Below are 57,671 nucleotides of genomic sequence, written 5' to 3'. Positions count from 1 at the left end.
GTGGGTCAAGTCACCGGCATCACCCGGCAGATGCCAGTACACAACTGCCAGGCGCCAGGCCGAAGTCGGCCGGCCGGGCGCCTTCCGGTGTCGGGCGGCCGGCCAGCAGCCGCACCGTGGCCTCGACCGCCCGGTCCCCCCACTCCCCCACGTCCGCGGCGTCGGGTGCCGGCGGCGGGCGGGTGGGCGGTGAGGTGAGCGGCGAGCGCCACCCGGCCGTGCAGGTACTCGTCCCCGGCGGCGATCCGCAGCCGGGCCCGCATCCGCTCGGCGAGCGACAGGCCGGCCGCGGCGTCCGCCGCGGCGAGGTCGAGAACCGCGCGGGCCGGAAGCGGTCCCATCTCCAGGACCGGGCCCAGGAAGACCCTCTCGTCCAGGACGCGAACCTCGTCCAGGCCGACGGAGGCGGAGGCGTGCAAGGACTGCCTGACAGGCGCGGCAGTGTCGCGGCGCAACAGACCCGCCAGAGCGTTGCGGGCCGGGCGGGCCCAGCGGAACGGGCCGCCGGCGCTCGGCCGCCGTGAGCTCGCGGGCAGCGAGGTCCTCGAGCAGCTCCGTGATGGTGGTGCCGCGCTCCTGCGCGAGGATGCGCAGCCGGTCCGCGGCGCACTCAGTGGATGCGATGGCCTGGAGAAACGTCGACTGGCCGGTGGCGCACGCGGCAGCGATCACCTGGCAGGCGGTGAAGACGGGGGAAAGACTCTACCGCCGGTAGACACCAGGGGGATTCCCTCTTCGAGAACGCCGTCGGCATGGCGGGCCCGTCACAGACAGTCCCGGCTGGCGGGACGATCTCGAGACGGCATGACTCCCCCGCCCGTGCCTGGGGGCCGAGTGTGATCGCTCTCTCTTCGTGCAGTTGCATGACGGCGTCTGTGTGCGGGTGGCCGGCCATGCCCCTCGCTCAGCCCTGTGACCTGTGGTGATCACATCGTGCGAGACCGGCAGCACGCGGGGATCGCGGTTCATCTGGCTACCCGGGTCACTGGGGATCGTGTCTCAGGTGAACCGGTCCGGCTCCACCGTTACGAACTGATGCGCCGTCGGCGGCCTCCTGCTGTGACCTCCGGCAGAAACGGCAGCCAGCTCGTCAGGAACAGGAGGGTCACCATCGGCCGGGACACTCGGTCAGGGCCCGTAGTGCACGTAGTTCGCCCAGTACGTGGGCGTGTTCGGATACGCGGCCCGTACCGGCCGCAGAGCCGCGTGCAGGGCACGTGCCGGATCCGGCCCGCCCCCGGCGGTGATGTCGTCTTGTCCTGCGGTGAGGCGGGCGTAGAAGTCACCCGCGACGGCGAGGCACGTCTCGTCGTCGGCCTCCCAGAGGGTGCCGACGACGTGGCGGAATCCCGCCGTCTGCATCGCCGCCGTGATGTGCAGTGCCTCGTCGGACAAGCTGTGCTTGCCCTGCGTGGCCTCGCACGCGGACAGGTAGGCGAGGTCTGCGTGAGGCAGGCGCAAGGCGGTGATGTCCGCGGTCGTCAGGTCCCCGCCGTGCAGTTCGAGCCGGCCCTGGGGATGGTCCCCGGTGGGACCGCTCGCGTGGCAGGCGAAGTGCACCCAGGTGTGCCGAGGCAGGGCGGCGAGCACCTTGCCGGGGCCGGCCTCGGCGTCGGAAAGCAGTGTGCCGGCCGGTACGCGCGCCACCTCGGCGGGGAGCGCTGCGAGCCTGCGTCCGTCGGCCGGGTCGGCGTAGGCGACCGTGAGTACGGTGGGCTCGCGCGGCGCCGGTCGGGAGCGGGCGCGCGCGAGTTCGCGCAGGCCGACCGTGTACGAGGACACGACGTGGTTCATGGCGTCGGGCCCCGAGTCGCCGCCATGGCCGGCCGCGTGCAGGGGAAGCACCGTGAAGGGGCCTGTGGGCACCCACCACATCCGCGGCAGCACTCCGTCCCCGGACGGCCCGTCCAGGAAGCCGAGGGCGTCGAGCACCGGGCCCGTCACCTCGTCCCAGAGCCAGGCCAGGACATCCCTGACCTTCCGCTGGGCCTGCCCCTGCCGCAGCAACGACGAGCCGCCGCCGGTGGCGTCCGCCGTGGCGTGCAGGAAATCCCGGGCGACGTCGCGGAGTTGCTCGAAGGGGCAGGGAAGTTCCACCCGCTGGACCTCTCCGTCCCGCAGGATCAGCGCATCGCACCCGAGGAGGGCGGCGTTCAGGTAGACGACGGGCCCGTGCGGCGCGGACTCGGCGACGAGCCGGCCGGGGTCGGGCAGTTCCAGGAAATCCTCGAATCCCGGCTGCTCCCGCACCGTTGCGATGAGCTCATCCCATTCGGCGGCCAGCCGATGCCGGAGTTCCCACGACGGTGTGACCGCCGTACCCCCGCCGAGCGGTTCCGAATACTCCACCTCGTCCGGACGGTCGAACGCGTGGGACAGGGACTCGTACCGATCGGCGAGGGCCGGGTGACGTTCCCTCAGTTTCGCGACGTCGGTGCGGCCGTCGAGCACCTGCCCCAGCAGTACGTTCCTGCCCTGCTCCAACTGGGCGACCGCATGCGCGGGTTCCGCGACGAAGCCACGCAACGACCAGGCGGCCGCTGCGCTCGCCAGTCCGGAGAACGCCGTCAGTTCGTGCTCTCGAACGGCCCGCGGCAGGTTACGGGCCACCACTCGCGGCAGGAGCCTGAGAGCCGAGTCGAAGGCGAACGTGACCTCAGCGCCGAGCGCTAGCGCGTGCTCCCCCGGACGCGTGAGCGCCCGGCTCAGCCTCAGGTGGGCCCACTGCTGCGCCGCCTGCACCCGGGTCCGGGGCCGCTGCGCCCCGTCGGTGACCACATCATGGAGGAGCGCGGAGACCGCCTCTTCCTCGGACTGCGTGGGACTGCGGCCCGCCAGGGTCAGATCGAGGTACCGGGCCTGCGCGAGCAGAGCGCGGCCGGCCCCGTACCGGTGGTGTCCGGGAGGCGTGCTGCGGTACACCGCCTCGGCCGCTTGGATCAGCTCCCGCACCAGGTCGCCGGCGCCCGGGAAGGGCTCACCTCGCGGGACCAGACCTGGAGGAATGCCTGCCGCCGCGGGCGGCCGGCCTGCCCGCCGCAACTCCACCTCCAGTCGGGCCTGGAGTGCGCCGGCGTAGGATCCGAGTCGTTCCACCCGGTTCGGGTGGTCCAGCGGGGTGGCCTGGATCGCTCGGCGTGCCGCCTCGAGTGCCTCCGCCAGGTCGGAGGCGTCGTTCCGCACCGCGTAAAGAGCCTGCAGCACATGACTCAGGTTCGACTGAAAGCGTGCCCAGAGGGGATCGCTCGCAGGTGTGACCGTCAGCGCCCAGCGTGTCAGCTCCGCGGCTTTGAGAAGGCACTCGACCTTGTCGGCGTCGGTCTGGAAGGCGAGCAACCGCAGGGATACGGCGAGGTTGGACGCGGCGGTACGCGCATTTCCCGCCTGTCCGGTGAGCAAGGCGTGCGTGTACGCCCTGTCCAGTACTCGCACCGACTCCTGCAGCGGGACCGGGTCGCCCGACGCCGTGGCTTTCGATGTCAGGAGGGTGCCGAGCTGGTTGAGACGCGAGGCGCTCGCCTGGTCCGCCGGTGTCGTGTCGCGCAAGGCCAGACGGATGTGTGTGATGGCCTCGTCGAGGTCGGCGGTTGTGCTCGTGGCCCGCCAGGCCGCGTGCAAAGCACCGGCCAGATTGGCTCGGCAGGCGGCCGTCATCGGGTGGCCGTCGGGCAGGACGTCCAGCGCCGCCCGGAACAGGCCGAGCGCTGTCTCCATGGCAGTGCCGTACCGCTCGTGACGCGACCAGTGACACTTGGCCAGCACGATCAGGGCGCCGCCCCGGATGACCGGGGAGGTCGGGTCCGCGGCCAGCACGGCTTCGCCGATCTCGATGGCAGCGGCGAGGAACGCGGGGTCGTGCGTACGGTCGAACTGCGCCTGCAGATCCTCGGCGTGGCCCACCGCCGCCGCTTCCTGACCGGGTGTGAGCAAGGGTGCCGGTGCTCGGTGGCGCGGGGACTCCTCGGCATCTGCCCCCGGCTCTTTGCGCCGCCTCCGTGATCTCCTGCGGAACACCACGGTCCTCCCCCGCGTCCGGTGGCCACACGGCCGACACCCTTCGTGGTCGCTCGCCTACCATTACAGCAGTGCTGTGTGGAGTCGGGGGGAGAGAAGCGCATGTCCGGTGCGGCCCTGCCCGGGGATGAGGACGAAACGTCCGTCGCGGAAACGCTTGCCCGTGTGTGCGGTGAACTCGACGGTATCCGTGCACTGTTGGCGGAAGCGCCGGACGACGTCCGGCGTGAGGGGGAGGCCGCTCTCGTCAGGCTCAGAGCCGGTCAGGACCTGCGGGACGCCTGCCGGGCGCTGCACCACGCGCTGCGCCGCGCCGGTGTCGCGGGCGGCCTGGACGGCATCACCCGCGGTGTCGGCGGCCTGCCGCAGACGCTCGGACGGCCGACCGGGCCGACCGTCCTGGTGTGCCCCGTCGGCCGGTGCACACGGGGAGTGCTGCCGGACGATCCGCCCGACGTGCCGCGCGCATGCCTGCTGCACGGCCGCGAGATGCGCCGTGTGGACCCGGTATGACGAGCGTCCTGGCGGAACTGGGCAAGAGCCTGGCCACCCGGTGGCTCGCCGGCGTTCTGCCCACCGGACTGATCTACCTTGCGGCCGTCGCCGTCGGCATCTCGCTAGGGCACGCCCACTGGTACGACATCCCGGTCGCGGTGCACCGGACGGACGGCTGGGCGGCCACCACGAGGGACCACCCGGTCGCCGAAGGTCTCGCGGTCGCCGCGGCAGTGGCGTTGGCGGCGGTCGGCGCGGGACTGCTGGTCCAGGCGCTGGGCACGGTGGTCGACCAGTTGTGGTCCGGTCCGTGGCCCAGGCCGCTCCACCGGCTCGGCACCGCGCTGCTGGCCCGGCGGCTGGCACGCTGGGAGGCCGTCGACCGGCAGGTGCGCGAGGCATGGCGCCGGGAGGCCGTCAGCCGCGCCGGGCGCCAGAACGACCCAGCGGCGTCCTCCTTGAGGGAAGCCGCGCGGCTGACCGCCGAACGCGACCGCATCTGCCTCGTGCGGCCGGATCGCCCCACCTGGGTGTCCGACCGCGTCCGGGCCGTCGACGAACGGGTCCACACGGCGTACGGCCTCGATCTGGGCGCGGTCTGGCCGAGGATCTGGCTGCTCATGAGCGCTGACGAGCGGGGCGAGATGCGCTCCGAGCGCCAGGCGTACGACACGGCCACACGGCTTGTCGCATGGGCCGTCCTCTACCTGCTGCTGGGACTGTGGTGGTGGCCCTCGCTCGCCGTGGCCGCGGTGCTCCTCGCCCTCGGCGTCCGCAGGGGCAGGGCGGCCATGGACACCTTCTGCCTGCTGGTCGAGTCCGCCGTCGACCTGCACTGCCGCGGCCTGGCCGCACAGCTCGGCCTCGCCTGCGAGGAACGGCTGCCCGTCCCGCTCGGCCGCCGGATCACACAGATGCTGCGCAAGGACGGGTGAACGGGCGCCCGCAAGCCCCGCCCCGACTCGGCCGCTCAACAGCGTCCGCCCGCGCATGAGGGTCCGCCCGCCCGCCCCGATGTCACCGTCGGTGACGAGCGGGTCGGCGGATGACGCGCATCGGGCAGACCAGCACACAGACGACAGGCTCCTCTTCAAGGCGACGGCCACCGACGAGCAGAGCCTGGCGCAGTTGGATGCCCTCCATGCGGTACGGGGATAGGGCACCCATACCTGGGGGCGGGAGAGGAGCGAGGACAGGGGTGCGCTGATGTGGCCTCATCACCCGGTCCGAAGAGTGGCTTCCACGCTTCTGTAACTGTGCCAGGCCCGGAGGGCGTGCCGCAGTTCACACGCCCGCTGAAGTCAACAGGGGAACATCCACGGACAGTTCGCCGTTCTCCTGTACGTGGCTGCGGAGGGAACAGTGTCCCCGGGCCTCACCTATAGCCCATGGGGACGATCGTCCGGCTGAAGCCCCATGGAGCCTTCCGCCGAGAGGCGACCGCCCTCCGCTCGCCACCACCCGCGGCCCCGGCTGGCCTCCCCCGTCCAGCCGGGGCGCTTCTGTGCGTTGCCGCGGGGGTTACCGGACGCGCACGACACCGCCCGCCTTCTGGGATCGGCTTCCCCGGTCTCCGGCCGAGGCCCGGACCAGGACGCCCGAGCTCTGGCATCTGCCGCGACGTCTCCCCGCCCTCATAATCTGTGCGTCGGCCTCTGGCTCGGTAGGCCCTGCGTGCCAGACGACAAAGGCCACTGGCGGGCGGCACCAACAGATCATCTCATCTCTTCCCGGCGCTGAGCGTCAGAGCTGTGAGCCGCCGCCGTTCACGACGAGTTCGGGCGCCGGTGGCGTAGAAGGCGAGGAACACCACCGCTCTGGCGACTTCGACGGGGGTGCCCATGCACGCCGCAACCTCAGCCGTGCGAGCCGCCGGTGCCGGCCTGGGGATCGGCGCCCGGAGAGGGGGGACCGCCGGCGTCGGCGAAAAACTGCCACAGAGTGAAGACCGCGACGAGCTGGGCGAGCACATAGGCTACCTGAAGGGAGAAGTAGCGCATCTGGTACACGGACAGGAGCAGCCCGATACGGCTCTGCCAGTAACGTCGTTCACCGCGGAACGTCTCCAGGTCCATGACGATCCCGGTCACGGTCAAGACGAGGAGCATCGACACGGCGTAGAGGGCGAGGGTTCCCTGCCCCTGGTGCGCGATCCAGTTGCCGATGGCGTCGACGGCTATGGGCAGGGCGTACGCGACGGCGAGCAGAAGACTGCGTATCGGCCCCCGTCGCCCAGGGAGCCGGGACCAGAGCGCCCCCAGCAGGAAGCCGGCGGCCGCCCAGGTCGCCTCCCAGTACAGGACGCCCGCCACCGTGTTGGGGAGTCCGAACGCGTCGAAGAGAGTCGAGGCGAGGGCGTCTCCCCGGAACATGTCCGCCCAGACGATCAGGGCGGTTGCGGGCAGGCCGGCGAGCGCCGCGACACGGGCGGCGAGCCGGCCGTTGGCCCACCACGTGTCGTGCGGGCCGAGTGCGAGCGCGGCGTCGACCACGGAGACGTCGGCGGGCAGTCGGTCGGCGCCGGACGGTGACCTCCAGCGGTGTAGGCCCCGCAGTTCACGCTCGTACGCCCGCCGGGTGCGCGGGCTGTCGCCGGCTTGCCCCTGGTCGAGACGGCGCAGCTCCGAGTGGATTTCCCTGAACCTCCTGGCGCGGTCGAGCAGTTGTGCGCGCGCCGGCCCGTCGATCGTCTCCCTGAGCCGGGTGTGCGAATGGTGCAGGGGTTTGTCGAGCACTGCCTGCCCCGCGCAGCCTGCCAGGACGAGACCGAGGGAGGCGAGGTTCAGGAGGAACCAGAACCCGCTCAGGGAGCCGTTGCCGGCGTACGTGCCGAGGACCAGCCCGACCGTGACGGGGAAGAAGACGAGCAACCAGAGGACGTCGACCGGTGAGGGTTCCGACGTGGCGACCGCGGCCCGGGCCGCTCGCGCGCGGATCACGGCCAGCACCACCAGTCCGCACAACAGCCAGGTCTGGCCGAACCACCAGTCCTGACCGTTGGTGGCGAACCAGACGAGGTCGTTGCGGAGAACCTGAAGGTGCTGTGTCCCGTAGTCGAGCGCCGACCGGTCGCTCAGCCAGGAGGCTCGTTGCCAGTCGCGCTCGTACGCGGAGGCCGCCCACAGACTCATGAGGGCGACCACGAGCCCGAGCACGGGCGCCAGATACCGCAGGAAGAGTTCGCGCGGCTCGGGTGGGCCCCCGGGGGTCTTGGGCGGGCGCGCGGGGACGAGCCCCGCCGACCGGGCCAGCCGCCAGCCAGTCGCCACGTGCCCCATGAGCAGCAGCGTCAGGGAGCAACCCGTGCTCGTGAAGACGGCCAGCACGGCCCGGTCCGGAGCGTCCTCGGTGAGGAAGCCGCGCCCGGTCATTCCGAAGGTCTGGGGCCAGAAGGTCACCACGACGGCGGGTACGGCCAGCGCGACGCCGGCCAGCCGGACCGTGAGCCGCCGGGGCCGGCCGTAGCACAGCAGCATCCCGCCCAGCAGTACGTTGAGGAGGGGGGCGCTGTGGGCCTGCCGCTCCTCCCACGGGTCCGTCGGGAAGTGCCGGATCGAGACCTCGTAGTACAGGTTGTCGCCCGATCCGATCACCAGGATCAGCAGGAAGACCCCCGCCCACAGGACGGCCGCACGGATGGACCGGCGTTCCTCGGGCGTCACGATGCCCTCCTGCTGGGTGCGCCGGGTTGCCCAGACCAGCATGACCAGCAGCGACAGGCCCCAGAAGGCTCCGCCGACCCGGTCGGAAACGGAGAAGCGCAGCCGCTTGGTCTGGGCCGCCCAGGAGTGCTGCCACGCGGGGTCGACCGACACGTCGACCGCCGGCATGGCCCCCGATGCCGGTTTCCATACCAGACCGGACGGTGCCTTTCCGGTCGTCGGCCGTGGTTCCGCCTTGAGCGCGCTGGCCGTTCCCGGATCCACAACGACCGAGGACCATCGCACCCGCCGCAGAGCGGGAGGGGGGTCGAGCCGGACACGCCAGCGGTCGTGCCCCACCTCGACGTCCCAGGGGCCGACGTAGGTCATGCCCTCGTCGTCGGCCCAGGCGTACGTGTCGATCCGGACCTCTAGGCCGCCCTTCTGGGGGATGATCTCAGGAGGATGCGGGCGCCACTCGTCCCACCACTGCTGTTGCGGGTCGGGGCCCCTCGCCAAGCAGCGCATCGCCAGCCGGTAGCCCTCGGAGTCCTGGCCGAGGAGGAGTCCCGCGGCGTGCGACCACCGCGAGGGAAGATGGACGGTCAGCCGGCTGACGATCTTCGTCTGAGTCCGGTGCCGGTCGTCCAGCCGGACGGACGCGCTCGCCCGTGCGCCCGTGAGGCCGCCCACCGCGCAGACGTCGTCCTGCGCGTGCGCCGGTCCCGCGCCGGCTGACAGGCCCCACACAACGATCACCAGCGCCCATACCCAGGCCCTCAACGCCCGCCCCCCGCATCGCGTGTGCCGTCGGGAGCCATGATGAGGCGACGGTGATCGATCCCGCCAGCCTCTGCCGCCCCTGGCTACGCCCCCCAGTGGCCCCGCGCCCGTTTCCCCCTCTGTGGGACGACCCTGAGCTTGCGTGTTCACCTCCGCGCGCGGAGGAGGTTTCGTGGCCCCTGGCAGACTGCCCGCCATGGACACCGAAGCGTTCTGGCGCGCGCTCGACGCCGCAAAGGACAGTGACAAGCCGCTCGATGCGGCAGTCGTCGACCCTCTGTCGGCCCGGCCGGCAGAACAGATCCTCGCCTTCGAACACCGCTTCTCCCGTCTCCGCGATGCGGTCTACCGCTGGGACGTATGGGCGGCCGCCTACCTCATCGGTGGGGGCTGCTCCGATGACCGGTTCAGACCGTGTCCTATGTGGTGAGGCGGATGAGGCGCTTGTAGCAGCACAGGGCGGCGGCGAAGCCGAGAAATGCCAGGTAGTTGCGGGGGTCGCGTTCGTAGCGGGGGCTGAGTCTGCGGTAGCCGGAGAGCCACGACATGGTGCGCTCGATGACCCAGCGACGTCGCCGTAATCGTTCGCTGGACTCGATGCCCTTGCGGGCGATGCGGACGCCGATGCGCTTGCCGCGGAGCCATCTGCGCAGGTCGGCCCAGTCGTAGGCTTTGTCCGCATGCAGGCGTTGTGGCTTGAAGTACCGGCCCCTATGAGGGTCGTGTCTCGTTTGGTGACCCTCGACCATGGGCTTCAGCCCTTCGCTGTCATGGGTGTTGCCGGCGGAGACGCCGACGAGGAGGGGCAGTCCGTTCGCGTCCGACAGGACGTGCATCTTGGAACCCGGCTTGCCCCGGTCCACGGGGCTCGGACCTGTGTGTTCGCCCCCTTTTTGGCCCTCACGTGGGCGGCGAGCACGACGCGGGTGACGTCGATGAGGCCGGCGTCGTCGAGTTGGTGCAGCACGGCCTCGTGAAGCCGACCCCAGAGGCCAGCTCTGGACCAGATGAGGAACCGGCGGTGGGCGGTCGACTCCGAGATGCCGAAGCACAGTGGCAGAGCCCGCCATGCGCAGCCGCTGACCAGGACGTAGATGATGGCCGCGAACAGCGTCTCATCAGGCGTGTCCTGCGTTCCACCGCCTTGCGGACGCACCCGTGACGGAAGGATCAGCGGCTTCGCGATCTCCCACAGGCCGTCCGGAACTATCCAACTCCACGTACCCCGCCCCATGAACTGACCAACAACCGCCCCACCACATAGGACACGGTCTAAGTTGAGCCTTCAACTGTCGTGCTATGATCACGCCTCGACGCCGACGGGCAATGATCCACCTCCTCGCACGCCGCCCGAGCCGAGCACCCCAAATCCCTTCGCCGGACCGGCCGTTGAGACGCCATGCCCGCGCTCGCCCCGTGTGTGGACGCACGCGTACGTGTTCACCGCTCCGGCACGGGGCCGAGGGGCCTCCTCGGACAGCCGGGCTTCCGCCGCGTCACCGACCCGCACGCCGCGATCTCGCCATGCAGTTCCGAGGAGAGCCATGAACCGTCCAGAAGTGTCGATCAAGCAAGCGCGGCTCGCCGTGGGCCCCTTGAGCGTGCTGCTCTTCGCGCAGACGACGTTCTGGCTCCTGTACGACGTCGCCGACCGCGGCCTGCCGCACATGTGGTCCGCGTGGACCAACGGCCCAGTCTCCGGGCTCTCGGCGACGACCGCACTGGACTTCGGCCTGGCGGCGCTCCAACTCGGCGCCGCCTGCGGACTGGTGCTGCGGATACGGGGCGCCGGGGGCCTGCTGGTGACCGCGTGCGTCACGACCGTGCTGTTCCGGACGCCGGTCGTCTGGTACATGCTGCTCGACTCCGAGTCGGACCCCTGGTTCGGCGGCCTGGAAGGTCCCTCACTCACCGCGGTCGGCGTCAGTTGCCTCCTCGCGATCCTGGTCGCCGTCGCTCTGGGCGGCCTGCTGTTCCGGGTGCGCGGGCTCGAGCGTGACGCGGCCGCGGCCGCGGAGGAGGAGAGCCGCTCCGGCGCGATTCGCCCGGTGAAGGTCACGGCCTCGGCCTCGTGCACCCTGCTCGCCGTGCTGAACGTCTTCTACATCTGCCGCAACGTCCTGACGGCCGTGGAGGTGGGGCCCCGCGCGCTGGCGGATCTCCTCGTCGGCAGGGGGGTCGGCCGCGCGGTGCTCGGTGTCTCGTCACCGTGGCAGTGGGCCTGTCTGACCGTCCTGTGCGGAGTGGGCATGGTGCTCGCCGCCAAGCGCCGGCCGAGCGCGACCGGGTTCTCCGTCGGGCTGGCCCTGTTCATGATGCCGATCGCCTTCACCAAGCTGTGGGGCCTCGCCGGGACCGCCGACCTGCTGGCCTCCCCGCTCAACACGGTGCAGTCCGTCTTGGAGTTGGCGGGCTCGGCAGCCGTGGTAGCCCTGATCGTGGCGGACGTCCGCCGTGACCGCCCGGCGCCGCACGCCGTCCTCGAACTCACCCCGCCGCCCACCGGGGCGGACCCGGAGGCGCAGCGGGCCGACGCCGCCACGAGCGACGCCTGAGCGCGCAGACGCCGGTCCGGACGCCCGAGCGTCCGGACGCACGACCGTCCGGCGCGCCCGCCGAGCCGTTGCCCGGGTGGCGGGGCGGACACGTGGTCATCGCCACGGGTCCGCCACCGACCGGCGCCCTCCGCGACACAGGAGGTGTCCGAACCCACGATGCCGGTGCGCTGAGGGCGGCCGGATTCGGCAGCCCCGAGACGCTGCGACGCACCTTCGTGGCCCGGCTCGGTGTCTCACCAGGCCACTACCGAGCCCGGTTCGCCACGACGCACTCCGACCCCCGCCGAACTCGGACACCAGCCGCCGGCCGGAACGGGACCGCCGGCACTCCGCCGACTCCGACGCCGCACGAAGTGCCACAGTCCGCCGAGCGCGACCGCTGACCAGCGCTCGGCAGCCCCCTTGCCCCTGCCTGCGCCCGGCGAGCACCGGCCAAACGAGCCTTCGCGGGCCCGCCGTAGGGAGCTCTGAGAAAGTGGGGCCCGCCATCGGGTGTGCCGGTGCTGTTCTGCGGTGGTTCGACATCCGGCCGATGGCTGGAATGAGCGGCGAGGCCGTGGCACGGGCCGGCGTTCGCCTCCTGGCCGCCGACCGGCCGGGCCTCGGGGTGTCCGACGCGACGCCCGGGTGGACGCTGAGGGACTGGGCCCGCGACGTCCGCGAGTTCGCCCTCGCCCGAGTGACGCGACGCCCCCGGCCGACGCGGAGTGGGAGCCGGGGCGTCGCCGGCCAAGCCGGTCCCGGCGCGCGGGTGCCGACCGGTCGCGGCCGGGCCTTGGACGGCCGGACAGCGCCGATCGCGTCACCCACGACAGCGCACGGTTCGATGCGGCCTGCCGTAGGCGTGGCGCCCCGCCGCAGGCGGCGCGGAGGGAATGCCACGAACACTGCCGCCAGGCTACCCCCGGCAGCCGGGACTGTGGGTCACAGCTGCCGCCTCGACGGCCGCCGGAGCTGGTCACCGGCCCGGATGGTGGTCGGCCTCCGCGGTCACTTCGCGAAGGACGCCGCTCAGCCGCTCGGAGAGAGTGAGGACGTCGTTCATGCTGGTGATGTAGAGGTCACGCTTGCCCTCGTCGATGGCCTGTCGGCAGTTCGTGCCGATCAGCCGGCCCTGTGCCGGCAGCGTCGGCCGCTGCCGGGCCACGTCGGGATCGGGCACGGGGAAGTACGCACCGAGCCGCTGGGCGGCCGTCCGCAAGGCCAGGCAGTGCGGGCGTATGACGCGGGCCGCATAGCCGCGGTCGGTGAAGGCCTTGTCGTCCTGGAGGGCCTTCATGATGTTCAGCACTTCACCGGTCATCTTGACCAGCAGCTCTCTCCCCCCGAGACGCAGCCAGGCGTCCGTCTGGAGGGCGAGCACCTCCTCGGAGGGCCTGGTGTTCTGTGCCGGGACCAGATTCTGGCGGGTCAGCGAAGTACGCGCGCCGGAGTGTCCGCCGGTGCCCACGGGGAGGCTCGCCGCGGTGATCAGGGTGAGCGCGGTCAGGCAGACGGCCGCCACGGCCGCCTTGCGAGTCAGGGCGCGGGTGCGGGCTCCGGACCGCGCGGGACGGAGGCGCGTACGCCGGCCGCGGTCACCGGCGGCGTCCGGGCGCGGCCCGCGCGGTAACCGCCGTACCGCCGTGGCGACCACGGCCATGAAGACGGAGACGAACAGCGCCAGTCCCAGCACGAGCGGCAGCAGCAGCTCGGTCAACGGCCAGGCGCCGCCCGGCAACCAGGCGCAGGTGGTGCCCAGGGTGGCCAGGGCGCTCACGCAGCCGTCGGCCGACAGCAGCAGGAAGGCCGCGGTGACCCCGGCGAGTCCCGCCGTCCCGGCGGCGACGGCCGCGGCCGGCACCGGAAGCCGGGGTGTCACCGAGCCGGTCACCGCCGCCGTGGCCACCACCACTCCGGCGAGCACCACGAACAGCCAGGCCACCACCAGCAGGGCCTGCTGTCCCAGCGGCTGCCCGGCCGGCGGCCGCACGGCGTGGATCCGGGCCAGCACCACCACGACCCCCAGCCAGGCGCCGCCGGCCCCGAGGACCGTGGCCACGGCGAGGCGCCGGAACGACGGCAGCCGCCCGGCCCGCCAGACGGCGCCCTCCACCGGCGGCAGCGCACGGACCGCCCACGCCGGTGCGTTGTTCGCCGCCCCGCTCCCCCACGCCAGCAGGGGCAGCACCCACAGGGCCGTCACCGCCCACAGCAAGGGGTCCTGCTTCCACGGCAGGACCAATGTCAGCACCACCGCGATCACCGTGAGTGTGCTCGCGCCGAGCGCGGGGCCGGGCAGGTCGTGTTGGAGTGCCGCGCGGATCGCGGGCTCCGAGAACGGCCAGCCGGCCGCGAAGACCCTGCCGCTGCTCTGCCACCAGTCATACGTCAGGGCGAAGGTGACCAGGGTGGCCGTGAGACCCGCGGCGAAAACCGGCCGCAGGCGGCTTCCCCGCCAGCAGTGCAGTGCGAGGTCGGCGAACTGCGCCGTCCAGCAGGTGACGACGACGCTGATCACGACGAGCAGTGCGAACACCTCCGGGTGTCTGGGCAGCACCCGCCACCCGGAGACACCGCCGGTCAGCACCTCTCCGAGGACGAGTCCCGCCCCCAGCCACCACCCGGCGCGCAGTCCCGAGGGCGCTCGAACGCCCGTCAGCACGGCCCGGGCCGCCGCACGCCACAGGTTCACGGCGACCGTCGTCGCGATCAGACCGGCGACCGTGGCAGCCGCCAGACGCACCACCCACCCGGCTCCGAAGCCGTAGAGCTGTCCGGCGCAGATCGAAGCGGTCGCACCCGTGAGGAACAGGGTGAGCGCGGAGGAGTGGAACAGTTCCTCCGCGTCGGCGAGCGCCCGTCTGCGCCGATCCCAGCTGGGGTGACTCCGCCACGCGGCGGCCAGGGCCCGCGCGGCGCGGCCGAGCCTGCCATGGTCCGGGGCCGCGGACTCGGTCGCGCCGCCCCAGCCCGCCGGGTCGGCCCCCCACCTGATGGCGTCGGCGTCGGCGTACAGCTCGCGGGCGCGCAGGATGTCGGCGCGTGTCAGGAAGACGAGGGCGATGAGCACCGCTGTGGACGCCGCGTCGCGCGAGGTGGCCACCAGCGACGGCGGACCGAAGACCGCCGAGGATAGGGCGTCGCGCAGGGCCAGCGCCGTCCAGACCAGGTAACCCGGAAGGACGGCGAGCAGGAAGACACGCCACAGGGCCACCGTCGCGTAGGTGATGTCGACGTCCCGGTTGTGGATGTGGGCCAGCTCGTGCAGGACCACGGCGCGGAACCTCCGCGCGTCGCTGTCACGGATGGCGACGAGGCCGCCGTGCAGGCAGACGACGTGGCGGCGCCACCGTCCGAAGACCACGGCGCTCACCGTACGTGCCGCGGGCGACACGACGAAGCGCGGCCGCCGCGAGAGACCGGCGACGCCGACGAGTTCGTCGAGAACGGCGCCCAACTCGCCGTGTGGGTCGATCACTTCGACCGGCACGAGCCTGCGGCTGCGCTGCTTCCACCTGGGCAGCGTCCAGTAGAGGACGCCGGCGGCCAGCACCAGTGCCATGACGGCGGCCGGCACCGGCCAGGGGGAGGCGTGCGTGACGAAGCGGTCCACACATGCGCGGAACGCCTTGTCGGACCGCAGCGTGGCCAGGCTCGCACCCAGAAAATCGGCCCGCGGATCGGATCCGGAGGCCAGGGCGCAGCCCGAGGCCATGTTGCGGGGGTCGGCCAGCGAGTGGAAGACGGCCGACGCCACGGTGGCGCTGCTCGTCACGAAGAGGGAGATGAGCAGGAGGAACCGCGGTCCGGTACCGGCGCCGAGGAGGCGTTCGTCCATGCGCCCGGGAAGGGGTGACGGTGCCGTGTCCGTGCCCTTCTCCGTGTCGGGGTCGGGGCTCATGCGCGGCCGCCCCGATCACCCCGGTCCCTTGCGCGGCCGGCCGAGGTACCGTCGTTCGCCGGGGTGGCCCGGTGTGGGGCGCCATAGTCCGGTCCCGGCTCGGCGTCGTCGGGTTCCGGTTCGGTGTCCTCGTTCAGTTCCGGCTCGGCGTCGTCGTCTGGTCCCGGTTCGGTGCCGTCGTCCAGCCGAGGCTCGACGGGTAGTACGAGCCGGGCCACGACCCGTTCGGCGAGCGCCTCGGCCGCCTCGCGCTCCAGCCCGCTCTCCACGGCGAGCTCCGCCACCCGCGACCGCACGGCTTCCAGTTGCTCGGATGTCAGAGGCGGGAGCAGGCGGGACTGTACAGGCTGGGCCGGCCGGCGCCTGATCCGGCGCAGCCACGGACGCGCCCGCCGGCCGGCGGAGGCGACGGTGGCGGACACCATCTGCCGTGCCGCTTCGTCCAGCGCCATCCACACCACGGGAGTCAGCAGGGTCGCGGCCTCGCCCAGCCCGAATCCCAGCGGGTCTCGGTGCCGACCCCGCGCGAGCCGCCGCAACGCGGTGTCGTCGTCCACCAGGAGCAGGGCGTCGAGCAGGATCAGCTCATGCGGCGCCAGCTCGCCGACGACGTCCCGGACGACGTCTCGCACCGGTGTGCCCGCAGGCGTTTCCGGTCGCCCGTTCATCACATCCCCCGTTGTCACGTCCGTGCACCAGGTCCAAGGTAATGCAGGAGGACGTCGGACTTGCCGAAATCGCTTGCGGCGAGGCCAGGTTGACGTGAATCGCCCCGGGCGTCGAGCGCCTCCTGGACGAGCGGACGGACTGTCGGCAGTGGATCGGACTCCGGCCAGAGTCCGGTATCAGAGCCCGCCGATGGCGTGCCGGCGACCAGACCCGACTCCTCTGCGGGAGAGCGACCGTGGGCATCCTGCTCATCGCCGGCTTGTGGCTCGACGGATCTGCCTGGGACGCCGTCGTGCCGGAAGTCACCGCGCTGGGCCACCACCCCGTGCCGCTCGCCCTCCCGGGCCAGGGCGACGGCGCGGCCTCCGCGACGCTTGACGACCAACGGGCCGGTCCGGGTCGGGCGTGGGGGTGGGTGGGCGGCGGGCGGGAAGTGGGCCCAATGGGCGGTGTCGAGGCGGTAGCCGGGCTCCAGACCCGCACGGTATTCGGCTCGCTGATGTCCAGGCAGTGCATTGCGATGGCAGCGGCCACGATCCGGTCGTCCAGGTACTTGAGGAGCTGGGACCGTGGTCGGCAGGGGATCGGGGCGGCCGACACATGCCGACGACCGTAGCCAGTCAGTTGTAGTCAGCCGGTTCCCTTCACACAGAAGACCGTGTCCTGACACAATCGGGGCACTGCGGACACAGAGGGGGGCGGGGTTGTTAGGCGGAGGGGTCCACGTTCTTGAGGTTTCGGTGTCGGATCCGGGCGAGCTGCGGTCGCTCCGCGAGCATCTGCGCCGAGTTCCCGGAGTGGAGATCATTCAGCTTCCAGGAACGCTTGCGGACGGGGAATTGGGCGCCTGGGATGTGCTCCAGGTGGTGGCCGCCGGCAGCGGGGCGCTTGCGGTGGCAGCCAGGACGCTTCCCGCATTCATCCGGTCCCGCCGTTCCAACGTATCGGTCACCGTAAAAACCGCAGACAGGACGGTGACCATAACCGTCGACAACGTTGATGACGTGATGCCCGTCGTCGAGAAGGTGTTGGATGCCTGACGCCCTGGACGGCGACTTCTCGCGGTCCCGGGCCGTCTTGATCGGCACCTGGGATTACAGCAACCTAGGGGCGGTGCCAGCGGCCGAGCACAGTTTTGACCGGATGCGGGACTTACTCACCAGCCCGCTGTGCGGCAGCTGGCCTCAGGAGCGAGTGTCGGTCATCGGCAATCGGGCCAGGCTCGGTGAGCTGCCGCACGAGCTGGTGTTGTGGTTGTGCGACGCAGTCGATGTCGCGCTGTTCTACTACGTGGGCCACGGCCAGTACGACAATGACGACAGGCTCTGCCTCGCGCTGGGCGACTCCAGCCCCGACCCAGTCCTGCGCACCACCACCAGCCTCACCTTTGACGCGGTTCGCCTCGCTTTCCGGGCCAGCAAGGCGGCCACAAAGATCGCAATCCTGGACTGCTGCTTCGCAGGTCTGGCGGCTGGCCAGGATAGCAAGTTGGCCGGCGCCCCAGACATGCCGCGTTCACCGGGCTTCTACTTGATGATGGCCAGCGGTGAGTTCAACACAGCCTGGTTCGAGACCACGACGGATAGCCCGCGCCCCCAGACCTACTTCACCAAGTACCTGGTCGACATCATCGAAGGCGGTATCCCGGACCAGCCAGCCGGGCTTACTCTTGGTCCGATCTTCGACAAGGTCGCCGACGCGTTGGTGCGCGACGGTAAACCCGCCCCAGGCTGCCGTGTCAGCGATCATGCAGCTGACTTCGTATTCGCCCGAAACCGTGCAAATTCAGCAGTGTTCAGCGCGGCGCCGACAGCGGCTGACGATGCGATGACGGCACCGTACTCCGATATGGACGCCGATGAGATGTACTCCGCCGCCTACAGGCTGGAATCGGACTGGAGTAACGGACTGAAGAATCTAGTCAAGGTAGAGGCACTGTACCGCAAAGCCGCCGAGTCGGGGCACACCGATGCGATGAGCCGATTGGGTCTTCTTCTGGAAGGCCGAACACGCGCCTTGCTTGACGGGAGTTCGCCCGACGAGCCGCTTGATGGAGATATCGATGCGGCAATGTATTGGTATAAGAAAGCGGCACGGTGCGGAAATATCTTCGGAGCATTTTGGCTTGGGCAACTTTATGAGGACCGACTGGGGAACTGGCCTGAAGCGCTGAAGTGGTACCAAGTCTCCGCCCGCGGCGGCCACGAGGGCGCACAACGAGCATTGGACGGATTGCGACAGAGACAGGCCCTGGGACTCGGCCCACTGGCCCACGCGCATGCTTGCGAGGGGAAAGATCGTCAGACAGCGCGGCCGAAACTGCACAGCAGAAAGGACGACATGGGTAAAGAACGAATCCCTGGGCATGGCGAACTCCTCGTCAAGGTAATGTCCGGTGAGGCAACACAGGACGAGGTGGCGCGGCTCGGTGAAAATTATGAGCAATGGTTGGAGCAAGAGTGGGAAGGGGATCAAAGTCGCGCACTTGCCTTTTGCGTCGAGGCACTGGTAGAGGCTTTCGGTGGCCCCCGCGGTGAATGGGGAACGCTGACGAAGGAGGAAGGCGTCGCCATCCTTCAGTTCTTCACACTCTCGTTCCTTCCTACTCGGTCCAGCCGTGACGAGGACGCCTGCAGCCTCCGGGACGTGGTCCGCAATGGAGGAACAACGCTCCGCGATTACGCTCATAAAGTCATGTGAATCGCCGCCCTCGCCTGTCCAAGAGGCGCTGGGGCCGCGGCGGCCGGGGCGCCGGTGCTGCCGCTGGACCGGGCACCGGAGGCGGCAGAGCAGTGGGGCGTGCGGCTGTGCTCGCTGTGCGGCGCGGCCGTCGAACTGGACCCCGCCTCAAGGGCTTCGAACACGGGTGCGGCGAACCGTAACCGGCGGCGTCGGGACGGCGTTGAACGAGGCATTGCGTGCATCAATCCGACCCCCGCGGATACGCGAGCGAGCCCGGACCAACTGGTCCGGGCTCGCGGGCTTGAGGAACGGGCTGCTACAGGTCCGAACTCCACGTGCTCGATGTCCGTGAAACGGACCTCCTCCAGCTGACCGGCGCGGCGGCCGCTGTCCTGGAAGTAGACCTCACGGGGCGCGTCGGCGGCGATCTGCTGGAGCCGCTGGTCGCCGGCGCCGGCCTCCTGGGCGTCGCAGAGACGGGCAGCGTACTGCGGGCCCAGCGCCATGGTGAGGTGCCGGAGCAGGGACTCGTCGGTGGAGCCGATCGGCCCGGTGTGGCCGAGCCGGGCCCGGGTGTCGATGCCGATGCCGCCGGTGATCGCCGCGCGCTCCTTGGCCCGAACGCGGATCTGTGGACACCAGCGGCTGAAGCTTCCCGAAGCCGGGCGCTTCAGCGAACACCGTCGGGCTTCGGACCGGTCCGCGGCGCAGCCTCCCGGGCGCAGAATGAGGTCGACGCGACTGACCGGCTGCCGCCGAGCAGGGGGGCCTTGCTGTTGCGGACCCGCACGCGTAGTCGGTGGCGAGTTGATACCGCCATCCGGCACGGGTGCCGTACACGGTCGCGTCCGTAACGGTCCGGGGCGACGAGGTGGGCCGCGTCGACACAAAGGCTCCTGGCATCGAGACGTCACCCCCCCCCCGGCCGCGCGGTCGTTCGGCAGCCGGCGAGCAGCAGTACGAGGGCGCCGACGCAGCGCGCGATCTCGAAGCCGAAACGGCGGACGTCTGCCTCTGGACTCGGGGAAAGCGGGTCACGGCGGCAGGCCGTGCCGTGCCGGGGAGTGATGTCGAGGGGAGTGAGAGGGCCCCGCAGCCGCCTCCCGTGCAACGCGCTGGCCGGACGGCAGGTCGAGGACCGGCTGAGTGCGGCGCCCCATCCATCATGGCGCCCGCGGAAAGCCCTTCGACCACGGCTGTCTCCTGTTGCTCAACGCCGACCGGGTCGAGGGCCGTCAGGGCTCCTTTCCCGCAGGACGCTCAGCCGTCGCCGGTACTCGTCCTCGTCGATCTCCCCATGGGCGAAGCGATCGGCAAGGAGCTGTTCTGGGGAGGTTCCCGGCAGCCGGCTGCCGGCAGGGTCGCGGTCCTCTCCCGGCCTGGCCAGAGAGCGGTACAGAAGAACACCGAGGGTAATGATCAAGGCCCAGAAGAGGACCATGCCGACGGACATGGCGAACCAGCCCCATCCGCCGTGGCCATACCAGAATCCCACGATGGCTCACCTCCTGAAGGGCGCCGGGAGCAACGGGGCCGGTGCCTGTGGCTGCCGAAGTGTCTGCTCCTCAGACGTACCGCCGACCTTCCCGCACGTCCTGAGCCGGTCGGACCAACATGAGGGGCCGGTGGTCCCCTATCGAGGTGGCGCTGACCCAGTGAGGTGGTCCTGCGGGGCTTTCTGCCGCTCCCCCGGCAGGGTCACTCGGCCCGCACAGTGCCCGGTCAGCCCCTGTGCGGCCGGGCCCCGCCGCTGGACGCTGGACGCGGGATCGTCCGGAGGGAGAGGTCGTGATGACCGGCATCCAGGAAGCCCCGGTGCACGCCCTGCTGGCCGACGGGACCACTGTCCGCATACGGCCGGCGGGTCCGGCGGATCACGAAGAGGTGCAGCGGCTGTACGAGGAGATGTCACCGCAGAACCTGCGGTTGCGGTTCTTCTCCCTCAACCCGGCCTCCGCCCGACAGGCCGCCGACCGGGTGGTCAAGGGCGAACGCCCCGGCTACCGCGCGCTCGCGGCCGAGTGCGGTGGGCGGCTGGTGGGGCTGGCCGAGTACCAGGTGCTGCCGGGCGGCGGCACGGCGGAGATCTCCGTGGCGGTGGCCGACGACTGGCACCACCGTGGTGTGGGCACCCTCCTGCTGGAACACCTCGCGGACGCCGCACGTACGGCCGGGATCAGCGCGTTCAGCGCCGATGTGCGCGCGGCCTCCAGGAGGAGGGTCAGGTCCGCACGGTCCCGCAGCCGGATCAGCCGCCCCGGATCGAGGTCGCACTCCGCGAGTACGGTGCCGGCGGGAAGGGCCTCTCCGCGCCCCCTCGCGCGGGACAGCACCGCCGGACCGCCCCCTCGTCGTACCGGCATGGATCGCCGACCACGACGGCGGCGACACGCGGGGGTGGGCGGCCCCATCCGGTGTGTGGCACCGGCACGGATCGGGTCTGCCGGCCCCAGCCCGGCGACACGCCGCGCGGTTTGAGCCGAAGGGCCCATGGCCGGGGTCCGGCCGGCCCGTGGCACCGGCTTCCGAGGGAGCGCACGCTGGGATCGAGAGCCCAGGAAGGGAGCCGGTGCGATGACCTCCGGAACCACCATGAGCACGGCGCTTGAGCCCGTGCACCGCGAACGGCTGATGCGCCTCGCCCGCGAGGTCTCCTTCGAGGCCGGGACCCGTCTGTTCGAGGAGGGCCGGCATGCCGACCGCTTCTGGATCGTCCGCACCGGAACCGTCGCCCTCGATCTGCACGTGCCCGGCCGACACCCGGCCGTGGTCGAGTCGCTCGGGCACGGCGAACTGGTCGGCTGGTCCTGGCACTTCCCGCCGTACCTCTGGCACCTGGGCGCCGAGGCAATGACTCCGGTACGGGCCTGGGAGTTCGACGCCGAGGCGGTGCGCGCGATGTGCGCCGCCGATCCGGCGTTCGGACGGGCTCTGGCGGTGTGGGTGGGATGTGTGGTCGCCCAGCGGCTGCACGCCACCCGGGTCCGGCTGCTCGACCTGTACGCCCCCTACGGCAGCGGTGACCTGGTGTGACCGCGCACCCGCGCCTTCCGGCCGAACGGCAGAGGGAAGAGAACGATGAGAACGAAGAGAACGAAGAGAACATGGACACCAGCCCGCACCGGGTGAGTGACGTGATGACGCGGGCCGTCGTCGCGGTGGGCCGCAAGGCCCTGTTCAAGGACATCGTCGAACGCATGGAAGAGCGGAAGGTCAGTGCACTTCCCGTGCTGGAGGGCGACGGACGGGTGATCGGGGTGGTGTCCGAGGCGGATCTGCTGCCGAAGGAGGAGTTCCGGGACAGCGACCCGGACCGGTTCACCCAACTGCGTCGGCTGTCCGACCTGGCGAAGGCCGGGGCGGTGCGCGCGGAGGAGCTGATGAGCTCCCCGGCCGTCAGTGTTCATGGAGACGCCACGCTCCCCGAGGCGGCACGGATCATGGCCTTGCGGCACGTCAAGCGGCTCCCCGTGGTGAATGCCGAGGGCGTCCTCGAAGGCGTGGTCAGTCGCGGGGATCTGCTGAAGGTGTTCCTGCGTCCCGACAACGATCTGGCGGACGAGATCCGCCGGGACATTGTCGACGTTCTCTTCCCGGCACCGGTCGAGCCCGTGCACATCGTCGTCAGCGACGGCGTCGCGACCCTCACGGGACGCGTCCGGGACGCCGCACGGATCCCGCTGGCCGCGCGCCTGGTCAGGGGTGTGGAAGGGGTGGTGGGCGTGGACTGCCGGCTTGCCGCCGCCGGCTCCGACGCCGGGTAACGCCCTCAGCGGCGACCCGATCGGCGTTCATTGCAGCATCTGACCTTCCGGCTCGGCCTCTTCCGCCGGGCCGCTCCCGCACCAGTCGGGGTCGACCTGATCCCACTCCTGGTCCCACTCGGCTGGGCCGCCGCCGGAGCAGTCGCGCCCGCCACGACGGCACCGGTCCCACGAGGGCACCGGTCTCAGCACCCGTCTGCAGCCGGCGGCTCACACCGTCCGGCGGTCGTCGTAGCCGCTGTCGGCAGGCGGGCTCCCGGCCACCGCGCCGGTGAGAACGGCGGACGTGTGTCCCGGCGCGCCGCTCAGTACCACCGACCCCACACCGGCATCAGCGGCCACCCACCAGCCAGCCGCGTCACCAACCTGTCCGAACAGCACACCTAGCGCCGCCAACACCCGCCAGGCCTCCGCGGAGGACGAGGGCCCGGGTGACGAGCACGATCGCAGGCCTCGACGTCCCTTCGTCGGCAAGCGGTCGGCGGTCATCAGGCAGGGGCCGTCGGCCGCGAGTCCGGCAGGTCGGGGTCGAGATCCGGATGGCGGGGCGGGTCGGTGAGCGCGCAGTGCACGTTCACCACGCCCGGCACGGCGCGCGCGAGGCGGGCGGCGAGCGGTATCACGGCCGTCTCGCGCACTCGGCCAGTGAGAGTCACGACACCGTCCCGCACCTGGATCCGGACGGTTTCGGCGTGCGCGCCGAGGAGCGGCGCGACGACCTCGCACCTCACTTCTTCGGCTATGTCCGCGTCATCCCGGAGAAAGACCTTCAGCAGGTCGGACCGGCTGACGATGCCCCGGAGGGTCCCATCGTGCCCGACGACCGGCAGCCTCTTCACCCGGGTGTGGGCCATGACGCGTGCGGCGTGGGCGAGGGGGGCGTCGGGTGCCACGGTGACGGCCGGAGCGGTCATCAGCTCACCGGCGGTCACCGCATCGCCCTTGACGACGTCGGCGACGTGCCGCACCAGCCCATGATGGCCCGAACCGCCTTCGCCGTACTCCTCCTTGGGCAGCAGGTCGGCCTCGGAGACGATGCCGACGACGCGTCCGCTGTCATCCAGCACAGGGAGGGCGCTGACCCGCCACTCCTGCATGGTCCGCACGATGTCCTTGAAGGCCGCCCGCGCGCGCAGGGCGACGACCCTGCGGGTCATCACGTCGTTCACGACGGTGGGAGTGCCGCTCATGGCGTCCTCCAGGGCGCAGTGCCGTAGTGGGACACCTTCAGGCTGCACCGGCGAGCGTTGTTCGGACATGGGCCGAGTGGCCCGTTCCCGAGCCGCCGGCCCCACCGTTCCGTCTCCTAGGAACGGGGAAGAGGCACCCGCCAGCGCACCAGGGAGCCGCCTTCATCAGGGCTGGACACATCGAGGTGCCCTCCCAGCTGTTCCGCCCTCTCGGCCATGTTGCGCAGCCCGCTGCGCCGACCGGAGGGCGGGATACCGACGCCGTTGTCCGAGACCGTCAGGGAGACCTCGCGGCCGTCGGTCGTCAGGACGACCTGTGCCCGGTCGGCGCGAGCGTGCCGGGCGATGTTGGTGAGTGCCTCGGAGAGGACGGCCACGACCTGGTCGGCGATCTCGTGCGGCACGTCCGTGTCGACGAGGCCTTCCATGCGCACGCTGGGCGCGAATCCGAGCACCGGGGCCTCCTCCCCGACCATGCGCACGACCCTGGCTCGCAAACCGGCGTCTGCGCTGCCCTCGCGCGCTCGCAGCCCGAAGATGGTGGTGCGGATGATCCGGATGGTCTCGTCCAGGTCGTCCACGGCCCGCAGGACGCGCTCGGACGCCTCCGGATGCTCAATGAAGCGGCCCGCGCTCTGCAGTGTCATACCGGTGGCGAAAAGACGCTGAATGGCCAGGTCGTGCAGGTCCCGGGCGATCCGGTCGCGGTCCTGGAGCACCGCGATCCGCTCGGCGTCCTCGCGACGCTCGGCCAGTTCCATGGCGATGGCGGCCTGCGCGGCGAAGCCCCCCAGCATGTCGGCCTCCTGCCCCGAGAACACCGGCCGGCCCGCTTCACGGGCCACCAGCACCGCGCCTCGTACGCCGCCTTCCCCGGTGCCGATCGGGACGGCCACGGCGGGGCCGAGTCCGTGGAAGCGCGGAGGTTCATGGGAGATCCGCCGGTCCTGATGCACATCGTCACTGATGACCGGAGCAGCCGCGGAGAAAGCAAGCCCCATCAGTGTCCCCGACAGGGGGAGCACCAATCCCTGGTGCACCGTCGCGTCCACGCCCACGGCGATCTCCACCGTGAGAGAGTCCCGCACGGGCAGCGCGACCGCCGCCAGCGCCGATCCCATGATCTCGCGGGCCCGTTCCGCGATCAGTTTGAGGGCCTCGGCGCGTTCACTGCCGGACATCAGGCAGTGCGTGATCTCTGCGTTCGCCCGCAGCCACCGCTCCCGCAGCCGGGACTCCTCGTACAGGCGGGCGTTGTCGATCGCCACGCCGGCGGCCACGGCCAGCGTGGACAGCACCGCCTCGTCCTCCTCGTCGAACTGCACACCGCCGCGTTTCTCGGTCAGATACAGATTGCCGAAGACCTGGTCGCGGACCCGGATGGGAACGCCCAGGAAGCTGTTCATCGGCGGGTGGTGGGCCGGGAAACCGTACGAGGCCGGGTGTTCGGAGATCTTCTCCAGCCGGAGCGGCTCCGGGTTCCGGATCACTTCACCGAGGATGCCGTGGCCCTGCGGGAAGGGGCCGATCGCAGTGATCTGCGCCTCGGTGACCCCGATGGTGTGAAAGGCCGACAGGGTGGTGCCGTCGGGACCGATGACCCCGAGGGCGGCGTATTCCGCGTCGACCAATACGGCGGCGGCCTCCACGATCGAGCGCAGCGCCTGCTCGAGGTCGAGCTCCCGGCCGACGGAGAGGACCGCCTCCAGCAGGCTGTGCACCCGGTCCCGGGTGCCACGGGCCGCGTCGATCCGGGCCTGCAGCTCCTCCAGCAGCTCGTCGAGCTTCAGCTCCGGCAGCCGTACACGGTGCTCTTCCGAGTTCGCCACGACGCTCCTTCATGTCCCCACGTACGCACGTCCGGACGGTCGCGGTCACCACCCACGGTAGTCGCGCCCTGCGAGAAACGGCAGCACGCCCGCTCCATGACGGAAGGACCGTTCGTACCCAGAGGCGCGCACAGGGCCGGTCGGCCCACCCGTGGGGACCGGGTGCACCTGCCCCGGCGCGTGGCTTCGTCCCAGGCTGGGGGTACAGAGGCCGCACAGCCGAGGAGTCCGCTATGTGTACGACTTCCAGGACGGTGGCCGTGACCTGGCCGACCTGCTCGGCGGCAAGGGCGCGAACCTGGCCGAGATGACCCGGCTGGGGCTGCCGGTACCGCCGGGACTCATCGTCACCACCGAGGCGTGTCACGCCTTCCTGACCTGCGGTGAGGAGCCGGAGGGCCTCTCTGTGGACGTTTCCAGGCACCTGTCGACGCTGGAGAGGGCCGCAGGGCGGCTGCTCGGGCAGGCGGATGACCCGCTGCTGGTCTCCGTCCGCTCGGGGGCCCGGTTCTCGATGCCCGGCATGATGGAGACCGTCCTGGACATCGGGCTGAACGACGCATCCGTGCTCGGCCTCGCCAAGGCGTCCGGCGACGAGCGCTTCGCCTGGGACTCCTACCGCCGGCTCGTGCAGATGTACGGCACGACGGTGATGGGCGTCGACCAGGCCCTCTTCGACGAAGCCATGACCTGGTTGAAAGAGGCTCGTGGAGCCCCCGACGACCTCCGTCTGGATGCCTGCGACCTGGCCTGGCTGGTGGAGGCGTACAAGCGGCTGATTCGCGACCGGACCCATCGGTACTTCCCGCAGTCCCCCGCCCGGCAGCTGCAGGAGGCGATCCTCGCCGTCTTCCGGTCCTGGAACGCCGAGCGCGCCCCTCTGTACCGGCGGCGCGAGCGCATCCCGGACGGCCTGGGCACCGCCGTCACCGTCCAGCGCATGGTGTTCGGCAACCTGGGCACGGACTCGGGCAGCGGTGTCGCCTTCACCCGCGACCCGGCCACCGGGCGGCCCGGCCTGTACGGCGACTACCTGCCGAACGCCCAGGGCGAGGACGTGGTGTCGGGCGTGCGGGACGTCGTGCCGCTGTCCGAGCTCGAGCGGCTGGACCCACGCTCGTACCGGCAGCTGCGCGAACACGCGCGGACGTTGGAGCGGCATTACCGCGACCTGTGCGACATCGAGTTCACCATCGAGCGCGGAACGCTGTGGATGCTGCAGACCCGGGTGGGCAAGCGCACCGCGGAAGCCGCTTTCACCATCGCCGCCGAGCTGGTGCAGGAAGGTCTGATCAGTTCGGACGAGGGCCTGGCGCGGGTGAACGGTGACGGGCTGGCCCTGCCTTTCCCTCGGGTTCGTAAGATCAGCGGAGACGAGCAGGCCGAATCTGTGCTGGTGACAGCGGTGCAACGGTCCAGGAGGCGTCCGCGACAGTGTCGCGGACGGGCCTCTAGATTTGAGGGCCGTCGAAGCCCCAGGGCTCCCCTCTTTGACTCACGATGCACGGTAGCGACGAGCTGTCCACGCTGCTCATTGCTTCACACCCGGAGTGTGCCAATCGGCGAACCAAATCGGCACGAGTCAAGTACGGTCATGGCACATGGAGGCAGAAGAGGTTGAGCGAGTAGTTCGAATGGCGCACAAGGCTTCCGCCCGGGTGGTCGATCGGATGGAAGGCGACGAGGCAGAAACTCGGAAAGCGATGGACGCGTATGCAAAGCGTGCCGCGTTTAACGACATACTGGACGAGTTCGCCGCCAGCATGGAGGGCATTTGGGCTGCATGTGCCGAGATGACCTCCCCCGACTACGTCCATCCGTACATCGACATTCCCCGCTTGCAGTTCGCCCTCAGCTCGCTCCTCGAAACCCGATCCACGCCCTTCGGAGTGCCTCTTTTCGAGCTGGTGTACACGGGCAGAGCGCACCTCGCCGTTATCGTTGCCGAACTTGACCGACGTGAGCTTGATTCTGCTCCAATCGGCTCGCGCCCGCCTGGCCCAGGGTTTTACCAACGTCAGCAGGCTCGTGCCGAGGCCGCTGCTGAGGAACAGCGCCGCGTCACAGCGCGACCAGGAGGGAACCCGGCGAATGGCGACTCGGTTCCCGGGACGGTCAGCCCCTACGACGATCTACGCGAACCGTGGTATCGCCGTCTGCTGGGCCGGAACCGGGGCCGACGGTAGGCCACGGTGACTGGGCTGGTCCAGAGCGCCCTCGGCGGCGGGCGCGCCTTGCTGGTCGGCTGGATCCTGCCCAGCCTGATCAATGTGCTGATCTTCGGGTTCGTGGTGGTGCCGAAGCTCAGCAGTTTCACCTCGCTCGAGGCCGAGAAGGGCCAGGCCGCGATCTTCGGCCTGGTCGCCACGGCGGTCCTCGGCCTGGTCCTTGCCGCCCTGCAGACGCCGCTCTACCGCGTCCTTGAGGGATATCGCGGCTGGCCCCGGTGGCTTGCCCAAGCACGGCGTCGACATCATCTGGCCCGCAAGCACCTGCTGCGCAATCGCGTGGACGCCCTGGCCCTGACAGATCAGGAACGAGCAGGTCATCTGGCCGCTACCGACGAGTCCGCGCTTGCCGCCTTCCGTGCCCACCCGATCATCAGCCGCTACCTGACTGCGGACATGCGCAAGGGCGATGCCTGGTTCGCGCTCCTCAACGAGCAGCTGCACCGATACCCCTTGGACGACCGGCAGGTCACCCCAACGCGGCTCGGCAACGCGATCCGACGGTTCGAGGAGTATGGCTATGACCGCTACCGACTCGACTCACAGGTGCTCTGGCACGAACTCAACGCCGCTGTCCCCGACATGGCACGCCAGCAGACCGACGAAGCCCGGATGAGCGTCGACTTCTTCGTCAGCTTGCTCTACGGGCACCTGCTCGTCGTTGCGGCTGCCATCGCCGACCTCGCTCTCGGCAACGCTGCGCGCCCCTGGCTGGTGGCCGCAACCATTGCGGTTCTGCCGCCGCTCACACTTCTTTGGTATCACCTGGCGGTCGTGGCCACCGACGAATGGGCAGGCGCGGTCCGGGCCATGGTCAACCTTGGCCGACACCCCTTGGCCTCCGCGCTCGGACTCACGATCCCTGACGGAGTCGAGGAGGAGCGCGCCATGTGGCACCTGGCCAGCGATCTCGTCCGCAGCGGCTTCCACCCGGGACAGACCGCGCTGGACACCTACAGGACCGCCCTCGGGGAGTCGAGCGCCAGAGGCGAGCCGACACCCACCCAGCCGACACTGCCCGCGGCTCGCCCGTCTCCAGCCGCAGACGACACATCGCCAAGTTAGGGCGGGCCATCTGGCGCATGACGGGCATCGCCCTTGCGCCTGCTGTTCCTGGTGATCACGCAGTCTCCGTTCGCGCTTGCAGTGATCGTGGTGGCGCAAATCATCCTGGACCGCTATCACGCCGCGAAGTACCCCGATCTGGGCGCGCAACCTTTTGGCGTCGGACTCGCGCCGGGTGCCGTGAGCCGATGTGCAGAAGAACCAGGGCTCGCCGGTGGCCGTTCCGTCGGGCCTCGCGAACACCCTCGTCATCATCGCCGACAACACGGTGCACCCTGCGATCAACGCGACCGCGCTGGCGGTGGCAGCGATGGGGCAGTCAGCGGTTGACCTGGGTTATCAGCTCGCGATTGGCCGCCCGCGCCGCGGCGAGGTCCTCGTCCCGCTCGGCGAGTTCTGCGCGGAGGTCGAGGATCTGCTGTTCCAGCTCGGTGACCCGGCGGGTGAGCGTTTCGACGTCCGTTGGGGCGCCGAGGCCGGAGGCTTCCCAGGCCGCCTGCCCCAGGGTCTCGGAGAGGCGTCGTTCGAGCCGGGTGATGTGTGTGGACAGGCGGCTGTTGCGGGCCGTGAGGTTCGCGACGTCAGCCAGCAGGGACTGGCGGCTGACCTGCGTACTCGCCGTTGTGCCGGGCGGGGGCTCGGCTGCGCGGGCAAGAACGGCCGCGTGCAGCTCGTCGTGACGGTGAATCAGGCCGCGGTGAACGCCGGCCGCGCGGGCGACCGCGGAGACGCTGATCTCCTCGCCGTCGGCGGCGAGCTGGTCCAGGGCTTTCAGGACGCGGGACCTGCGGCGTTCGGAGTCCGCGGCCCGCGCCTTGGCCAGGTGGTCCGGTGATGTCGTCATGCGTGGCGCTCCAGTCGCAGGTTCGGCTCCGGGGCCCGGATGCCGGGCATGCCGAGGGACACCGTGCGGGTCTTGCGCAGGGTCCGGGTGGCATCCTTGATCTGTTCGCGTTCGTCGTCGGTGAGCCCTTCGAGGTCGGTCTCGACACGGCGGATCAGGGTGACGGATGCGCTTGATCTCCTCTTCGGACGGGGTCGATTCGGTGCGGGCCCAGTCGTCCAACTCGGTCGCGGCTGTGAGGCGTTCACGGTCTCGCAGCAGCGTGTCGAGGTAGGCCCGCAGCTCCGGCAAGTACGACGGGTCGGTGCGGAAGTGATCGCAGCCGACGCATCGGAACCGGAACGGGCAGCCGAGGCCGCCGGCCTTGACGTTCGTCGGCTCGACGCAGATGCCATAGGGGACGGACACCTGGCCGATCCGCAGGCGGGCGTGTTCGTGCTCCAGGAGCTGGCGGGCCTGGGTCCAGATCCGGTTTCCGTGCCGGTCGAACTGGTGCGAGACGAGCTTGTCGACCGCAGCCCGGGTCCGCTTCTCCGTCACCCGATAGTAGGTTTGTGTAGTTTGCAACGATCTATGCCCCATTAGCTCACGAAGCACTGGCCGCCGACGGGCAACCGGACGCGCACTACGTGGAGTTGCTCGCCGCGGTGAACCGGATGCACGAGGAGAACCCGATGCTGGGCCTGCGGGGCGTGCGGCTCGGCCTGGTGGTTCCCAGCCTGGTCGCGATGCAGGTCCGGGCGATCGCCGAAGCGGTGGTCGAGCGCACCCGGGCGGGTGGCTCCCCGCGGGCGGAGATCATGGTGCCGCTCGTCGGCGCCGTCGAGGAACTGCGGCTCGCCCGCGAGGAGGTGGCGCGTGTCCTGGCCGAGGTCGGCGAGGAGACTGGCGTACCCGTCCCCTGCCCCGTCGGTACGATGATCGAGCTGCCCCGGGCCGCTCTCACGGCGGGGCGGTTCGCCGAGGAGGCGGAGTTCTTCTCCTTCGGCTCCAACGACCTCACCCAGACCACCTGGGGCTTCTCCCGTGACGAAGTGGAGGCCGCGTTCTTCGCGGCCTACCTGGACAGGGCGTCTTCGCCGCCTCACCGTTCGAGACGCTCGACCGTGACGGGGTGGGCAGGCTGGTCCGGATCGCGGTAGAGGAGGGTCGTGCGGCCCGCCCGGATCTGGAGACCGGCGTGTGCGGAGAGCACGGTCCACTTCTTCCACGACGTCGGCCTGGACTACGTGTCCTGCTCACCGTTCCGGGTGCCGGTGGCGCGCCTTGAGGCCGGCCGGGCCGTGCTGGGGAGCACGGGCTCCAGTGACAGCAGGTGAGAAGAGGACCCGTACTCGGGAAGAAGCTCAGCCATGACCCACGACCACGAGCCGGCGCACCGGCGCGTCGACCTCGACCAAGCCGAGGCACTGCGGTTGTTGGGCAGCGTGTCACTGGGAAGGATCGTCTTCACCCAGCAGGCACTGCCCGCCGTCCGTCCGGTCAACCACGTCTTGGACAACGGCGACATCGTCGTCCTCACCCACGAGGGTGCCGCTCTCGCCTGGCAGGCCCAGCAGTCCGGTGGCTCGGGCGTCGTCGTGGCGTACGAGGCCGATGCCATCGACCCCGACACCCACCTCGGTTGGAGCGTCGTCATCACGGGTTTCGCTCGCCTGGTGGACGACTCGACCGAAGTGACCCGCATTCAGGGGCTGTTGTAGCCCCGGGTGCCGGTGGATGGAAGGGGGCAGGCGGTACGCATCCACCCCGAGCTGGTCACCGGTGTCCTGCTCACGGATACGGGCGGCGCGGCGAAGGCGACCGGCTGACGCTCGGTGTGCCCTCGCAAGTGCGGGCGGTACGAGTATCGAATGCGTGCTCCTCCCGCCCGCACCGTGAAACGGCGTACCAGTTCACACGGAGATCCGGCGTCCCGTGACCATGCCGGGTTCGATCCGCAGCCACAGGTCACGCTGACCGCCTGCCCATGGCTTGCTGTGTGCCTTCTCGGCGTAGCGGCGCTGTTGCCGGGGGTCCGTGACCGCCCGCGCGACGCCGCGCACCACGACGCTCCAGCCCCGGCTGAACGCGTCGTCGATCCGGTCGACCTCGAAGGCCACCGGGCGGCCGTCGGCCGACGCCGGTGCTGCGCCGGGCGCTGTCCGGATGACGATCGCCTCGTCCACGACGCTGTAGTTGACCGGCACGATCTCCGGCCCCGTCCCCATGACCACCGCCAGCCGCCCGACTCCGTGCGAGCCCAGCAAGGCCCGGCACTCGCCGGTGGTCAACGCGGTGAAGCGAGGCTCGCGGGCGGCGCGCCCAGGCCCGGGTGGCACGTCGACGGCGCCGCCGGTCGGTCACCGTGGTGCCCAGTACCTCGGCCAGCCGGTGCAGCACGCCGGAGCGGGGTGCGGCGCCGGGATACTCCTCCAGGTATCGCAGGTAGCTGACGGCCAGGCCCGCGCGGGCAGCCGTCTGCCGCCGCGTCAGCCCGAGTCGGGCTCTGCGGGCGGCCAGGCGACGGCCCAGGTCGCCCAGCGGCACCTCCGCCGCCGCACGTGCGCTCGTGTGCTCGGTCATGGCCGTCACGCTCCTTGCCGGTCAGGCCGCGGGAACGGCCACTTCCGCGTGCTGCTCCACGTCGAGCACCACCTTCAGCGCACCGGTCTCGCCTGCCTTGGAGAAGACGTCGTACGCCTCTTCCATGTGGTCCAGCGGGAAGGTGTGGGTGACCAGGTGCCCGGTGGGCAGCCGGCCGGCGGCGGCCATCCGCAGTAGGGTGGGGGTGGAGCAGGTGTCCACCAGCCCGGTCGTGATCGTCACGTTCTTGATCCACAGGTCTTCGAGGTGCAGCGTGGCGGGCCTGCCGTGCACGCCGACATTGGCCACGTGCCCGCCGGGGCGGACCATGCGGGTGCACATCTCGAAGCTCTCCGGCACACCGACCGCCTCGATCACCACGTCCGCGCCGAGGCCGTCCGTCAGGTCGGCGACCAGCTGACCGGGAGCCTCGTGGACGTCGGCGACCGCGTCGGCGCCCAGCCGATGGGCCGCCTCCAGCCTGGCCGGGGCCAGGTCGACGGCGATGATCCGCTCCGGGGAGAACATCCGGGCCGTGGCGATGGCCGCGAGTCCGATCGGACCCGCGCCGACGACGGCCACCGTGTCACCGGGACGCACGTGCCCCTTGAGGACGCCGACCTCGTAGGCGGTCGGGAAGATGTCGGCGAGCAGGACGGCGTCCTCGCCGCGCACGGCGGCGGGCAGCGCGTGGACGGACAGGTCGGCGTAGGGGACCCGGACGTACTCGGCCTGGGTGCCGTCGACGAGGTGGCCGAGGATCCAGCCTCCGCCGCCCCGGCACTGGCCATAGGCGCTCTCCCGGCAGAACCGGCACCGCCCGCAGGAGGTGATGCAGGAGACCAGCACCCGGTCCCCGGGGCGTACGGTGCGCACGTCGCTGCCCACCTCGACGATCTCACCGACCGCCTCGTGGCCGAGCACCGTGCCGGGGCGTACCTCGGGCACGTCGCCCTTGAGGATGTGCAGGTCCGTCCCGCAGATCGTCACCGCGTCGACCTTCACGATCGCGTCGGTCGGTTCCTTGACGGCCGGGTCCGGGACGTCCTGCCAGGACGCCTGTCCGGAGCCGTGGAAGACGAAGCCCTTCATCGCGTCGTTCACCCCTGTTTCGGTCTGTCGCGGGGCCAGCGATCCGGCGCGTACGTCGAAGACGCGGACCGGGCTCCGGCACGGTGCCGTGAAACGCCCCGCGCCTACAGGCTGCGCGGTGGCCGGGAGTCTGCGCTTGGGCCGACCGGCCCTGGACGACGACCGAGCGGTGCTGGTCGATCCCGGCAGGAGCTCCATGGGGACTTACGGCCTCCCCCAGCCCGGAAACCGGGCCCCAGGCGGCCCGTCGTAGGGGCCCGTCGGCCCCTGTGGACGCAGGTCGGACGGAGCCACTGTTCGCAGGAGACACCAGGACGAGGAGGTGTTCCGTGATGAGCACCACGCAGCGGCTGTGGCGGTGGCGGAGCAATCCGCTGCGGCGGCACGAGGACGTCGTCGAGGCCTGGATCGTCCTGGTGGTCTGGGTGCTCGCCGTGCTCGGCGGTGCCCTGGCCGGACTGGTGACGGCCCGCGCCGCCGAACACGAGTACGCGGAACAGCGCGCTCACCGACACGCCGTCCGAGCGGTCCTCGTGTCCGACGCGCCGCGCGACCTCACGACGGACGGGTCGCCGGACGGCCGTGTCCAGGGATCAGTGCGTTGGACGGCACCGGACGGCACCTCACGCACCGGGCACACGCTGGTGGACGGAGGCCTGAAGGCAGGAGGTCGGGTGACGGTCTGGCAGGACGACCGGGGCCGCCTCGTGCTGTCGCAGCCGACGGGCCGGGCCCAGGGCCATGTCGAGGCGGCTCTCTTCGGGGCCGCCGCCGTCCTCGCCGTCGCGGTTCCGGTCTTCGGCGCGGGCGCGGTCGCACGAGTGCAGCTCGACCGGCGCCGCATGACCCACTGGGACCAGGACTGGGATCGCGTGGGACCGCAGTGGGGTCCGAAGCCGGGGTGAACCGTGCCGGCCGAGGTCGAGGTCCATTGCACCCGTTGAGCGGCACTACGGCTCTCCACAGGCAAGCTGGAGGCGAGTTCATGAACGAGTCGCTGTCTCTCGGTCGGATCGCCGGCGTGCGGGTCGGCCTGCACTGGAGTGTTCTGGTCATCGTCGTGCTGGTGACGGTCGCTCTGGCGCGCGGCGAGTTCCCCACCGCCCATCCGGGCCACTCCGCCATCCAGTACTGGGGGCTGGCCGCGCTGACCGCGGTCGTCTTCCTCGCCTCGCTGCTCGCGCACGAGGTGGCGCACGCCGTGGTGGCCCGCCGCAACGGCGTGCAGGTCGACGGCATCACCCTGTGGATGCTGGGTGGCGCCGCACGGCTGCACAGCGAGGCAGCCACGCCGGCCGCGGAACTGCGCATCGCCGCCGTGGGGCCGCTCACCAGTCTGTTGGCCGGTGGTGTTCTCGCCGGCCTCGCCGCGGGGCTGGACGCACTGCACGCCTCGGGGCTGGTGGTCGAGGCAGTCGCCTGGCTGTCCGCGATCAACATCCTGCTGGCCGTCTTCAACGCGCTGCCCGCGGCCCCGTTGGACGGGGGACGTCTGCTGCGGGCGTTCCTGTGGCACCGCACCGGCGACCGGTTGCGGGCCACCCGAGGGGCGTCGGCGGCGGGCCGGGCCCTGGGCTGGTTCATGGTGCTGACCGGCTTCGCGGCCGTACTGCTCGGGCACAACCTGTCCGGCCTGTGGCCCGCTCTGATCGGCTGGTTCCTCATCAGCGCGGCGACCGCCGAGGTCCGCCAGGCCGAACTGCGGGGCGTGCTGGGCGGTGTCCCGGTCAGCCGCGTCATGGCTCCGGACCCGGTCACGGTTGCGGACACGACGACCCTGGCCGACTTCCTGGCCGAGGGACCCTTCGGTCACTACCGGCACTCGGCCTTCCCGGTGCTGGCGGCCGACGGCTCGGTGGTCGGCCTGCTCACCGTGCGACGTGCCCAGGCGGCACCGGTGCAGACCCGTGCGACCACGACGGTCCGCGACGTGATGCACCCTCCCGGCGACATCGTCATCGCCGCGCCCGACGAGCCGGTGCTCGACCTGCTGCCGCGTTTGGAAGCGAGCCCTGTGCGCCGCGCGGTGGTGTTCGACGAGCGGCGCCTCGTCGGCATCCTGACCCTCGCCGACGTCACCCGCGCCCTGTCCTGGCCGACCGCGCCCCCGCCGGGCGGCGCGGCGCCGGCCCGCGCTACCCGAGGCATGCGTGACGCTCGGCTCGGTCGGCATCCCGATGGCGTGACCGCATGTCCTCTATTGCCAGGCGGGTTCGGGTACGACGGCCACTGGGCAGGCCGCGTGGTGGAGGACCCCGTGGGCGACGCGGCCGAGCTGGAGTCCGAAGTGGCCCTGGCGGCGCCGGGCGCCGACGACGAGCAGGCCGGCCCCACGGGAGGCGGCCAGCAGGGCGTCACGAGCGAAGCCCTCGATCGTACGGCGTCGCACGTCCAGGCCGGCCGGAACAGCTCCCAGCGCCTCCTCCAGCAACCCCGCGGCCCGCGCCTCCTGGAGATGGCCCGGCTCGCCGACGATCAGCGGGTGCGGGCGCGGCTCGTGCAACGGCCGGCGCCAGGCCCGTACGGCCTCCAGCGGGACTCCGCGCAGCACGGCCTCCTCGGTCGCGAACCGTACGGCGACCGAGTCCGCCGGCTCCTCGCCCACCCCCAGGACGATCCGGCCGTCATCCCCTCTGCGGACCTGATTGTCGTGGCTGCCGCGCAGCACGATCACCGGGCAGTGCGCGTGCGCGGCGACCGCCAGGCTCACGGAGCCGAGCAGTGCCTCGGCCACCGCACCGCGGCCGCGGCAACCGAGGACGACGGCCAGGGCGCTGCGGCTCTCGCGGATCAGGGCGTATGCGGCTTCCTCGGGCAGGATGTCGGTGGTGACCTTCCGGCCTGGTTGCCGACGGCGGGCGCGCCGCTCGGCGGCCTCGATGACGTCCTCGGCCATCACCTCCTCCGAGGGCTTGCCGAGGTCCTGTGCCAGGGCTGCGCCTTCGTAGCGTTCCCAGAGCGACGCGTACACCAGTCGGAGCGGCGCTCCGCGCACGGCTGCGTCGTCGGCAGCCCACTCCGCGGCTCTCAGGCTCGGCGCCGAGCCGTCGACACCGACGACGATGGGATGGTCCACGAACTCACCGAAGGCCCGTGCGGCTGATGCCTTCATGGGTTGTCTCCTCGGGGGGCTGCTGCTCAGGTGTGTGCGACGACCGCGACGGGGGCGGCGATGTGGTGGAGGGCGGAGTGGGTGACGTGGCCGATGCGGGCCCCGAACGGGCCGGTGCGGATGCGTCGGCCGACGACCACGAGGGAGGCGTCGCGGGAATCGTTGACGAGGACCTGCGCGGCGCTGCCGCATCGGCTCGCCTCGATCACATCGACCTCGGGGAACTTCTCCCGCCAAGGACGCAGCACCTTGCCGAGGAGCGACGCCTGCCCGCGGGCGAGTGAATCGTGGAATGCGGCGTCCGTCGGGAAGCCGTGGAAGGAGGTCGGTGGCTCCGGCCAGGCCTGGACGGCTCGCAGGGCGGCTTTCCGGCGGGCGGCTGCGTCGAGGGCGAACTCCAGCAGTGTGTCGTCCGGCTCACCGACGTCCAGGCCGAGCACGACCGGACGGAAGGGAGCCGCTGCGGAGGGCACTCCCGCCGGGTCCATCCGGTGCTCGTCGGCAGCCTGCTCGCCCGCCCGCACCAGTACCACCGGGCGCTCGGCGCGGGCCACGACGCCCAGGCTCACCGAGCCGACCACGAAGCCGCCGAGTCCGCCGAGGCCCCGCGAGCCCAGCACCAGCAGTTCGGCGTAACCGGCCGCTTCGCACAGGACGTCGGCCACGGTCCCCGTGAGCTGCTCGGTGGTCACTTCGATGCCGGGGTGGCGGAGCCGGATGCCGTCCGCGGACTCGCGTGCCAGCTGTTCGGCCCAGTGCCGGTAGCTGTCGAGATCGAGCAGGGGGGTACGGGCCACGTAGCGGGGCGTCGGCTCCTGCACGTGCACGATCTTCAGTGGCAAGCCGCGCAGCAGCGCTTCGCGCGCCGCCCACTCGGCCGCGCCACGGCTCTCCGGTGAGTCGTCGAGGCCCACGGTGACCGTTCGGGACATCGTCTCCACCTCCCGGTCCGGAGTGACTGATATCAGCGTGCCGGTGTCCTGCCGCCCGCAGCAGGGGCCACACGGCCCGGTCCGGGGCCGACCGGACCTCCGCCAGGTCACGACGGAGGAGCCGCTCCGGGGCCGGGTGGCCCCTGGCAGGCCACTGCCCTCGCGGCACACCCTGGAAGGAGCTCGATGTAACAAGCGGCGTTCTTACGGAGTCACCATGTACGGCACCCCGCACACCGTCAGCGACGTCATGACCCAGACGGTGGCCGCCGTCGGCCGACGGGCTCCCTTCAAGGAGATCGTGCAGCTGATGCAGGACTGGCAGGTCAGTGCCCTGCCCGTCATCGAGGGCGAGGGCCGGGTGGTCGGCGTCGTCTCCGAGGCCGATCTGCTGCCCAAGGAGGAGCTCCGGGACGACGCCGACGCGGGCTACCTCCAACTGCGTCAGCCCGTCGACGTGGCGAAGGCCGGCGCTCTCACCGCCGGAGACCTCATGTCGTCCCCCGCTGTCACGGTTCCGGCAGACGCCACGCTCGCCGAAGCCGCGCGCACCATGGCGCGTGAGGGGATCAAGAGGCTGCCGGTGGTGGACGGCGCCGGCTTGCTGGCGGGCATCGTCAGCCGGGCGGACCTGCTCACGGTGTTCCTGCGCGCAGACGAGGACATCGCCGAGGAGGTCCGGCGCGAGATCACCTCGTATCTGTGCGCACCACCGTCGTCGGCTGTGCGGGTGGAAGTGGACGACGGTGTGGTGACGCTGACCGGCCGGATCCGTGACCCGGCCGTCGTCCCCGTGGTGGCGCGCCTGGTCAGGGCGGTCGAAGGCGTCGTGGACGTGGAGTTCGACCTGACCCGTGACGGCGGGGCGCAGCAGCGACAGAGAGGCTGATGCCGTCCGCTGACTGGGGCCGGTCGGCCCTGGTGCAACCGGCGTCCACCGTCGATGATCGATTCTCCAGGCAGTCGGCAGCCGTCCGCGGAATGAGGTCGCCATGGCCGAGACACGTACCTTCAGCGCGCAGAGCCCGATCCGCGTGTTCCTGCTCGACGATCACGAGGTGGTTCGACGCGGGCTGACCGACCTCCTCGACGCGGAGCCGGACATCTCCGTGGTCGGTGACGCGGACACGGCCGAGCACGCGCTGACCCGGGGCCCGGCTCTGCGCCCGCACGTCGCCGTGCTCGACGTCCGCCTCCCCGACGGCGACGGAATCACGGTCTGCCGTGAACTGCGCGACCGGATGCCGGACCTGGCGTGCCTCATGCTGACCTCCTTCGATGACGAGGAGGCCCTGCTGGACGCCATCATGGCCGGAGCCTCCGGATACGTGCTGAAGCAGATCAAGGGCTCCGGCCTGGTCTCGGCGGTGCGCACCGTCGCCTCGGGCCAGTCGATGCTGGACCCGGCGACGACCGCACGGCTCATGCGGTCCCTGCGGTCGGACCCGGCCGAGGTCCCCTCGCTGCCCCCTGAACTGGCCGGACTCTCGCCCCGGGAACGCGACATCCTTGCGCTTATCGGTGAAGGTCTGACCAACCGGGAGATCGGCGGGAAGCTGTATCTGTCGGAGAAGACCGTCAAGAACCACATCTCCCGGCTGCTGGCCAAACTGGGCGTGCAACGCCGGGTGCAGGCGGCGGTCCTCGCTTCCCATCTGGACCAGCATGGATCCCCCAGCGCGGAAGACCGCTCCCGCAGCTGAGAGCGCCGGCGGCGATCACCATGTCCGACGTCACCACCACCGACCTCTACGAAGTGACCATGGCCCTGTCCTACCTCAGGGAGGACATGCGGGCGCCCGCCATCTTCAGTCTCTTCGTCCGTGACCTCCCGCCCGGCCGGGGCTTCCTGGTCGCCGCGGGGCTGGAGTCCGCCCTGGACTTCCTGGCCGACTACCGCGTGGAACGGGAGGACGTCGAGGAATTCGCGGACGCCCTGCACCGCCCTGTCCAGGACCTCGAACCGCTCCTGGGTCTCTCCTTCGACGGTGAGGTGCGCGCCGTACCGGAGGGCCGTCTGGTGTTCGCCGGTGAGCCGCTGCTGGAGGTGACCGCCCCGCTGCCGCAGGCGCAACTGGTGGAGACCTACCTGCTCAACCAGTTGTGCCACCAGACGGTGGTCGCGTCCAAGGCGGCGCGCTGCGTCCTGGCCGCCGCCGGACGGCCGGTCGTGGACTTCTCGCTGCGCCGCACCCACGGCCCGTGGGCGGGCCTGCAGGCCGCCCGACTGGGTGCCCTGGTCGGGTTCGCGGGCACGAGCAACGTCGCCGCGGCAGTGGCGCTCGGCATCCCGGCCTCCGGCACCATGGCCCACTCCTACATCGAGGCGTTCTCCGGCGAGGAGGAGGCCTTCCGCGCCTTCGCTCGCGCCCACCCCGGCCCGGTCACCTTCCTCGTCGACACCTACGACACCGAGGAGGGTGTGCGCATCGCCGCCCGGGTCCTGGCCGATCTGCGGCGCGGCCCCGGCTGCGCGATCCGCCTGGACAGCGGCGACCTCGAAGCACTCGCACGGCGGGCACGCGCCGTCCTGGACGCCGCCGGGCTGGCCGAGGTGCGGATCGTGGCGAGCGGCGGACTCGACGAGTACGGCGTGGACCGGCTGGTGCGCGCCGGCGCGCCGATCGACGTGTACGCGGTGGGCACGCGCGTGGGCGTGGCCGCGGACGCGCCGTTCCTGGACGCCGCGTACAAGCTCGTCGAGTACGACGGCCACCCGGTGATGAAACTGTCCTCGGCGAAGGTGACGGCCCCTGGCCGCAAACAGGTCTTCCGCCGCGCTGGACGGCCCGACGTGATCGCGCTGGCGGAGGAAGACCTTCCGGAGTCCGCTCGGCCCCTGCTGCGCACCGTCATGCGCGGCGGACGGCGGACATGTTCTCGGAAACACTGGCGGGACGCCCGCAGACGCTTCCAGGAGGACCTGGCCGACCTGCCCGTGTCGGCACGCCGGATCCATGACCCCGAACCGGTCCCGCCGGAGCGGTCCGCGGCACTCGAGCGGCTGACCGCCTCGGTACGCGCCGACATCGATGCCCGGCCGGGCTCCGGGCGGCCTGTCGCGTCCACGGGCACACACGCGCGCTGACCTGGTTCGTTGACGGAGGAGGGTCAGCCGGCCCGCCGTGGGGACCAATGGCCCCTGTCAGACCGGCCGGATCGGAGCCTTCCATGGAATCGACGGCGATGGCCCTCCACGCCGCCGGAGGCAGGAGGCTCCTGGGATCGACCACGGCACGCCGGCACGAAGGGAAGACACCGTGACCGCACAACCTCCCGATGTGGAAACCGTCACCGCGCTCGTGGCGGACGCCGCCGCGGCGCCCTCGCTGCACAACGCCCAGCCCTGGGCCTTCCGCTACCTGCGGGACATCGGCGTCCTGCGCCTGTACGCCGATCTGGCGCGCGCACTGCCGCGCACCGACCCCGAACATCGCGGCCTGCACATGGGCTGCGGTGCCGCGCTGCTCAACCTGCGCGTGTCCGCCGCGGCGGCCGGTCTGGCGCCGCTCGTCCGGTTGCTGCCCGAGGCTGCCTACCCGGAACTCCTCGCCGAAGTGCACCTGTGCGGCGGAGGACCGTCCGACGGGGCGCTCGCCCAGCTGGGTCCTGCGATCCGGCGCCGGCACTCCAGCCGACTGCCGTTCCGTGACGATGCGGTACCGCCGGCAGTGAGGGAGAGCCTCTGTGAGGCGGCCGACGCGGAGGGCGCGCAGCTGCTGTTCCCCGGGGCCTGGCACGTGCGGTCGATCCTGGACCTGGTGCGGGACGCCGAGGGCAGAGAAGCGGTCGACCCGGAGATACGCCGGGAGACGGCGCGGTGGACGCGCACGGAGCCGTCGAACACCGCTGGGGCGGCCGACGGCATCTCCGGCGAGGCGTTCGGCCCGCGGCAACGTGGTACCTCCACCCCTGTACGTGACTTCGCCGTCGGCCGGCCGATGCCCGGGCGCGGCTGGGCTCCGTTCGAGAAGAACCCGAACATCGCTCTGCTCGGTACGGCCCGCGACGAGCCGGTGGACTGGCTGTGCGCCGGTCAGGCACTGGAGCGGGTCCTGCTCCGGGCCACCACCGACGGACTCGTCGCTTCGGTCACGTCCCAGCCCCTGGAGTGGCCCGAGCTTCGGTGGGTCGTCCGCGACCCCGTCTCGGCCATGGCACACGTGCAAATGGTGATCCGGCTCGGCTACGGCCCCGCAGGCCCGGCGAGCCCCCGGCGGCCGGTGGCCGACCTGCTCGACGTCCTCTGACCCGCGTCCACCGCGGAGCGAGGAGTGGCCGCATGAAGGTCGTCGAGGTGATGACGGCTCCCCCGGTGTGCGTGGCGTCCCACGTGCCCTTGGCCGAGGCGGCCCGGCGGATGGCCGAGTGCGCCGTCGGCTCCGTCCTCGTGGTCGACGAGGGGACACTGCGCGGCATCGTCACCGACCGCGACCTCGCCGTGCGCGGCGTGGGAGGCGGCCTGTCGAGTCAGGCGCGGGTGGATGAGGTCATGTCATCGCAGGTCGTCTCGGTGGAACCCGGCGACGACCTTCAGAGGGCCTATCTGATGTTCCGCAGCACAGGCGTCCGCCGGCTTCCGGTGCTCGACGGGGGCCGGGTGGTGGGCGTGCTCACGATCGACGACCTCTTCCTCGACGTCTTCCGGCACCTTGCCGACCTGCTCGGACCGGTCGCCTGGAGCGTCCTGCACGAGCCCCCGGGCCCTCCTGCGGAGACGGGGGCATGAAGTCGCCACCGGCTCGACAGCGAACGGCCACCGCGTGCGAGGCCGGGCCGGTGCCGTCACCGCGCCCGGAACAGCGGGACGCCTCGTCCGTCCCCGTGGGCGAGATCATGCTGCCCGCAGGCACCGTGGTCGCCACCGTCGTTCGCGACGGCCGGCCCACCGTTCCCCACGCCGAGGTGGAGCTGATGCTCGGCGACGAACTCCTGCTGGTGTCGCACAAGGCTACGGAGCAGGAGATCCACGCGGCCTTCCAGTGATCCGGGTCCTCACGGCTTCGGGCCGGGATCCGCGTCAGTCCTTCTCGCAACGTACGATCACGACCGGGCAGCTCGCGTGCTGCGACACGTGCTGGCTGACGGAGCCCAGCAGGGCACGCGCGAACCCTCCCCTGCCCCGGCTGCCGACGACCAGGACCTCGGCCCCTTCGGCGGCCCGCAACAGGACGTCGGCCGCGTTGCCGTGCACCACGTGCGTCCGCACCGAGCCGGCCGTGTCGGCGCCGAGCACGTCGGTCAGCTCCTGGCTCATCTTCTGGCGCGTCTCGTCCTCGTCGACGTCCATGTCGACGGCCGGCCCCGACCAGCCGTACAGGCCGGGAAGCTCCCATACCGCGACTGCCTCCACGATGCCGTCGACCAGGCCGGCGTACCGCACGGCCCAGCGCAGGGCCTCGTACGAGGACCGCGACCCGTCCACACCGACCACCACCCGGCGCTCGGAGGCATCCTTGTCCATGCGTCCCACCTCTCCTTCGGCGCGTGCGCCCACCGGGCCGGTCCGTCACTGCTCTCCACGCTGCGGGACCCATCGCCGCACCGCCAGCGATACGCATCCGGCGGCATGACGGGCGACGCTGCCCACAGCGTCCGTAACGCGTCACCCAGCTCTGATCAACCCGCTCCCCCTCCCGATCCCACCGGCTCAGGCGGCGACGGTCGGGGGTGCGCTGGCAAGGCGATGGCCACGCCGACGAGGACGGTCATGACCCCATGGGCGTGGTGGCCGTGGCCGTCTGTCCGGCGGCCCACGCCGCCGACGAGAGCACGGCAAAGGCGACGACCGTCAGGAACGCGCAATCTGCGCTGAAACCGGTCCAGTGGGTGATGGCATTCCTGTCACCCGTCGATATCCGTCGCGTAGGGGTCCTACGGCCCGACCTGCGTGCCGTTCACCCCATGAGCGGACTGTTCCAGCTGCCGGTGCACCGGTGGAGCCGATTCGGCCCGACGGTGGTCACTGCCGTTCCGGTACGACCGCGACGGGGCACTGGGCGTGGTGCAGGAGTGTGTGGCTCACGCGGCCGACCTGAAGTCCGAAGTATCCCGTTCTGCGCCGTGCACCGACGATCACGAGATCCGCGGCCGCCGACCCGTCCACGAGAACCTTGCCGGCCGGTCCTTCGAGCGTCGCCGGTCGCGTCCGGACATGCGGATGCTCGGCGATCGCGGCTCTGAGCAGGGCGTCGACCGCGGCGGAGGCGTGCTCCTCGTAGGTGTCGTCCGGTCCTCCGGCCCGTATCCGGTCGCCGCTCCCGTCATAGGCGGGCCTGCGCCAGGCACGCACCACGTCGAGGACGCAGCCCCGCACCTCGGCCTCCCGGAAGGCGAACCGCACGGCCTGCGTGCTCAGGCCGGCGTCGCCCAGGCCGAGCAGGATCCGCTCATGCGCACCCGCAAGACCCGCCCGGTCGCCCCGGATCACGATCACCGGGCAATGTGCCCGGGCGGCGACCGCCAGCCCGACGGACCCGAGCAGCAGCCCTTTGAGCTCGCCACGGCCCCGCGAACCCGTCACCAGCGCGAAGGCGTCGTCACCCGCACGTACGAGAGCAGCCGCCGCGTCCTGCGGAACGATGTCCGTGCTGACCTTCACCTCCGGGTTGCGCCGTTCGGCGCGGTCGGCCGCCGAAGCGACGATGTGCTCGGCCAGCACCTGCTCGGAGGGCCGTCCGGAACCCACCGAGGGCAGGCCGGCCTCGTAGCGCTCCCACAGAGAGGCGTACACCAGCTTGAGCGGAACCCCATGACGGGCGGCTTCGTCCACAGCCCAGTCGACCGCCGGCAGGCACGCGTCCGATCCGTCCACGCCCACCACCAGAGGAAGTGTCATGGTCCCCACCGCCTTTCATGGGGCCGCCCGCAGCGTGCGGCATGGGGGGTGAACTTCACCGTCGCACCCCGTGGCCGTGGTCGCGAGGGCGCTTCGGCTCAAGCCGGGGGACCTTCGGCCCCACGGGGCTCGTGTTCCTGTCCGTGTGCCTGCTGAACGGAGGCGGCGATCCGGTCGCGACGGTACTGGGCTCGCCCGACCCTTGTACCCCCGGTGATCGAGCAGAGCGTCTCGTTCAGTTCGTGCATCGTCTCCGCGCCGGAAGACCGCGTGGGCGCGGGCGAGGGCTTCTTCGGGGCTGCGCTGTTTTCCGGGGTACCCGAACATGGAGGTTCTGTTCGACATCACCTTTTACGCGGGCCTCGGCAAGTCAAGGTTCGCCGAACTCGCGTCGGCCGGCGACGAGGTGATGGGCCTGCTGCTGCCCGTGGCCCGCTGGCTGCCGCCGAATCCCGACGAAGCGTTCGCCCTGTTGCTGGGCGTTGCCGGCGCCGCGCACGGACCTGCCGTGCTCCTTCGCCAGGCCTGTTCGGAGTGAGAGGCGGCGCCCTCGCCGCCACGGAGGAGAAGGCGGCCCGCACGGCCCGGAACATCACACGGCACCACCACGTCTGAGCGCCTGACCGTGAGGCCCTCCGCACGCACCCGTCGACCCGGCACGGGCCCCGCCGGCCGTTCTGTTGACCGGAACACACTGGAACCGCGCCGGCCGTTTGACTTCCCTGGATGGGAGACGAGTCGTCGGCCGGTGCCACACGGCACCCGGCACCCGGCACCCGGCACCCGGCACCCGGCACCCGGCACCCGGCACCCGGCACCCGGCACCCGGCAAGTAGTAGACGCCGGCGGGGGGCTTCAGGTTCACCGCTGGTCGACCGCAACTGCTTCCCGGGCCGGATTCCCCTCCCACCGCGCCAGAGGCGGCACTTCCTCACCCTTCATCAGGAAAGTGTCGGCGTCGAGCCGTGCCCGGTCGCCGATCCTGGTGCCGTAGTGGACCAGGGTGTTCACGCCCAGGGTCACACCCGCACCGATCGACACGCGATCGCACTTGAATGCACCGTCCTCCTGCGAGTGGCATTGGATGACGGAGTTGGCGTTGAGGATGCAATCGTCTCCGAGGTGGACCAGGGTACGTTCGGTGATGATGCAGCCGTCGTCGAAGACCCGGTGGCCCATCCGTACACCGAGGAGTCGCCAGACCATGGGCTTGAACGGTGTGCCGTTGAACGCGTGCATGTAGTGGTGGGACGAGAGCTTCCAGAAGCGTTCGTGCCGCCAGAAGTCGGGGTCGTAGATCGAGCAGTACAGCGGCTTCACCGGCTGGATCCGTATCACGGTCCGCTCGACCAGCGTGAAGTACACGACGGTAAATACCCAGGTGAGCAGAGAAGCGAGCACGAACGACGCCACGCCGATGCTGTGGTAGAGCTCCACCGCGGCCATGGTGATCAAGGTGAGAACGAAGAAGTGGAACCAGCGCACCAGCAGGTGCATGCTGGCGGTGAGTGTGTTGTGCCTGTTCTTGGCGGCGAGGCGACGGCGCAGCTCGTCACCGTGTGCCAGATGATCGAAGCGGGCGTCTCGCATCACCGAGCGGGGGATCTCGAAACAGGGGGAACCGAGCAGCCCCACGCCTTCCCGCTCCGGCCCGTCGATAGGGACCATGACCTTCGTCGCCAGCAGGCAGTTCTCACCGGTCCGGCCACGTGGGGGGTAGACGATGCGGTTACCGAGGAAGTTGTTCGGCCCGATGAAAGTGGGGTTGAGGCGGAAGGAGGAGCTGGAGAAGTCGACGTTGATGATGGACAGTCCATCGGCGATCATCGTGCCTCTGCCGACCGTGCTCAGCTGTGGGATGTCGTGCTTGACGAGCGAGCCGAAGTTCGACCCGGTCTGCTGGACCCGGCACAGGTCGTAGCCGACGCCTTGCAGGTAGTGCACGATCGCGGAACTGTCACCGAACAACGTGGTGAAGAACTTCACGTTGGTCAGCCGTGTGATCGCGCGTTGGAGGCTGTGGTGGATGCCGTAGAGCGGGTACGTTCTGCCGGGCTCGATCGCGAGGCTGAGCAGCCGGGGAAGGGTGCTCACCAGAAGCAGGGCCGCCACGATGCCGCCGAAGAAAGCCACCAGTGACGCGACGAGCGCCTCGACGTAGAACGCGGGATGGGTGAAGGCCAGCGGTCCCGGCGTGAACACCGCGTTCAGCCGGGGCACCGCTGTCAGCACGAGGCTCACACCGGCCAGCGTCAAAGGAAGGTAAACCAGCACCAGACCGAGCAACTGCGACAGGCTGTAGAGCACCCTGCGGCGGGCGCTGCACGCGGCGGGCTCGACGGCGCGGAAGTCCGTGGTCGTCGGCTGCGCCGGCGTGCCGTGCCATGACTGACCGGCCGGGATCGTCTGCCCTGAGTGCAGAGAAGAGGCATGGCCCAGCTGGGAGTCGTCGCCCATCGATGCCCCGATGTCGATGACGGCCTGCTCGCTGACCGTCGCGTTCCTGCCGAGCACGACGTGCCCCGTCTCGATCCAGCCGCCCTCCGCCCGGTAGCAGGCGATCAGCGCGTCCTTGCGGACGACCGTGCCGTCCCCGATGGACAGCAGGTCGGTGCAGACGGGCACGGTGCGGGTCAGGATGGTGACGCCTTTCCCGATGTGCGCGCCGAGCGCCCTGAGGTACAGCGCGTAGAGCGGTGACCCGGTGAACAGACGCACCGGACTTGCGCGGATGAGGGACTTCACGCACCAGAAGCGGAAGTAGGCGGCGCTCCATATGGGGATCTTGCGCGGGGTGAAGCGGCCGACGAGCATCCACTTGGCGGCGATGGGCAGCGCGCAGCCACCGAGGAAGAGCACCGCACTGCAGAGGACCGCCCGCAGATAGACGCCGACCGTGCCCGTGCCATCCACGGTCCACTCGTAGCCGAGGACGGTGATCGTGGCGCCGAGTGCCGAGAACAAGAGGAAGGCCAGGAGCTGTGCGGTCCCGCAGAGCGCGTGCTGCCGCGGGCCTGACGCAGGTCGGGGGACTTCTTCGGAGGCGAGGTCGGGCCCCGCCGGGACGGGCGAGGAAGTTCGCGTGGGTGTCGGCGCGGCTGCCGGTGACTGGACGTTCCCCGCGGAGCGGGGGAACGCGGCGGCCAGGGATCGCACCGTCGAATGCCGGTAGATGTCCTTCATCGACACAGTCGGAAGGTCGTCGCGTTTGCGCACGCGGGCACAGAATTGGGCCATCACCATGGAGTCGGCGCCGAGCTCGGAGAAGAAGTCGCCCTCCACCGGTACCCGCTCGATACCCAAGACCCCGGCCAGGACACCGGCCAGCTGTCCTTCGGTGTCGGCGGCGGACGCGTCGGTCGGGGAGTCGGCCGTGCCGCCGGTGGTGGCGGGTGCCCGTGCCGGGACGCTGTCGGTGAAGGCGGCGGCCAGGCCCCGGATCGAGGGGTGCTGGTAGATGTCCTTCATCGACACAGTCGGAAGGTCGTCGCGTTTGCGCACGCGGGCACAGAATTGGGCCATCACCATGGAGTCGGCGCCGAGCTCGTGGAAGAAGTCGCCCTCCACCGGTACCCGCTCGATACCCAAGACCCCGGCCAGGACACCGGCCAGCTGTCCTTCGGTACCGGCCGCTCGGTCAGGCGTCTCGGCGGCTGGGGTTTCGGAGCCCATCTTCCCATCGCCTCCTGTCAGGTCCGTGTTCAGTGGGCGCTGTATACCGTCGTTCTCAGGCTCGGCACGGCGGGAGTTCGGGCAGTCACGGAACGTGTCCAGGAGTTGTGTTGGGTGCTCCTCTGAACAGGTCCCGTCCGATCGCCGGCCGGCCGACCAGCGCGCGCGGCAGCCGCCAGACCACGCTGCGGAGGTCCAGGGTGGCGGGGGCGAGAACCAAACTGGTCGTGGACATAGGCGTAAGAAGGTCGTTCGAGGCCGGTGACGTAGATGACGTGGCCCCGAGGTGGGACCTCTCCCATGTTTCCAGGTTGCTGAGAAGATCGCCGCTTCAACCGCCCGGCAGGTGTCCGTAGCACCCCCGCCGATCGGCGGTGATCGGTGGCCAGGTGGTTGGGGGTCTGGCCCAATAACCATGCAGCACCCGCATCCCGATCTCGCGTCTGGGCCGCTGAAGCTTCCATAGGTGATCAATCGGACACTCCAGGGGGTGGTGCTTCGGCTGCCCCGGCTTCTGCAGGGCAGGGTGTCGCCGACATGCCGACGGCGGAGCCCGGGTACGTGGCTCCCGTCGTGCACATTGCGCCGTTCGGCCTGCCTCCGCAGCCGGTTCGCCCCTCCTCGTATGTGCCGACGCGGCCCGAGGCGGCCCCCGCTGCCGTGCCGCTCATCGCCCACCAGGAACTGCACCCAGGTGAGCCGCGGACGATCGGCGACTACCAGCTGCTCGGCCGGATCGGCGCCGGGGGAATGGGCACGGTCTACCTTGCCCGGCGAGAGGGAGCAGCGACGCAGGTAGCGCTGAAGACCATCCACCCCGAACTCCAGGGCAACGTCGATCTGCTGCGCCGATTCCAGCGCGAGTCCGAGGTGCTGTCCATGGTCTCCGGTGTCTACACAGCCCGCGTCCTCGACTCCGGCATCGACGCCGGACGGCCTTACTTGGTCATGGAGTTGCTGGACGGGCGACCTCTCGACGCATACCTGGGGGAACAGGGGCCGATCCGCACCCCCGACGCACTGCGGGCGCTGGCGCTCGCACTGGCCGTGGCGTTGTCCGGAATCCACCCGCTGGGCCTGGTCCACCGCGACCTCAAGCCCGCCAACATCATGCTGACCACGGCCGGCCCACGCCTGCTCGACTTCGGCATCGCGGATCTGTTGGACGGCACCAGGCTCACCCGCACCGGCGCCGGACCGGGGACCCTGGCGTACATGGCGCCGGAACAATTCGGAGAGGAGCGCGTCGGGCCGGCCGCCGACGTGTGGGCATGGGCCTGCTGCGTCATCTGCGCTGCACACGGCACCAGTCCGTTCGCGGCGACCAGTCCAGGCGCGGTGATCCGCCGAATCGTGGACACCGGTCCCGAGCCTGCCGCGCTGACGGCGGTGCACGCCCTCGCCCCGGAGCTCGCAGCCGCCGTCGGACGGGCACTGATCACCGACCCGGCGGGCCGACCGGCGGACGGCACGGCCCGGGTGAACCTGCTCACGTCCCAAAAGAATCCTCTTCGCGAGCCGGTGGAGGAAGTCGCCGCGGCTGCCCCGCGGCGAGGCCCTCGCCCGGGCGGACGGCGGCAGGACGGAACGCGGCCGGACGGGACTTGAACGGACGCATTCATCGAACGCTCCCGCCACCAGCACAGTCCCGGACCTTGAACGCCTGGCGCGGCAGCTGCTCGATGTGAAACTGGTCCAAGGCGGAGGCGAGGGAAAGACCCCGTACGACGCATCCTCGCTGGCCCGTCTTCTGGCCGAAGCGGACAGACGGCGCCCCCGCCAGATCGACACCAACCCGGCCCACAGCCTCGACGGCTGGGCGGAGCCGGTCGCCCGCCCTGTGTTCGTCGAGCTCCCCTGGTCTGCCGAGGGCAAGCCGCGGCGCGCAGCTCGTCCGCGACCTTCCGCCGGGTCTGCGCAGCGTCCAAGTACCGAAAGTCTCCGGCCGGTAGTTCTTCGTGGCCTGGCCCCTCGTACAAGTGGCCAATTATACGCCCCTTTGTGGCGAGCACGTCCGAGATGCGTCATCCGGACCGCATGGGCTCGACGGGGCCAGTTTCGGCCTTCACTTCGCTTCGCACGTTTTTTCGGTCGCCATTCTCTGAGTGCCGGAGAATAACGCGGATCACGATGGACGCGAAGGGTTCTGCTGGTGGCAGCGAGACTCCAGGGATAGGATATCGCGCGCTGCACGCGATGGCGGTCGGTGACGTCGGGGGGCGAAGGCACTGTGATTGAGCTGGAAGAACACGCGACCGGGGCGGTCCTGCCTGAGGTCGTGAACGCACGTTTGCTCTTCCTGACCTGCGGCGCTTACAACTCACCCACAATTTCCTCGCATGATCACCGCAAAGCGGTCCACGCACCAGCAGTGGGCACCTTTTCTTCCGTGCCGTTCGCTTCGTTTTCACGACAAGAGAAGTGTGGAGTGTGATGCCATGAACCGACTCGGCAGAGACACGCGCCGGTTACCCTGGAAGCTCGCGGAGCCGCCGACGCGCATAGCGTTATCCGTTCTTTTGCTGGCAGGCGGCGCCGTAGGAGCGACGGCCGGACCGGCCTCCGCCTCGGCCGCAGACGGCACGCTGACGGTTCAGGTGCTGCGCGACTTCTTCGGCACCGGCGTGATCAACACGACGATGGACGTGCCGCAGCGGGGCATGAAGGTCAAGGTCTCCGACCCCGAGGGGCACGTCGTCAACGGCGTCACGGATGCCACCGGAAAGGTCGTGGTTCCGCCGTCGACCGTGCTGAGCGGCGGCCGGTACCGCGTCGACGTCAGTGTCCCGGCGCCGTACGACGGCTATCTGCGGGCGGCGCCCGCGTCGACGAGCGAGAACCACTTCGACAGCTTCACGTCGTTCGTGGACGTGTCGGACGCGAAGAACGCCTCCGTGGTGACGGGGGTGTGGGATCCGGCCGACTACGCGCTGCCGGACTCGCGGTACTTCGTGCCGGTCCACAGCGGCGCCAACAGCACCGACAACCGGGCGTTGGTGGCGTTCGGGACGAAGGTCCGGGGCACGTGTCCCACCGATGTGGCGTGCCCGGCCACGCTGGCCACGCAGGACCAGGTGGGCACCACGTTCGGGTTGGCGTACGACACGAACCGGACCCGGCTGTTCCAGAGCGCGTTCGCCCGCCGGTACGCCCCGTACGGGCCGCAGGGCGGAGGTGCGATCTACACGGTGCCGGTCAACGGCTCGGGTGCGCCGAAGCTGTTCGCGCGCGTACCCGAGGCCACGGTGACGGCGCACGACACCGCCAATATGATCAAGGATGCCGGGTTCACCGACGCACCGGGCAAGGAAAGCATCGGCGGCCTGGCCCTGTCGGAGGACGGTTCCACGCTGTACGCGGTGAACCTGCGGACCCGCAGCCTGGTGAGCTTCGACGCGACAGGGGCCACCGCCGCAGCGCCCAAGTCGACGGTCCCGATCCCGGATCCGGGGTGCGCGAGCCCCGACGACTGGCGGCCGTTCGGTCTCCAGGTCCACAACAACACGCTGTACGTCGGCGGCGTGTGCAGCGCGGAGAGCACGCAGCAGCGCGCGGACCTGAAGGCCTACGTCTCCACCTACGACGGCAAGCGGTTCACCACGGTACTGAGCCACCCGCTCACGTACGAACGCGGCAGCGTCTTCGGTTCCGGCGACAAGGCCACCCACTGGAACCCGTGGAACACCGGCCTGGACACGTGGGACGACCGGAAGGCGGGCAACGTCTTCATCGACCCGCAGCCGGAGCTGTCCTCCCTCGCCTTCGGCCGCGACGGCTCGATGATCCTGGGCTTCCGCGACCGGTTCATGGACGTGCTCAGTTGGGGAGGGCTGGACCCCCGCCCGGGGAACGACACGGCGGAAAACGGCATGTCCGGTGGTGACATCACCATGGCCTGCGCCACGCCCACCGGTGAGTACCAGTGGGAAGGCACCGGGAGCTGCCCCAACCACGCCACCCCCGCCAACAGTGGCGGCCAGCCCGCCGATGTCGTCGAGTACTTCCCGGGCGACTCCTTCGCCAACGCGCATCAGGAGACCGCGCTGGGGTCGGTGGCCTACATCCCCCAGCAGCAGTGGGTCGTCAGCACGGAGTTCGACCCGGTCGTCAACGTCGCGACCTCGGGGACCGGGTACCACGACATCACGACCGGTGAGGGACCGGGCAACAACCCGACCGCCAACGGCTTCCAGTTCGTCAGCCGGGAACAGGGCGGGTTCGGCAAGGCCGGCGGGCTCGGTGACATCGCGTACGCCGCGGCGAACGCGCCGATCCAGATCGGCAACGTCGTGTGGTTCGACGGCGACCACAACGGGATCCAGGACCCGGGGCACGTGCTGCTGCCGGGTGCGACGATCAACCTGCTCGACGAGGACGGCAAACAGGTCGCCACGACGAAGACCAATGCCGCCGGCGAGTACTATTTCGGTGGTGTCGGCGCCGCGTACGAGCTCACACCGGGCGCGAAGTACACGGTGCAGTTCAACGTGTGCACCGCGGACACCAGCCAGGTGCCCGAGCAGCCCCCGGCGAGCCGGCTGAGGTTCACGCTCCCGCGGGCCGGTGCCGACCGTGCGCACGACTCCAACGTGACCCCGCCGACCAGCGGACCGTTGTGCAACGGCTACGCGCCCGTCACGGCGCCGGAGAAGCCGGGCGGGGTCGACCACACGATCGACGCCGGGGTGTACATCTGGAAGAAGGCGCCGACGCCGACTCCCACCCCGACGCCGACGTCCACCTCGAAACCGACGCCGACGCCGCCCGGGGGCTCCACGCCTCCGTCGCCCGCGCCGTCTGCCAACCACCCGGCCCCGGCCGGTGGGGGCGGGGGTTCGATGGCGAACACCGGTACGTCCGGGCTGGCGGAGATGATCGGCCTCGTCGGTCTGCTGGTGGGTGCGGGCGTGGTCATCGCGTTCGTGGCCCGGCATCGTCGCGCCCGGCAACACTGAACAACCGCACAACAGTGATCCGCCCATCCGCCATCCGGACGGCGCGGACGGGTGGATCACGTCACGGCCGGTCCACGAGGGCCGGCCTTGGCGTGGTCCGCCACCGGACTGCCGAGTGCCGCCGCGAGGCCGCGGCGGCAGGACGGCTGGTGAGGGAAGGATGAAGCGGAGAGTGTCAGCGTCGAACCGCGTGCGGAGCGTGAGGACCCGGCGAGCCCCTCAGGGCCGTCCGGCCGGCCGGCGCCGATGGCCGCGGTCGCGCCGGGGCGCGGCCGTCATAGGCGTCGTGGCCGTCGCCATGGCCGCCTTGGCCGCGTTCCTGCTCGCCGACGGCGGCTCCGGCGCCGGCGGTCCGCGCTCGCTGACGACGGATGAGGCGAACCGGCTGGCGATCACGCGATTCCGTAACTACCAGGCGCAGGGCCGCGCGGTGACGATCACCGTGCCGGGCACCGCCGGCGGGCTGACCGTCACCGGGTCCGTCGACTATCGGCGCAAGGTGGGGTACGGCGTGGTGCACGGCACCGGGCGCGACCGGTCCAGCGACGGGCTGATCCAGTGGACGCCCACCTCGGTGCACGTCCTCCCGATGGCGGACGCCCCGGCGCACGCACCCGCGTCGCCGCCCCGCTCGGGCTGGTACGACCGTGGGCTGCTGGCGTCCGGCAGCGCGCTGGACACCTCCCTGTCCATCGCGCTCGGTCTCGGCGGGGACCGGCCGGACAACGCCGAACTGCTGCCGCAGAACGGCGCCGCCTGGTGGGGGCGGGAGCAGGTGGACGGGCACCGGGTCGACGTCATGACCGGGCCGTCCTCCCCCGACCGCTCCGGTACGGCGGGCAACGTGCGTTACTGGATCGGCTCCGACGGCACCATGTACCGGGTCCGCGTCAGCGTGGGTTCGCAGCCGGAGCCGGTAGTCATCGATTTCGACACCCACAAGTACGTGCCGGTCAAGCCGGTACCCGGCACCACCCCGGCCCGGTAGCCGCTGATCAGGACGTCTGCACCCGCGCGTGCGCGGCGAGCAGCGACGCCGGCGGCACCCGGATGCCCTCCGTCTTCGGCAGGGCCGGGACGGGCGGGACAGCGGTGGGGCCCGCGGTGGCGGCGTCGGGAAACTGCGGTTGCGGAGCGGGCGCCGCGACCCCGGTGAACGGGATGCCCCCGGGTGCCGTCGGCGCCGTCCAGGTGCCGGCCGGCGAGGAGGACCGGGCCGGAACCGGGCAGGCCGCGGTCGTCGTGAGCCGGGCGGGCACGGTGGTGCGCAGATCGTTGCCCCGCAGGCAGTTGGCCCGTCCCCGCGTGGCGGTGGGGAACGTCCAGCCGACGTCGACGCCGTTGCCGGTGAACGTGTTGTCCACGATCTGGTTGCCGACCGGAGGTATGTCGGCGGTCGCGGTGATCACCAGCCCGGCGTTGCTGTTGCCGGCGATGCGGTTGCGGATGAACCTGTTGTCACTGCCGCCGTCGATGCCGACGCCGGTGCCCCACCCGCCGTCGGCCTGCTCCGGGGTGGCCGTCTGCTGGTTGGCGGCGATCAGGTTGCCGGCGATGACGGAGCCCTTCTGCGGGAGCAGTTTCTCCTGGTGGTCGGAGTTGGTGGTGAGCCCGACCCGGTTGCCGACCAGGCGGTTGCCGACCACGTACATGTGCTCGCTGGCGTTGGTGCCTTCGTAACCGACCGCGTTGAGTTCGGCGACGTTGTCCCGCACCACGATGTTGCAGGGCTTGCACTGGCCGACGTAGATCCCCGAGTCGGCGCCGCCCGACGCGTACGAGTGCTCGATGACACCGTTCCGGGCGGAGAACGCGTAGATGCCGTACAGACCGTTGCGGGTCGCGGTCACGTGGGAGACCAGGAACGACTTCAGGAAGGTGACGGGCTCGTCGCCGGTGTCGTAGCCGCCGCTTCCCCCCGGCAGTCCGGCGGCCGCCTTCGCCGAACCGGTGACCAGGACCCCGTTCTGTGTGTTGTTCCGCACGGTCAGGTTCTCCACGGCTACCCCGGGCGCCGAGACGACGACGCCGTTCGGCTGCCGCAACCGCCCGTCGATGACGACCTTGTCCCGGGACAGACCGCGAAGGGTGATGCGTTCCGTGCCGATCCGCACCGACTCGTGGTACACGCCCGGCGCGACCAGCACCAGGTCACCGGGCCGGGCCAGGGACACCGCATCCGAGATCGTCGGGGCGTCGGCAGGTACTCGGATGGTCACCTGCGCACCGGCCGGACGCCGGCCGTTGCTTGATCCGCCATCGCCGCCGCAGCCTGCCACCAGTGTCAGCGCGCCCACTGCCGCTGCCAACACACGAAGAGCTAATCGAGGCATGATCCCAGTCTGGCATGACGTCCAATTCGACGCCGGAATCGCGGGTTTGACCGGCACTCACGCTTCGGGTGTGGCACTCTGCACCCCATGCGCCGAGCCGATCATCACCCGTCACGCCGCAGGTTCCTCGATGTCACCGGCGCCATGATGGCCGCGGGTCTGACCGCCGGGTGCACATCGGACTCCGCCCAGCCAGGCCGGCACGCCCCTGCCCCAGGGGCCACGCCGACGCCGGTTCCGGCGACGGGCCGTCATCAGGCGGGCATCACACTTCCCCAGCCGGCCCAACCCCACCTGCTCGCCGTGGTGGCCGACCTCGACGCCACCGCGGCGCCCGGGCCGTTACTGGCCGAACTCGGCCAGGCCATCCGCGCACTCACCGCGGGGACCGACACACGGCTGCTGGGACTGCCGCCGGGCGACCTCACCGTGACCGTCGGCGTGGGCCCCCGGCTGGTGCGCGCGGCCGGAGCCTCGCTGCCCGGCGCGGCCGACCTCCCGCGATTCTCCCGCGAGCGGATCGCCCGGCAAGCACGCGGCGGTGACCTGCTGTTACAGATCTGTGCCAGCGACGCGGTGCTCCTGCCGGTCGTCGCCGCCGCGCTCCTGGACCACGCCGGTGACCGCGTCCACGAACGCTGGCGGCAGTCCGGACACCGCGGTACGAACGTGTCCGTCGGCAACGGCCTCACCGCGCCGCGCAACCCGCTCGGTTTCATCGATGGCATCGTGGGCCCGCACACGACCGCCGAACAAGAACGCGACCTGTGGCTGGCCGGGCCCCCCGAGGTCGCCGGCGGCACCCTCGCCGTACTGCGGCGTATGGAACTCGACCTGCCGCGGTTCGCCGCCCTGTCCGTAGCCGAACAGGAAGCGGTCATCGGGCGGCGCCGGGCCAGCGGCGTCTCCCTCTCCGGCGGCACCGCCGCCTCGGGCCCGGAACTCGGGGCCAAGACGCCGGACGGGCGCTATCTCGTCCCCGCGGACGCCCACGTGCGCAGAGCGCACGCCACCGTGGTCGGGGTCGGCCTCATGCTCCGCCGCTCCTACAGCACCGACCAGCCCGCCACCGGCCTGCTGTTCACCAGCTTCCAGAACGACCTGCGGACCTTCACCGCCACCCTCACGCACATGGAGACCTCCGACGCACTGCTGCCCTTCACCACCACGACCGCGAGCGCGACATTCCTGATCCTCCCCGGCTTCGATCGGCAACACCCGCTCGGTTCCCAGTTGTTCGGCTGATCACGGCTCGGCCGCTTACTCCGCCGGTGACCGGGGAACGGAGCACAGGGCCGCGACGCTGCGCTGCTCTCGGCCCTCCCGGGGTCCGCCGCCCGCCTTGCCCACCTTGGCCATGGAGACGATCGCCCAGCCCGGGTCCGGGTCCAGCTCCTTGGAGAGCCCTTCCAGGTCAGAGGCCCGGAACTGGTGCGCGGCCAGGCCCATGGCCTGGGCCTGAACAGTCATGTGGGCAACGGCCTGGCCGAGGTCGCGGTCCGTTGAACTCGGAGTAGAGCAACTGCGTGTCATCGACGCACCGGCGCGTCAGCGTGACGAGGAGCAGGCCCGCATCCGTCGCCCAGCGGGCCGGGCTCGGCGCGAGGTGCGGGAGCACCCGGTCGTGCTCCGGCTCACCGGCCGCTGCCGATGAGGAAGCCCCACGGCTGGGAGTTCCCCGCCGACGGTGCCCACCGCGCGGCTTCCAGCAGCAGACCGAGGGCGTGGGATGCCGGTGCGGTTGACATAGAGGATCGCGTTGACGATCTCCCGCAGGTCGTGGACCCGGGCTGCCGTTCCGGGCCCAGTCCGTCTCGCCCACCAGGCGGTGAAGACTGGCTCGATCAGGGCCCAGCGGGCATCCCTAACTACCAAGCACGCGGATCAGATGCCCTCTTATGGAGCGGGGCAAAGGGGTCAGTGGTGGCATGGGTCTCGTACGGGCCATCTCCGGGGCTCTTCCCGATCCTGCATCCGATATGGGTCGCACCTTCGAAACGGATCCGCGAACTCGTCCGCCCCGACGTCCTCATCCTCGACGATTTCGCCATGCGACAGCTTTCCGCAGCCCAGGCCGACGACCTCTACGAACTCGTCTCCGAGCGGCAGGGACGCTCGCTGATCATCACCAGCAACCGGGCGCCCAGCGACTGGTATCCCCTCTTCCCCAACCCCGTCGTCGCCGAGTCCCTCCTGGACCGGCTCATCAACACCAGCCACCAGGTGATCATGAACGGGCCGAGCTATCGGTGGATGGCGTTGCGGAACTGCTCGGGCAGATCGACTTTCCGGCCCTCCTGGCCGACCTGCCGACAGACGAAGCCGAGGCCGCCGCCTTGATCGGCAACGGCGCAGACAAGATCGTCGGTGGTCCGGCCGGCAGCCGGGACGCGGCCCGGCGGGCCGCGGGCACGGACGGCCAACGGCACGCGGACGGGCAGCGGCACGCGGGCTGGACAGCGGCAGACGGCGGCGCCCAGGGAGGCGGGGGCGGACGGTGGAGGGGCCGGACCGTGCGCGGCACGGC

At 70.8% G+C, this 57,671-nt stretch carries 40 protein-coding genes and 10 pseudogenes; 29 read left to right on the top strand and 21 right to left on the bottom strand.

Annotated elements, in window-relative coordinates; all coding sequences use genetic code 11:
• Positions 1–5: 5 nt before the first annotated feature.
• A complete protein-coding gene (locus ABZV94_RS01590; RefSeq protein WP_356336041.1) occupies positions 6–419 on the bottom strand; it encodes a hypothetical protein in 414 nt (137 codons plus the stop codon).
• Between the two features lie 709 nt (positions 420–1,128).
• Positions 1,129–3,900: a CHAT domain-containing protein gene (locus ABZV94_RS01585; protein ID WP_356336039.1), complete on the bottom strand. Its 2,772-nt coding sequence runs from the start codon at positions 3,898–3,900 to the stop codon at positions 1,129–1,131.
• A gap of 312 nt (positions 3,901–4,212) precedes the next feature.
• On the opposite strand from ABZV94_RS01585, the gene ABZV94_RS01580 reads away from it, so the two are divergent.
• Both ABZV94_RS01580 and ABZV94_RS01575 read left to right on the top strand, forming a co-directional pair.
• Positions 4,213–4,527 carry a hypothetical protein gene (locus ABZV94_RS01580; protein ID WP_356336037.1) on the top strand — a complete coding sequence of 105 codons (315 nt, stop codon included), beginning with the start codon at positions 4,213–4,215 and terminating at the stop codon, positions 4,525–4,527.
• The gene (locus ABZV94_RS01575) at positions 4,524–5,444 is read left to right on the top strand and encodes a hypothetical protein (RefSeq protein WP_356336035.1); all 921 of its coding nucleotides are present in this window, start codon (positions 4,524–4,526) and stop codon (positions 5,442–5,444) included. Before ABZV94_RS01580 ends, ABZV94_RS01575 begins: the two co-directional genes overlap by 4 nt.
• Positions 5,445–6,365: 921 nt before the next feature.
• On the opposite strand, the gene ABZV94_RS01570 is transcribed toward ABZV94_RS01575, so the two are convergent.
• Positions 6,366–8,909 (bottom strand): DUF6185 family protein, encoded by a 2,544-nt coding sequence (locus tag ABZV94_RS01570; protein WP_356336034.1) that lies wholly within the window; start codon positions 8,907–8,909, stop codon positions 6,366–6,368.
• Positions 8,910–9,129: 220 nt separating this feature from the next.
• Between ABZV94_RS01570 and ABZV94_RS01565 the strand changes: the two genes are divergently transcribed.
• On the top strand, positions 9,130–9,363 hold the full coding sequence (locus ABZV94_RS01565) for a DUF4240 domain-containing protein (RefSeq protein ID WP_356336032.1): 234 nt from the start codon (positions 9,130–9,132) through the stop codon (positions 9,361–9,363).
• Here the strand turns inward: ABZV94_RS01565 and ABZV94_RS01560 are convergent.
• Positions 9,353–10,167, bottom strand: a protein-coding gene (locus ABZV94_RS01560; RefSeq protein WP_356336030.1) for an IS5 family transposase whose coding sequence is annotated in 2 segments (ribosomal slippage) — positions 9,353–9,828 and positions 9,828–10,167 — 816 coding nt in all. Because the reading frame shifts where the segments join, the coding sequence is not laid out codon by codon here. The two genes, ABZV94_RS01565 and ABZV94_RS01560, sit on opposite strands and share 11 nt — an antisense overlap.
• Before the next feature lie 310 nt (positions 10,168–10,477).
• On the opposite strand from ABZV94_RS01560, the gene ABZV94_RS01555 reads away from it, so the two are divergent.
• Complete coding sequence (locus ABZV94_RS01555; RefSeq protein WP_356336029.1) at positions 10,478–11,488, top strand: hypothetical protein; 1,011 nt, start codon at positions 10,478–10,480, stop codon at positions 11,486–11,488.
• A 961-nt stretch (positions 11,489–12,449) separates the two neighbouring features.
• Here the strand turns inward: ABZV94_RS01555 and ABZV94_RS01550 are convergent.
• Together ABZV94_RS01550 and ABZV94_RS01545 are read right to left on the bottom strand one after the other, a co-directional pair.
• The gene (locus tag ABZV94_RS01550) at positions 12,450–15,374 is read right to left on the bottom strand and encodes a M48 family metalloprotease (protein WP_356336027.1); all 2,925 of its coding nucleotides are present in this window, start codon (positions 15,372–15,374) and stop codon (positions 12,450–12,452) included.
• Positions 15,371–16,006 carry a hypothetical protein gene (locus ABZV94_RS01545; RefSeq protein WP_356336025.1) on the bottom strand — a complete coding sequence of 212 codons (636 nt, stop codon included), beginning with the start codon at positions 16,004–16,006 and terminating at the stop codon, positions 15,371–15,373. Before ABZV94_RS01545 ends, ABZV94_RS01550 begins: the two co-directional genes overlap by 4 nt.
• Positions 16,007–16,278: 272 nt before the next feature.
• On the opposite strand from ABZV94_RS01545, the pseudogene ABZV94_RS01540 reads away from it, so the two are divergent.
• The 3 genes and pseudogenes from ABZV94_RS01540 to ABZV94_RS01530 form a co-directional block, all read left to right on the top strand.
• Positions 16,279–16,428: pseudogene (locus ABZV94_RS01540) on the top strand (alpha/beta hydrolase); the annotation flags it as partial.
• A 184-nt stretch (positions 16,429–16,612) separates the two neighbouring features.
• Complete coding sequence (locus ABZV94_RS01535; protein WP_356336023.1) at positions 16,613–17,083, top strand: hypothetical protein; 471 nt, start codon at positions 16,613–16,615, stop codon at positions 17,081–17,083.
• Positions 17,076–18,743: a caspase family protein gene (locus tag ABZV94_RS01530; protein ID WP_356336021.1), complete on the top strand. Its 1,668-nt coding sequence runs from the start codon at positions 17,076–17,078 to the stop codon at positions 18,741–18,743. The genes ABZV94_RS01535 and ABZV94_RS01530 overlap by 8 nt, the downstream gene beginning before the upstream one ends.
• A gap of 308 nt (positions 18,744–19,051) precedes the next feature.
• Here the strand turns inward: ABZV94_RS01530 and ABZV94_RS01525 are convergent.
• A pseudogene (locus tag ABZV94_RS01525) lies at positions 19,052–19,369 on the bottom strand (XRE family transcriptional regulator); the annotation flags it as partial.
• A 566-nt stretch (positions 19,370–19,935) separates the two neighbouring features.
• A complete protein-coding gene (locus ABZV94_RS01520; RefSeq protein WP_356336020.1) occupies positions 19,936–20,220 on the bottom strand; it encodes an SHOCT domain-containing protein in 285 nt (94 codons plus the stop codon).
• A 296-nt stretch (positions 20,221–20,516) separates the two neighbouring features.
• Here ABZV94_RS01520 and ABZV94_RS01515 point away from each other — a divergent pair.
• The 3 genes and pseudogenes from ABZV94_RS01515 to ABZV94_RS01505 form a co-directional block, all read left to right on the top strand.
• Positions 20,517–20,939: pseudogene (locus tag ABZV94_RS01515) on the top strand (GNAT family N-acetyltransferase); the annotation flags it as partial.
• A 360-nt stretch (positions 20,940–21,299) separates the two neighbouring features.
• Positions 21,300–21,758, top strand: a complete 459-nt coding sequence (locus ABZV94_RS01510; RefSeq protein WP_356336018.1) for a cyclic nucleotide-binding domain-containing protein — start codon at positions 21,300–21,302, stop codon at positions 21,756–21,758.
• A gap of 71 nt (positions 21,759–21,829) precedes the next feature.
• Positions 21,830–22,489: a CBS domain-containing protein gene (locus ABZV94_RS01505; RefSeq protein WP_356336016.1), complete on the top strand. Its 660-nt coding sequence runs from the start codon at positions 21,830–21,832 to the stop codon at positions 22,487–22,489.
• 488 nt (positions 22,490–22,977) lie between these two features.
• Here ABZV94_RS01505 and ABZV94_RS01500 read toward each other — a convergent pair whose 3' ends face one another.
• Positions 22,978–23,679 carry a CBS domain-containing protein gene (locus ABZV94_RS01500; protein ID WP_356336014.1) on the bottom strand — a complete coding sequence of 234 codons (702 nt, stop codon included), beginning with the start codon at positions 23,677–23,679 and terminating at the stop codon, positions 22,978–22,980.
• A gap of 116 nt (positions 23,680–23,795) precedes the next feature.
• On the bottom strand, positions 23,796–25,508 hold the full coding sequence (locus ABZV94_RS01495; RefSeq protein ID WP_356336012.1) for a GAF domain-containing protein: 1,713 nt from the start codon (positions 25,506–25,508) through the stop codon (positions 23,796–23,798).
• 196 nt (positions 25,509–25,704) lie between these two features.
• Between ABZV94_RS01495 and ABZV94_RS01490 the strand changes: the two are divergent.
• The 3 genes and pseudogenes from ABZV94_RS01490 to ABZV94_RS01480 form a co-directional block, all read left to right on the top strand.
• Positions 25,705–26,862 (top strand): annotated as a pseudogene (locus ABZV94_RS01490) (PEP/pyruvate-binding domain-containing protein); the annotation flags it as partial.
• Positions 26,863–27,109: 247 nt separating this feature from the next.
• Positions 27,110–27,694, top strand: a complete 585-nt coding sequence (locus tag ABZV94_RS01485) for a hypothetical protein (RefSeq protein ID WP_356336010.1) — start codon at positions 27,110–27,112, stop codon at positions 27,692–27,694.
• A gap of 6 nt (positions 27,695–27,700) precedes the next feature.
• On the top strand, positions 27,701–28,801 hold the full coding sequence (locus tag ABZV94_RS01480) for a hypothetical protein (protein WP_356336008.1): 1,101 nt from the start codon (positions 27,701–27,703) through the stop codon (positions 28,799–28,801).
• 319 nt (positions 28,802–29,120) lie between these two features.
• On the opposite strand, the gene ABZV94_RS01475 is transcribed toward ABZV94_RS01480, so the two are convergent.
• The gene (locus ABZV94_RS01475; RefSeq protein ID WP_356336007.1) at positions 29,121–29,645 is read right to left on the bottom strand and encodes a DUF6262 family protein; all 525 of its coding nucleotides are present in this window, start codon (positions 29,643–29,645) and stop codon (positions 29,121–29,123) included.
• Between the two features lie 632 nt (positions 29,646–30,277).
• On the opposite strand from ABZV94_RS01475, the pseudogene ABZV94_RS01470 reads away from it, so the two are divergent.
• A pseudogene (locus ABZV94_RS01470) lies at positions 30,278–30,964 on the top strand (putative PEP-binding protein); the annotation flags it as partial.
• A gap of 33 nt (positions 30,965–30,997) precedes the next feature.
• Positions 30,998–31,456 (top strand): annotated as a pseudogene (locus ABZV94_RS01465) (pyridoxamine 5'-phosphate oxidase family protein).
• An 84-nt stretch (positions 31,457–31,540) separates the two neighbouring features.
• On the opposite strand, the pseudogene ABZV94_RS01460 reads toward ABZV94_RS01465, so the two are convergent.
• Together ABZV94_RS01460 and ABZV94_RS01455 are read right to left on the bottom strand one after the other, a co-directional pair.
• Positions 31,541–32,210: pseudogene (locus ABZV94_RS01460) on the bottom strand (pyridoxamine 5'-phosphate oxidase family protein).
• Between the two features lie 21 nt (positions 32,211–32,231).
• Positions 32,232–33,302 (bottom strand): zinc-dependent alcohol dehydrogenase family protein, encoded by a 1,071-nt coding sequence (locus ABZV94_RS01455; protein ID WP_356336249.1) that lies wholly within the window; start codon positions 33,300–33,302, stop codon positions 32,232–32,234.
• A gap of 332 nt (positions 33,303–33,634) precedes the next feature.
• Here ABZV94_RS01455 and ABZV94_RS01450 point away from each other — a divergent pair, with 332 nt between their 5' ends.
• Both ABZV94_RS01450 and ABZV94_RS01445 read left to right on the top strand, forming a co-directional pair.
• Positions 33,635–34,207, top strand: coding sequence for a hypothetical protein (locus tag ABZV94_RS01450; RefSeq protein ID WP_356336005.1), 573 nt, complete (start codon positions 33,635–33,637; stop codon positions 34,205–34,207).
• A gap of 80 nt (positions 34,208–34,287) precedes the next feature.
• Positions 34,288–35,379, top strand: a pseudogene (locus ABZV94_RS01445) (site-2 protease family protein); the annotation flags it as partial.
• Between the two features lie 120 nt (positions 35,380–35,499).
• On the opposite strand, the gene ABZV94_RS01440 reads toward ABZV94_RS01445, so the two are convergent.
• The gene (locus tag ABZV94_RS01440) at positions 35,500–36,414 is read right to left on the bottom strand and encodes a universal stress protein (protein WP_356336247.1); all 915 of its coding nucleotides are present in this window, start codon (positions 36,412–36,414) and stop codon (positions 35,500–35,502) included.
• Between the two features lie 26 nt (positions 36,415–36,440).
• Complete coding sequence (locus tag ABZV94_RS01435; RefSeq protein ID WP_356336003.1) at positions 36,441–37,346, bottom strand: universal stress protein; 906 nt, start codon at positions 37,344–37,346, stop codon at positions 36,441–36,443.
• A 217-nt stretch (positions 37,347–37,563) separates the two neighbouring features.
• On the opposite strand from ABZV94_RS01435, the gene ABZV94_RS01430 reads away from it, so the two are divergent.
• From ABZV94_RS01430 to ABZV94_RS01405, 6 genes are all read left to right on the top strand, one after another.
• Entirely contained in the window at positions 37,564–38,235 is a 672-nt protein-coding gene (locus ABZV94_RS01430) for a CBS domain-containing protein (protein ID WP_356336001.1), read from the top strand.
• A 103-nt stretch (positions 38,236–38,338) separates the two neighbouring features.
• The gene (locus ABZV94_RS01425) at positions 38,339–39,049 is read left to right on the top strand and encodes a response regulator transcription factor (RefSeq protein ID WP_356335999.1); all 711 of its coding nucleotides are present in this window, start codon (positions 38,339–38,341) and stop codon (positions 39,047–39,049) included.
• Between the two features lie 20 nt (positions 39,050–39,069).
• Positions 39,070–40,434 (top strand): nicotinate phosphoribosyltransferase, encoded by a 1,365-nt coding sequence (locus tag ABZV94_RS01420; protein WP_356335997.1) that lies wholly within the window; start codon positions 39,070–39,072, stop codon positions 40,432–40,434.
• Between the two features lie 172 nt (positions 40,435–40,606).
• Positions 40,607–41,596, top strand: coding sequence for a nitroreductase (locus tag ABZV94_RS01415; RefSeq protein WP_356335995.1), 990 nt, complete (start codon positions 40,607–40,609; stop codon positions 41,594–41,596).
• A 32-nt stretch (positions 41,597–41,628) separates the two neighbouring features.
• Positions 41,629–42,075, top strand: a complete 447-nt coding sequence (locus ABZV94_RS01410; protein WP_356335993.1) for a CBS domain-containing protein — start codon at positions 41,629–41,631, stop codon at positions 42,073–42,075.
• Positions 42,072–42,332 (top strand): hypothetical protein, encoded by a 261-nt coding sequence (locus ABZV94_RS01405; protein ID WP_356335991.1) that lies wholly within the window; start codon positions 42,072–42,074, stop codon positions 42,330–42,332. The genes ABZV94_RS01410 and ABZV94_RS01405 overlap by 4 nt, the downstream gene beginning before the upstream one ends.
• A gap of 34 nt (positions 42,333–42,366) precedes the next feature.
• On the opposite strand, the gene ABZV94_RS01400 is transcribed toward ABZV94_RS01405, so the two are convergent.
• Positions 42,367–42,810, bottom strand: a complete 444-nt coding sequence (locus ABZV94_RS01400; protein ID WP_356335989.1) for a universal stress protein — start codon at positions 42,808–42,810, stop codon at positions 42,367–42,369.
• Positions 42,811–43,308: 498 nt separating this feature from the next.
• Complete coding sequence (locus tag ABZV94_RS01395) at positions 43,309–44,184, bottom strand: universal stress protein (RefSeq protein WP_356335987.1); 876 nt, start codon at positions 44,182–44,184, stop codon at positions 43,309–43,311.
• A 325-nt stretch (positions 44,185–44,509) separates the two neighbouring features.
• Between ABZV94_RS01395 and ABZV94_RS01390 the strand changes: the two genes are divergently transcribed.
• On the top strand, positions 44,510–44,722 hold the full coding sequence (locus tag ABZV94_RS01390; RefSeq protein WP_356335985.1) for a hypothetical protein: 213 nt from the start codon (positions 44,510–44,512) through the stop codon (positions 44,720–44,722).
• Between the two features lie 323 nt (positions 44,723–45,045).
• Here the strand turns inward: ABZV94_RS01390 and ABZV94_RS01385 are convergent, their stop codons facing one another.
• Entirely contained in the window at positions 45,046–47,856 is a 2,811-nt protein-coding gene (locus tag ABZV94_RS01385; protein ID WP_356335983.1) for a Pls/PosA family non-ribosomal peptide synthetase, read from the bottom strand.
• A gap of 537 nt (positions 47,857–48,393) precedes the next feature.
• Here ABZV94_RS01385 and ABZV94_RS01380 point away from each other — a divergent pair.
• The 3 genes from ABZV94_RS01380 (at position 48,394) to ABZV94_RS01370 (ending at position 53,799) form a co-directional block, all read left to right on the top strand.
• Positions 48,394–49,464 (top strand): serine/threonine-protein kinase, encoded by a 1,071-nt coding sequence (locus ABZV94_RS01380; RefSeq protein WP_356335981.1) that lies wholly within the window; start codon positions 48,394–48,396, stop codon positions 49,462–49,464.
• 830 nt (positions 49,465–50,294) lie between these two features.
• Entirely contained in the window at positions 50,295–52,811 is a 2,517-nt protein-coding gene (locus ABZV94_RS01375) for an SdrD B-like domain-containing protein (protein WP_356335980.1), read from the top strand.
• A gap of 307 nt (positions 52,812–53,118) precedes the next feature.
• A complete protein-coding gene (locus ABZV94_RS01370) occupies positions 53,119–53,799 on the top strand; it encodes a hypothetical protein (RefSeq protein ID WP_356336246.1) in 681 nt (226 codons plus the stop codon).
• 7 nt (positions 53,800–53,806) lie between these two features.
• Here ABZV94_RS01370 and ABZV94_RS01365 read toward each other — a convergent pair whose 3' ends face one another.
• Entirely contained in the window at positions 53,807–55,144 is a 1,338-nt protein-coding gene (locus tag ABZV94_RS01365) for a right-handed parallel beta-helix repeat-containing protein (RefSeq protein WP_356335978.1), read from the bottom strand.
• A gap of 87 nt (positions 55,145–55,231) precedes the next feature.
• Here ABZV94_RS01365 and ABZV94_RS01360 point away from each other — a divergent pair, with 87 nt between their 5' ends.
• The gene (locus ABZV94_RS01360; RefSeq protein WP_356335976.1) at positions 55,232–56,389 is read left to right on the top strand and encodes a Dyp-type peroxidase; all 1,158 of its coding nucleotides are present in this window, start codon (positions 55,232–55,234) and stop codon (positions 56,387–56,389) included.
• A 15-nt stretch (positions 56,390–56,404) separates the two neighbouring features.
• Here the strand turns inward: ABZV94_RS01360 and ABZV94_RS01355 are convergent.
• Positions 56,405–56,892 (bottom strand): annotated as a pseudogene (locus ABZV94_RS01355) (nitroreductase family protein).
• A pseudogene (locus ABZV94_RS01350) lies at positions 56,870–57,019 on the bottom strand (transposase); the annotation flags it as partial. The pseudogenes ABZV94_RS01350 and ABZV94_RS01355, both read right to left, overlap by 23 nt.
• A 174-nt stretch (positions 57,020–57,193) precedes the next feature.
• Between ABZV94_RS01350 and ABZV94_RS01345 the strand changes: the two are divergent.
• The gene (locus tag ABZV94_RS01345) at positions 57,194–57,484 is read left to right on the top strand and encodes an ATP-binding protein (RefSeq protein ID WP_356335974.1); all 291 of its coding nucleotides are present in this window, start codon (positions 57,194–57,196) and stop codon (positions 57,482–57,484) included.
• Positions 57,485–57,671 lie beyond the last annotated feature (187 nt).

It is taken from the genome of Streptomyces sp. NPDC004658, assembly GCF_040609555.1.
GTDB lineage: Bacteria > Actinomycetota > Actinomycetes > Streptomycetales > Streptomycetaceae > Streptomyces.
This window is presented reverse-complemented; position numbering and strand designations above follow the sequence as displayed.

Excerpts from the sequence above, each read along its gene's own strand:
- ABZV94_RS01440 (WP_356336247.1), bottom strand. The coding sequence starts at position 36,414 with ATGAAGGCATCAGCCGCACGGGCCTTCGGTGAGTTCGTGGACCATCCC.
- ABZV94_RS01575 (WP_356336035.1), top strand. The coding sequence starts at position 4,524 with ATGACGAGCGTCCTGGCGGAACTGGGCAAGAGCCTGGCCACCCGGTGG.
- ABZV94_RS01450 (WP_356336005.1), top strand. The coding sequence starts at position 33,635 with ATGAGCACCACGCAGCGGCTGTGGCGGTGGCGGAGCAATCCGCTGCGG.
- ABZV94_RS01455 (WP_356336249.1), bottom strand. The coding sequence starts at position 33,302 with ATGAAGGGCTTCGTCTTCCACGGCTCCGGACAGGCGTCCTGGCAGGAC.
- ABZV94_RS01425 (WP_356335999.1), top strand. The coding sequence starts at position 38,339 with ATGGCCGAGACACGTACCTTCAGCGCGCAGAGCCCGATCCGCGTGTTC.
- ABZV94_RS01485 (WP_356336010.1), top strand. The coding sequence starts at position 27,110 with ATGGAGGCAGAAGAGGTTGAGCGAGTAGTTCGAATGGCGCACAAGGCT.
- ABZV94_RS01385 (WP_356335983.1), bottom strand. The coding sequence starts at position 47,856 with ATGGGCTCCGAAACCCCAGCCGCCGAGACGCCTGACCGAGCGGCCGGT.
- ABZV94_RS01550 (WP_356336027.1), bottom strand. The coding sequence starts at position 15,374 with ATGAGCCCCGACCCCGACACGGAGAAGGGCACGGACACGGCACCGTCA.
- ABZV94_RS01380 (WP_356335981.1), top strand. The coding sequence starts at position 48,394 with ATGCCGACGGCGGAGCCCGGGTACGTGGCTCCCGTCGTGCACATTGCG.
- ABZV94_RS01420 (WP_356335997.1), top strand. The coding sequence starts at position 39,070 with ATGTCCGACGTCACCACCACCGACCTCTACGAAGTGACCATGGCCCTG.
- ABZV94_RS01360 (WP_356335976.1), top strand. The coding sequence starts at position 55,232 with ATGCGCCGAGCCGATCATCACCCGTCACGCCGCAGGTTCCTCGATGTC.
- ABZV94_RS01375 (WP_356335980.1), top strand. The coding sequence starts at position 50,295 with ATGAACCGACTCGGCAGAGACACGCGCCGGTTACCCTGGAAGCTCGCG.
- ABZV94_RS01530 (WP_356336021.1), top strand. The coding sequence starts at position 17,076 with ATGCCTGACGCCCTGGACGGCGACTTCTCGCGGTCCCGGGCCGTCTTG.
- ABZV94_RS01435 (WP_356336003.1), bottom strand. The coding sequence starts at position 37,346 with ATGTCCCGAACGGTCACCGTGGGCCTCGACGACTCACCGGAGAGCCGT.
- ABZV94_RS01505 (WP_356336016.1), top strand. The coding sequence starts at position 21,830 with ATGGACACCAGCCCGCACCGGGTGAGTGACGTGATGACGCGGGCCGTC.
- ABZV94_RS01430 (WP_356336001.1), top strand. The coding sequence starts at position 37,564 with ATGTACGGCACCCCGCACACCGTCAGCGACGTCATGACCCAGACGGTG.
- ABZV94_RS01565 (WP_356336032.1), top strand. The coding sequence starts at position 9,130 with ATGGACACCGAAGCGTTCTGGCGCGCGCTCGACGCCGCAAAGGACAGT.
- ABZV94_RS01405 (WP_356335991.1), top strand. The coding sequence starts at position 42,072 with ATGAAGTCGCCACCGGCTCGACAGCGAACGGCCACCGCGTGCGAGGCC.
- ABZV94_RS01410 (WP_356335993.1), top strand. The coding sequence starts at position 41,629 with ATGAAGGTCGTCGAGGTGATGACGGCTCCCCCGGTGTGCGTGGCGTCC.
- ABZV94_RS01500 (WP_356336014.1), bottom strand. The coding sequence starts at position 23,679 with ATGAGCGGCACTCCCACCGTCGTGAACGACGTGATGACCCGCAGGGTC.
- ABZV94_RS01390 (WP_356335985.1), top strand. The coding sequence starts at position 44,510 with ATGGAGGTTCTGTTCGACATCACCTTTTACGCGGGCCTCGGCAAGTCA.
- ABZV94_RS01365 (WP_356335978.1), bottom strand. The coding sequence starts at position 55,144 with ATGCCTCGATTAGCTCTTCGTGTGTTGGCAGCGGCAGTGGGCGCGCTG.
- ABZV94_RS01555 (WP_356336029.1), top strand. The coding sequence starts at position 10,478 with ATGAACCGTCCAGAAGTGTCGATCAAGCAAGCGCGGCTCGCCGTGGGC.
- ABZV94_RS01345 (WP_356335974.1), top strand. The coding sequence starts at position 57,194 with ATGCGACAGCTTTCCGCAGCCCAGGCCGACGACCTCTACGAACTCGTC.
- ABZV94_RS01510 (WP_356336018.1), top strand. The coding sequence starts at position 21,300 with ATGACCTCCGGAACCACCATGAGCACGGCGCTTGAGCCCGTGCACCGC.
- ABZV94_RS01400 (WP_356335989.1), bottom strand. The coding sequence starts at position 42,810 with ATGGACAAGGATGCCTCCGAGCGCCGGGTGGTGGTCGGTGTGGACGGG.
- ABZV94_RS01475 (WP_356336007.1), bottom strand. The coding sequence starts at position 29,645 with ATGACGACATCACCGGACCACCTGGCCAAGGCGCGGGCCGCGGACTCC.
- ABZV94_RS01395 (WP_356335987.1), bottom strand. The coding sequence starts at position 44,184 with ATGACACTTCCTCTGGTGGTGGGCGTGGACGGATCGGACGCGTGCCTG.